This is a genomic window from Mesorhizobium sp. M0522, assembly GCF_040321085.1.
GTDB lineage: Bacteria > Pseudomonadota > Alphaproteobacteria > Rhizobiales > Rhizobiaceae > Mesorhizobium.
The window spans coordinates 1-57,671 of record NZ_JAMYQW010000013.1 but is presented as its reverse complement, the minus strand read 5'-3'; the positions used below and the strand labels follow the sequence as shown (position 1 = coordinate 57,671).

General features: G+C 60.0%; 46 protein-coding genes and 3 pseudogenes (1 of these 49 running past the window's edge). 20 read left to right on the top strand and 29 right to left on the bottom strand.

Features of this window, described 5'->3' with window-relative positions:
• The 4 genes in view from NKI58_RS16365 to NKI58_RS16350 are tightly spaced (at most 44 nt apart) and all read left to right on the top strand, a layout consistent with a single transcriptional unit that may run on beyond the window.
• Positions 1–154 carry the final stretch of a tetratricopeptide repeat protein gene (locus NKI58_RS16365; RefSeq protein ID WP_352591426.1) on the top strand. The gene continues 233 nt to the left of window position 1, outside the view, so only the last 154 of its 387 coding nucleotides appear in the window; its start codon lies off the left edge, out of view; its stop codon occupies positions 152–154.
• Positions 151–2,319: a type III secretion system export apparatus subunit SctV gene (gene sctV, locus NKI58_RS16360; RefSeq protein ID WP_352623067.1), complete on the top strand. Its 2,169-nt coding sequence runs from the start codon at positions 151–153 to the stop codon at positions 2,317–2,319. Before NKI58_RS16365 ends, sctV begins: the two co-directional genes overlap by 4 nt.
• Positions 2,320–2,363: 44 nt before the next feature.
• Positions 2,364–3,722 (top strand): type II and III secretion system protein family protein, encoded by a 1,359-nt coding sequence (locus NKI58_RS16355; RefSeq protein ID WP_352853560.1) that lies wholly within the window; start codon positions 2,364–2,366, stop codon positions 3,720–3,722.
• 12 nt (positions 3,723–3,734) lie between these two features.
• Positions 3,735–4,184: a hypothetical protein gene (locus tag NKI58_RS16350; RefSeq protein WP_352449145.1), complete on the top strand. Its 450-nt coding sequence runs from the start codon at positions 3,735–3,737 to the stop codon at positions 4,182–4,184.
• Between the two features lie 83 nt (positions 4,185–4,267).
• On the opposite strand, the gene NKI58_RS16345 is transcribed toward NKI58_RS16350, so the two are convergent.
• Positions 4,268–5,077, bottom strand: coding sequence for a tetratricopeptide repeat protein (locus NKI58_RS16345; protein ID WP_352591417.1), 810 nt, complete (start codon positions 5,075–5,077; stop codon positions 4,268–4,270).
• 78 nt (positions 5,078–5,155) lie between these two features.
• Between NKI58_RS16345 and NKI58_RS16340 the strand changes: the two genes are divergently transcribed.
• Positions 5,156–6,196, top strand: a complete 1,041-nt coding sequence (locus NKI58_RS16340) for an EscU/YscU/HrcU family type III secretion system export apparatus switch protein (protein ID WP_352705991.1) — start codon at positions 5,156–5,158, stop codon at positions 6,194–6,196.
• 209 nt (positions 6,197–6,405) lie between these two features.
• On the opposite strand, the gene NKI58_RS16335 is transcribed toward NKI58_RS16340, so the two are convergent.
• The 6 genes from NKI58_RS16335 to NKI58_RS16310 form a co-directional block, all read right to left on the bottom strand.
• The gene (locus tag NKI58_RS16335) at positions 6,406–8,034 is read right to left on the bottom strand and encodes an ABC transporter ATP-binding protein (RefSeq protein ID WP_352706033.1); all 1,629 of its coding nucleotides are present in this window, start codon (positions 8,032–8,034) and stop codon (positions 6,406–6,408) included.
• Positions 8,024–8,908, bottom strand: a complete 885-nt coding sequence (locus NKI58_RS16330; RefSeq protein ID WP_352449149.1) for an ABC transporter permease — start codon at positions 8,906–8,908, stop codon at positions 8,024–8,026. The genes NKI58_RS16335 and NKI58_RS16330 overlap by 11 nt, the downstream gene beginning before the upstream one ends.
• The gene (locus NKI58_RS16325) at positions 8,905–9,951 is read right to left on the bottom strand and encodes an ABC transporter permease (RefSeq protein WP_352705994.1); all 1,047 of its coding nucleotides are present in this window, start codon (positions 9,949–9,951) and stop codon (positions 8,905–8,907) included. Before NKI58_RS16325 ends, NKI58_RS16330 begins: the two co-directional genes overlap by 4 nt.
• 100 nt (positions 9,952–10,051) lie before the next feature.
• The gene (locus NKI58_RS16320) at positions 10,052–11,659 is read right to left on the bottom strand and encodes an ABC transporter substrate-binding protein (protein WP_352705996.1); all 1,608 of its coding nucleotides are present in this window, start codon (positions 11,657–11,659) and stop codon (positions 10,052–10,054) included.
• 112 nt (positions 11,660–11,771) lie between these two features.
• The gene (locus tag NKI58_RS16315; RefSeq protein WP_352591398.1) at positions 11,772–12,125 is read right to left on the bottom strand and encodes a Rieske (2Fe-2S) protein; all 354 of its coding nucleotides are present in this window, start codon (positions 12,123–12,125) and stop codon (positions 11,772–11,774) included.
• 11 nt (positions 12,126–12,136) lie between these two features.
• The gene (locus NKI58_RS16310; RefSeq protein WP_352591395.1) at positions 12,137–13,219 is read right to left on the bottom strand and encodes an amidohydrolase family protein; all 1,083 of its coding nucleotides are present in this window, start codon (positions 13,217–13,219) and stop codon (positions 12,137–12,139) included.
• 133 nt (positions 13,220–13,352) lie between these two features.
• Here NKI58_RS16310 and NKI58_RS16305 point away from each other — a divergent pair, with 133 nt between their 5' ends.
• The 4 genes from NKI58_RS16305 to NKI58_RS16290 all read left to right on the top strand — a co-directional run bounded on the left by NKI58_RS16305 (position 13,353) and on the right by NKI58_RS16290 (position 17,673).
• Complete coding sequence (locus NKI58_RS16305; RefSeq protein WP_292653663.1) at positions 13,353–14,210, top strand: LysR family transcriptional regulator; 858 nt, start codon at positions 13,353–13,355, stop codon at positions 14,208–14,210.
• Positions 14,211–14,301: 91 nt separating this feature from the next.
• The gene (locus NKI58_RS16300; RefSeq protein ID WP_352826706.1) at positions 14,302–15,378 is read left to right on the top strand and encodes an FAD-binding oxidoreductase; all 1,077 of its coding nucleotides are present in this window, start codon (positions 14,302–14,304) and stop codon (positions 15,376–15,378) included.
• A 329-nt stretch (positions 15,379–15,707) separates the two neighbouring features.
• Positions 15,708–16,364, top strand: a complete 657-nt coding sequence (locus NKI58_RS16295) for a Crp/Fnr family transcriptional regulator (protein ID WP_352623059.1) — start codon at positions 15,708–15,710, stop codon at positions 16,362–16,364.
• A 550-nt stretch (positions 16,365–16,914) separates the two neighbouring features.
• Positions 16,915–17,673, top strand: coding sequence for a LuxR C-terminal-related transcriptional regulator (locus NKI58_RS16290; protein WP_352623058.1), 759 nt, complete (start codon positions 16,915–16,917; stop codon positions 17,671–17,673).
• A 114-nt stretch (positions 17,674–17,787) separates the two neighbouring features.
• Here NKI58_RS16290 and NKI58_RS16285 read toward each other — a convergent pair whose 3' ends face one another.
• Together NKI58_RS16285 and NKI58_RS16280 are read right to left on the bottom strand one after the other, a co-directional pair.
• Positions 17,788–18,054 (bottom strand): hypothetical protein, encoded by a 267-nt coding sequence (locus NKI58_RS16285; RefSeq protein WP_352623057.1) that lies wholly within the window; start codon positions 18,052–18,054, stop codon positions 17,788–17,790.
• Positions 18,055–18,390: 336 nt separating this feature from the next.
• Positions 18,391–19,209 (bottom strand): LuxR C-terminal-related transcriptional regulator, encoded by an 819-nt coding sequence (locus NKI58_RS16280; protein ID WP_352783155.1) that lies wholly within the window; start codon positions 19,207–19,209, stop codon positions 18,391–18,393.
• A gap of 947 nt (positions 19,210–20,156) precedes the next feature.
• Here NKI58_RS16280 and NKI58_RS16275 point away from each other — a divergent pair.
• A complete protein-coding gene (locus NKI58_RS16275) occupies positions 20,157–22,115 on the top strand; it encodes a polysaccharide biosynthesis/export family protein (protein ID WP_352853559.1) in 1,959 nt (652 codons plus the stop codon).
• A 476-nt stretch (positions 22,116–22,591) separates the two neighbouring features.
• Entirely contained in the window at positions 22,592–22,852 is a 261-nt protein-coding gene (locus tag NKI58_RS16270; RefSeq protein ID WP_352591653.1) for a class I SAM-dependent methyltransferase, read from the top strand.
• 122 nt (positions 22,853–22,974) lie between these two features.
• Here the strand turns inward: NKI58_RS16270 and NKI58_RS16265 are convergent, their stop codons facing one another.
• From NKI58_RS16265 to NKI58_RS16215, 11 genes are all read right to left on the bottom strand, one after another.
• Positions 22,975–24,144 (bottom strand): FAD-dependent oxidoreductase, encoded by a 1,170-nt coding sequence (locus NKI58_RS16265; protein WP_352591375.1) that lies wholly within the window; start codon positions 24,142–24,144, stop codon positions 22,975–22,977.
• 70 nt (positions 24,145–24,214) lie between these two features.
• The gene (locus NKI58_RS16260; RefSeq protein ID WP_352591372.1) at positions 24,215–24,571 is read right to left on the bottom strand and encodes a hypothetical protein; all 357 of its coding nucleotides are present in this window, start codon (positions 24,569–24,571) and stop codon (positions 24,215–24,217) included.
• A gap of 27 nt (positions 24,572–24,598) precedes the next feature.
• Positions 24,599–25,783, bottom strand: coding sequence for a GNAT family N-acetyltransferase (locus tag NKI58_RS16255; RefSeq protein WP_352591369.1), 1,185 nt, complete (start codon positions 25,781–25,783; stop codon positions 24,599–24,601).
• Positions 25,784–25,823: 40 nt separating this feature from the next.
• The gene (locus NKI58_RS16250; protein ID WP_352591366.1) at positions 25,824–26,114 is read right to left on the bottom strand and encodes a hypothetical protein; all 291 of its coding nucleotides are present in this window, start codon (positions 26,112–26,114) and stop codon (positions 25,824–25,826) included.
• 13 nt (positions 26,115–26,127) lie between these two features.
• Positions 26,128–27,462 (bottom strand): lipopolysaccharide biosynthesis protein, encoded by a 1,335-nt coding sequence (locus NKI58_RS16245; RefSeq protein ID WP_352591363.1) that lies wholly within the window; start codon positions 27,460–27,462, stop codon positions 26,128–26,130.
• Entirely contained in the window at positions 27,453–28,730 is a 1,278-nt protein-coding gene (locus tag NKI58_RS16240) for a glycosyltransferase family 4 protein (protein WP_352454209.1), read from the bottom strand. Before NKI58_RS16240 ends, NKI58_RS16245 begins: the two co-directional genes overlap by 10 nt.
• 14 nt (positions 28,731–28,744) lie before the next feature.
• Positions 28,745–29,503, bottom strand: a complete 759-nt coding sequence (locus NKI58_RS16235; protein WP_352853558.1) for a hypothetical protein — start codon at positions 29,501–29,503, stop codon at positions 28,745–28,747.
• Entirely contained in the window at positions 29,490–31,466 is a 1,977-nt protein-coding gene (locus NKI58_RS16230; RefSeq protein WP_352853556.1) for a putative glycosyltransferase family protein, read from the bottom strand. Before NKI58_RS16230 ends, NKI58_RS16235 begins: the two co-directional genes overlap by 14 nt.
• Positions 31,466–32,611, bottom strand: a complete 1,146-nt coding sequence (locus tag NKI58_RS16225; RefSeq protein WP_352591354.1) for a glycosyltransferase family 4 protein — start codon at positions 32,609–32,611, stop codon at positions 31,466–31,468. The genes NKI58_RS16230 and NKI58_RS16225 overlap by 1 nt, the downstream gene beginning before the upstream one ends.
• Entirely contained in the window at positions 32,599–33,417 is an 819-nt protein-coding gene (locus NKI58_RS16220; protein ID WP_352591351.1) for a glycosyltransferase family 2 protein, read from the bottom strand. The genes NKI58_RS16225 and NKI58_RS16220 overlap by 13 nt, the downstream gene beginning before the upstream one ends.
• A 690-nt stretch (positions 33,418–34,107) precedes the next feature.
• Entirely contained in the window at positions 34,108–35,787 is a 1,680-nt protein-coding gene (locus tag NKI58_RS16215; protein ID WP_352591348.1) for a glucosamine inositolphosphorylceramide transferase family protein, read from the bottom strand.
• A gap of 334 nt (positions 35,788–36,121) precedes the next feature.
• Between NKI58_RS16215 and NKI58_RS16210 the strand changes: the two genes are divergently transcribed.
• From NKI58_RS16210 to NKI58_RS16190, 5 genes are read left to right on the top strand one after another with little or no spacing between them, the layout of a single operon-like run.
• A complete protein-coding gene (locus tag NKI58_RS16210; protein ID WP_352591345.1) occupies positions 36,122–37,411 on the top strand; it encodes a glycoside hydrolase 5 family protein in 1,290 nt (429 codons plus the stop codon).
• Positions 37,408–37,929, top strand: coding sequence for a glycosyltransferase family 2 protein (locus NKI58_RS16205; RefSeq protein WP_352591342.1), 522 nt, complete (start codon positions 37,408–37,410; stop codon positions 37,927–37,929). Before NKI58_RS16210 ends, NKI58_RS16205 begins: the two co-directional genes overlap by 4 nt.
• Positions 37,917–39,095 carry a glycosyltransferase family 2 protein gene (locus tag NKI58_RS16200; protein ID WP_352591339.1) on the top strand — a complete coding sequence of 393 codons (1,179 nt, stop codon included), beginning with the start codon at positions 37,917–37,919 and terminating at the stop codon, positions 39,093–39,095. The genes NKI58_RS16205 and NKI58_RS16200 overlap by 13 nt, the downstream gene beginning before the upstream one ends.
• A complete protein-coding gene (locus NKI58_RS16195) occupies positions 39,096–40,712 on the top strand; it encodes a Rossmann-fold NAD(P)-binding domain-containing protein (protein ID WP_352591336.1) in 1,617 nt (538 codons plus the stop codon). It abuts the gene before it with no gap.
• Between the two features lie 6 nt (positions 40,713–40,718).
• Entirely contained in the window at positions 40,719–41,600 is an 882-nt protein-coding gene (locus NKI58_RS16190; protein ID WP_352591333.1) for an NAD-dependent epimerase/dehydratase family protein, read from the top strand.
• Between the two features lie 127 nt (positions 41,601–41,727).
• Here NKI58_RS16190 and NKI58_RS16185 read toward each other — a convergent pair whose 3' ends face one another.
• Positions 41,728–42,456 (bottom strand): class I SAM-dependent methyltransferase, encoded by a 729-nt coding sequence (locus NKI58_RS16185; protein WP_352591330.1) that lies wholly within the window; start codon positions 42,454–42,456, stop codon positions 41,728–41,730.
• A 1,610-nt stretch (positions 42,457–44,066) separates the two neighbouring features.
• Here NKI58_RS16185 and NKI58_RS16180 point away from each other — a divergent pair.
• Together NKI58_RS16180 and NKI58_RS16175 are read left to right on the top strand one after the other, a co-directional pair.
• Entirely contained in the window at positions 44,067–45,623 is a 1,557-nt protein-coding gene (locus NKI58_RS16180) for a family 16 glycosylhydrolase (protein WP_352591328.1), read from the top strand.
• A 986-nt stretch (positions 45,624–46,609) separates the two neighbouring features.
• Positions 46,610–47,487, top strand: a pseudogene (locus NKI58_RS16175) (metallophosphoesterase); the annotation flags it as partial.
• A 717-nt stretch (positions 47,488–48,204) separates the two neighbouring features.
• On the opposite strand, the gene NKI58_RS16170 reads toward NKI58_RS16175, so the two are convergent.
• The 4 genes from NKI58_RS16170 to NKI58_RS16155 form a co-directional block, all read right to left on the bottom strand.
• Positions 48,205–49,338: a LacI family DNA-binding transcriptional regulator gene (locus NKI58_RS16170; RefSeq protein ID WP_352591322.1), complete on the bottom strand. Its 1,134-nt coding sequence runs from the start codon at positions 49,336–49,338 to the stop codon at positions 48,205–48,207.
• Between the two features lie 88 nt (positions 49,339–49,426).
• Positions 49,427–50,956, bottom strand: a complete 1,530-nt coding sequence (locus tag NKI58_RS16165) for an amino acid ABC transporter permease/ATP-binding protein (RefSeq protein ID WP_352591319.1) — start codon at positions 50,954–50,956, stop codon at positions 49,427–49,429.
• A gap of 76 nt (positions 50,957–51,032) precedes the next feature.
• Positions 51,033–51,869 (bottom strand): ABC transporter substrate-binding protein, encoded by an 837-nt coding sequence (locus tag NKI58_RS16160; RefSeq protein WP_352591316.1) that lies wholly within the window; start codon positions 51,867–51,869, stop codon positions 51,033–51,035.
• Positions 51,870–52,027: 158 nt separating this feature from the next.
• Complete coding sequence (locus NKI58_RS16155; protein WP_352591313.1) at positions 52,028–52,894, bottom strand: PfkB family carbohydrate kinase; 867 nt, start codon at positions 52,892–52,894, stop codon at positions 52,028–52,030.
• 100 nt (positions 52,895–52,994) lie between these two features.
• On the opposite strand from NKI58_RS16155, the gene NKI58_RS16150 reads away from it, so the two are divergent.
• A complete protein-coding gene (locus NKI58_RS16150) occupies positions 52,995–53,996 on the top strand; it encodes an SIS domain-containing protein (protein ID WP_352826711.1) in 1,002 nt (333 codons plus the stop codon).
• A gap of 64 nt (positions 53,997–54,060) precedes the next feature.
• On the top strand, positions 54,061–55,188 hold the full coding sequence (locus NKI58_RS16145; RefSeq protein WP_352706028.1) for an NAD(P)/FAD-dependent oxidoreductase: 1,128 nt from the start codon (positions 54,061–54,063) through the stop codon (positions 55,186–55,188).
• 289 nt (positions 55,189–55,477) lie between these two features.
• Here NKI58_RS16145 and NKI58_RS16140 read toward each other — a convergent pair whose 3' ends face one another.
• From NKI58_RS16140 to NKI58_RS16125, 4 genes and pseudogenes are all read right to left on the bottom strand, one after another.
• Positions 55,478–55,915: a TA system VapC family ribonuclease toxin gene (locus tag NKI58_RS16140; RefSeq protein ID WP_352706030.1), complete on the bottom strand. Its 438-nt coding sequence runs from the start codon at positions 55,913–55,915 to the stop codon at positions 55,478–55,480.
• Positions 55,912–56,139 (bottom strand): CopG family transcriptional regulator, encoded by a 228-nt coding sequence (locus NKI58_RS16135; protein WP_352569963.1) that lies wholly within the window; start codon positions 56,137–56,139, stop codon positions 55,912–55,914. Before NKI58_RS16135 ends, NKI58_RS16140 begins: the two co-directional genes overlap by 4 nt.
• A gap of 133 nt (positions 56,140–56,272) precedes the next feature.
• Positions 56,273–56,374 (bottom strand): annotated as a pseudogene (locus NKI58_RS16130) (EamA family transporter); the annotation flags it as partial.
• 104 nt (positions 56,375–56,478) lie between these two features.
• Positions 56,479–57,503: pseudogene (locus NKI58_RS16125) on the bottom strand (zinc-binding alcohol dehydrogenase family protein).
• Positions 57,504–57,671: the final 168 nt, after the last annotated feature.

Here is a 57,671-nt window from a genome sequence, read left to right as displayed (position 1 = left end):
GGCGCTTGCCACGATTGCCAGGCTGGAGACCTTGGAAGGAATGGATCACCCGGTGCTTACATTGCTGAAGAGCCGCGCCTTGCTCGTGGCCGGGCGCAAGACGGAGGCGCGCAGTGCCTTGCTTAGCTTCCTGTCGCAACGAGGCGTCGGATGACCGTCTCGGAACGGCTGATGCAATTCCTTGCCAGGCTGTCACGCCGCAGTGATCTGGTCATTGCCATTCTGATGCTCGTCGCGGTGGTAATGATGCTCATTCCATTGCCGACGTTTCTCGTCGACAGTCTCATCACTGCAAACATCGCCATCAGCGTGCTTATTCTGCTGGCCTCATTCTACGTCTCTCATCCACTGCAGTTTTCGTCACTGCCGTCGGTCATCCTCATCGCCACTTTGTTCCGGCTGGCGATCACGATCACGACCACGCGACTGATCCTGCTCCAGGCCGACGCAGGCGAGATCATTACCGCCTTCGGCACCTTCGTCGTTGGCGGCAGCATTGCCGTGGGCCTCGTCATCTTCCTGATCATCACCGTTGCGCAGTTCATCGTTGTTGCGCGGGGTGCCGAACGCGTCGCCGAGGTGGCCGCGCGCTTCACGCTCGATGCGCTGCCGGGCAAGCAGATGAGCATCGATGCCGAGCTGCGCAACGGCGACATCGACCAGGCGGAGGCACGCCATCTGCGCCAGCAGCTGGAGCGCGAGAGCCAGCTGTTTGGCGCAATGGACGGCGCCATGAAATTCGTCAAGGGAGACGTGATTGCAGGCATTGTGATCATTTTGGTCAACTTGATAGGTGGTTTCGCAGTCGGCACGCTGCAGCACGACATGTCGCTCGGCGACGCGGCGGCGACCTACACGTTGCTCACCGTGGGTGATGGCCTGGTGGCGCAGATACCCGCATTGCTCGTCGCTGTGGCCGCCGGCACAATGGTGACGCGCGTCGGCAGCGCGGACGGAACGGGCGATCTTGGCCAGCAAATAACCAGCCAACTGCTCCGCGACTCCCGCGCGCTCGCACTCGCAGCCGTGATCATGGTCGGCCTTGCCATGGTGCCAGGCTTCCCCTCCATCATGTTCCTGGTCCTTGGTGGCTGCTGCGGCGCCGGCGCCTATGCAATCAATCGCCGCTCCGCCCAGGATTCCGAGCCTCAAGACATCGGCCATACCGCCTCGCCTGCACAGCGGGGGAATTCCGCGTCGCTTTCGGCAATCTCCACCGCAACACTATCTCCATCCTACCGCGTGGTCGTGCGCTTCGGAACCGAGCTCGCACACTTAGTCCCGGAGCCCGAATTTGCCGCGCTCGCCGACGGCGTGCGCCGTGAACTCTTCGGTGATCTCGGTGTCGACGTTCCGGCCATCGGCATGCAGGTCGACGAGATGCTTTCGCAACGAAGCGTCCGCGTCGATCTGGAAGGTGCGCCCATCCTGGATGCTGAAATTCCTGCCAACCGTGTTCTTGTCGAAGCGGACACGACGCATCTCGATCTGCTCCAAATACCTTACGAAAAAGGTTCTCCGATTGCCGGTCTGCGTAAATTCGTATGGGCCGATGACAGCTACCTGTCAGCACTGAAGGGAGCCGGGTTCGTCTTCTCAACGCCGGTGCAAATAGCGGCCAAATGGACCGGCCATGCACTTCGTCTTTATGCCGGCCATTTCGTCGGGATTCAGGAGACACGCAGGCTGCTCTCGGACATGGAACCGGATTATGCGGATCTGGTCAGGGAGGCGCAGGAGACCGTGCCGCTCCAGAAGATCGCGGAAGTGCTCCGCCGGCTCGTCGGGGAAAACGTCCCGATCCGCAATCTGCGCCTTATCCTCGAGGCACTCATCGAATGGGGCCAACGCGAACAGGACGTCCTCTTGCTGACGGAACATGTCCGCACATCCTTGAAGCGCCAGATCAGCTTCCGCTTCGCCGGCCGCAACAACATCATCGCGGCCTATGTGTTGCAGCGGTCGGCCGAAGACATCCTGCGAAACGCGGTGCAAAGCACATCGACCGGCACCTTCCTGAATCTGTCGGACGATGATGCGCAGGCTTTGGTCACCGAAATCGAGCGAGCCCGGTCGCAGAACGCCACCGATGTTTCACCGGTCGTCCTCGCCGCGATGGATGTGCGCCGTCACATGCGCAGCCTGCTGGCACACAATGCCATCGAGCTTCCGGTCCTGTCCTTCCAGGAACTCGCACACGAATTCAACGTCCAGCCGCTGGCCACGATCGCCGGCCGCTCCGGCAAAGCCGGCGCGCGCGTCGTCTCCCATTCGCTCCCGTCGGCTCAGGCGAATGCCGCGCAGGAGGCGCCCTCCTGACGCCAGCCGGACGGACGACATTGGGGATTCAGGAGAGAAATGGCATGACCATCCACAACACCGCGGCAGGCGCAGGATCAGCCGCTTTCGCCCGGCGGGCAGATTTAGGCCGGCTCGCTATCGCGACGATTGGCGCCCTGCTGGCGTTGTTGCTCACACTGGCCGATGCGACGGCACAGAACATATCAGCGTTGCCGAGCAAACCAACGGTCGGCTTGCCGGTCGGGCAAGGACGCTTATTGCGGTTCAATAAACCGGTCGAATCCGTGCTGATTGCCGATACCACGATCGCGGACCTTCAGGTCGTGTCGCCGAGCATGGTCTATGTGTTCGGCCTCAAACCCGGCCTGACCAACCTCATTGCGATCACGGCCGATGAACGGATCGAGGCAACGGCCCAGTTCCGCGTCACCCCCGATGTCACGCCTGCTACCGAGGCCAAGCAAGCAATGCAGCCGAGCTCGGCGACAAATCTCCACATTTTCGGGACCCGTATCGTTGCAACAGGTGAGGCGCGAGGCGTCGATGAGGCAACGGATCTGGACAATGTCGCCCGGACCTTCTCGCCACCGGAACAGCCGCCGCTGAACAACATGACCGTGCAGGGCTCACAGCAAGTCAACATTCGGGTTCGCTTCGCCGAGGTCTCGCGCACGGAACTGCAGTCCTACGGCGTCGACTGGTCCGTCGGCTACAGGAGCGGCGGCTTCGAATTCAACATGTTCCAGGACAACGGTGTGCCCTCGGGCAACGGGAATTTCGGTTTGAACATGGACCAGGCGCATGGCCTGAACTTCGACATTCTGATCGAGGCCCTGCAACGCAACGGCATCGTCAAGATACTGGCCGAACCGAACCTGACGGCCATGACCGGTCAGACGGCAAGCTTTCTCGCCGGTGGCGAAATTCCGGTTCCGATCCCGCAAGGAACCGACGTCGTCACCGTCCAATACAAGCCCTTCGGCGTATCCCTCGGCTTCACCCCGACGCTGATCGGCCGCAATCGCATCGCGCTCCATGTCCAGCCGGAAGTCAGTTCTCTATCTGAGACCGGATCCGTAAGCGCCAACGGTTTCGCCATGCCGAGTTTCGTCGTGCGCAAGGCCGACACCACGGTCGAAGTGGCGAGCGGTCAGACATTTGCGATCGCCGGCCTTTTCCAGCAGCGGACTTCGCGCAATCTGGAAAAGTTTCCGGTGCTGGGCGATGTACCGGTGCTTGGCCCGCTTTTTCAATCACAGCGTTTCCAGCACGAAGAGACCGAACTGGTCATTTTGATTACGCCCTATCTGGTGGAACCGGTGCGCGACAGCCTCGCCACGCCGCTTGATCGTCCGGCAGCCAAGCACCGCAGCCGCAAGCACGCCAATGACGCATCGGCGACGGGTCTGATCATCAAGTAACGAGGACCGGATATGACATCCCCCATCGCATTTTTCTGCGTTGTTCCAGCGCTGGTTCTGGCCGGCTGCGCGAGCAGCCCGCAACAGCGGCAGGATTATTCGCCTGGCTACAACTATGTTTCGACGGATGCAGGCGGCTCCGAGAAAGGTGTCGGCGGCTCAGTTCTTGCTCCCGATGCCTGTCTGGCCGAGCCAGCCGACGACGACAACTCTGCTGCCAAGACGAATCTGACGATCGTCTCCGGCGTCGGCTCCCATCTGCCGCCCGGTTGCGCCAATGCCTTCAATCTTCAGCGGATGTCCGAAAGCCAGCGTGACCTCGTAGAAGGCCGCCGCATGGGCCCGGCGGCGGCGGCACCGACCGCGCGCGCGGCCCGTCGCTACCTCGATGGCGAGGAGGCTCCGATAGGCGGCGCCAACAGCGCGCCGTCGGTGCCGCAAACAACGCTCCCAGTCGAGTGAGCCGGCGCGGTATTCGCCCGCGTAGTGTCACCCTACGCGTCGCGCTTCGCGGAAGATCGCTTCAGGCCCTCCGGCCCGATTCGCTAGCCGAGGATGGAGCCGAGCGCCTTCGCTTTGGCCTGAGTGCTGCCCTTCAGCCGAATGGTTCTTGCGCGGGCAAGCAGGGTGGCCACCTCCTTGGTCGTCAGCCCGATTGGCGGCGAGGCCTTGACCTGGTCGGCCTGGCCAAGAAGCCCGTACACCACCACAATGTTGCGCTTGTGGTGCAATTGCGCATTGGGAGCGGCGGCAATTTTCTGCACCAGCGGCAGCGCCGCAGCGGAATTGTCTTCGAGGGCTGCCGCCAATGCCATGTTGGTCTCGACGTCAAGATCGCCCGGCGCAAGTCTCAACGCCTGGGCGAAAGTCTCCTGCGCCTGCCCTGTCTGCCCGGCGAAAGTCTGCGCAACGCCCAATCGGTTGTAGGCGCCGCTGGTGTTGACCAGCGGCGCTGCCTGCGCAAGCGCGCGCATGCCTGCATCGATATCGCCTACCTCCATCATCGCCGAGCCAAGCCCAAGCATTGCTCCCCCGTCATTGGGAGCTTTGGCGAGCGCGGCCCGATAAGCTTTGGCGGCATCGGCAGGATAGCCTGCCCGCATGTAAGCGTCGCCTGTCTTGACGAACGCGCTCGCCTTAGCGCCCGGCATTGCTGCGGCGCGCTGGTAGAGCGCGATGGCGGTATCACTTTCTCCGCGCGCATCAATATCATCGGCAAGCTTGATCAGGCGCTCGGATTGAGACGATGGGCCCTGCGCCTTGGCCTGCACGGAGCCGGTTTGGGTCGTCTGGCAACCGCTCAGCGCCAGCGCGACGACGACTGGCATGAATACGACACGCAACCGCAAATCCACCTCTCCGTATTCAAGCCTGTCCCACCTTACACAGGGCATCGGCCGACTGGAACCACGATAGTGCGGTAAGATTGCAACATGGCCGAAGAAGCTGAGGAAAAGAAATTACCGGCGTCCGACAAGAAGCTTCGTGACGCCCGCCGCAAGGGCCAGGTTTCGCAAAGCCGCGACCTGGTATCCGGCTTCACTCTTTTCGCAGCGCTTGGCTATCTCTATTTTTGCTGGCCGCTGCTCTTCAAATATCTTTCGGAACTCGTGCAGACTGTGACGGTGCCCGGCGGCTCTTTCGAGGAGGTCAGCCTGCGGGCCATCCACCACTCGTTCTCATTGCTGATGCTTGCCACATTGCCGCTAGTCGGCATCGTTGTGGTTCTCACCGTAGCCTTCGGCATGCTGGCCACGTTCGGGCCGGTCTTCTCGTTCGAGCCGCTCAAGCCGCAGTTCGATCGCATAAACCCGGCGAAGGGCCTTCAGAAGATCCTGTCGCTCCGCAATGTCATCGAGTTCGCCAAGGGCCTCGTCAAGGTGGTGTTCCTGGCAAGCCTTTTCGTATTCATCCTGATCGCCTGGCTACAGCCTCTCTTCGATGCGCCAGGCTGTGGTCAGACATGCCTGGAGCCGATCATCAAGGCGGTGATGACACCTCTCGGGACTGCCGCCGCCCTGGCCTTTATCGTCATCGGCTTGATCGATGTTCCTATTCAGCGCTGGCTGTTCCTACGGGACATGCGCATGACGACAACCGAATACAAGCGCGAACACAAGGATCTCGAAGGCGATCCGTTGATCCGCCGTGAACAGCAGCGACAGCGGCGCGAAGCAGTGATGCAGCCTGCGAAGCTGGGTGTGAAAAACGCGGTCATCGTCTTGGTGTCAGGCGAGCGCGCCGTGGCGTTGCGCTACGTCAAGGGCGAAACGCCTGTGCCGACAATTGTCGGCAAGGGTCAGGGCCGTGCGGCCGAAGATATGATGGCTCAAGCGCGCGAGGCAGGTATCCCCATAGTCGAGGATGCCGTCACCGCCCAAGCGATCTTCGAAGATGCGAACATCGGGTCTTATATCGGCCAGCAGATGTTTTCCCCGGTCGTTCGCCACCTCGTCCGGCACGGGCTCACTTGAAGCCAAAATCCTGCGATTGTCGTTCTATGCCAGTCTAGCCCTGTCGGCTGGTGGAAGCGAAGCGGAAGTCCGCTGGTCGCGCATCCGTCAGCGTCAAGGCGGCACGGCGGAAGACCGAGCAGGCCGATTCAATGAGGGCGTTTCGGTGGACCTGTCATGCCGCCCGATCCGCAGCTTGGCGTTCATTCGCGTTGAATAACAATGCGTCCTCAGCCCCGGCTGGCCAGCAGCCTTGTCAGCCAATCCGGATCCATTTCCGGCACGGAGGATAAAAGCCGTTCAGTATAGGGGGCATGCGGCGGCGTGAGAATTTCGCTCTTCAATCCCTGCTCAACGACTTTCCCCTGGTGCATGACCACAATTTCGTCGGCGATCGCTCGCACGGTGGCAATGTCATGGGTGATGAAAATGTAGCTCATGGCGAGCTCGCGCTGAAGCCGCATCAAGAGCTTCAGGATTTCCTCCTGCACAATCTGGTCGAGGGCGGATGTGATTTCGTCGCAGATGATGAGTTCCGGATCGGCGGCCAACGCCCGGGCGATGCAAACGCGCTGCTTCTGGCCCCCCGACAGTTCGGCCGGCAGACGATCCAAGTAAGTTTCGCTCATCTCGACCATGTGCATGAGTTCGCCGATCCGCCGATCCCGCTGCGCTCCCTTGAGGCCAAGATAGAATTCAAGCGGCCGAGCTATGACTTCTTCGACCGTCTGGCGCGGATTTAGCGCGTTGTCGGGCATTTGATAAATCATCTGTATGCGACGCAGAATCTCTTTTGGGCGGGTCTCCAGGGTCTTGGAAAGGGCCTGGCCGGCAAAGGAAATCGACCCCGAAAGCGGCGGCAACAGGCCGGTAACGACGCGAGCGAGCGTCGATTTCCCGGAACCGGATTCGCCGACCACAGCCACTGTTCGTCCACGTGGAACTTTGATGGAGACATCCTGGAGCACCTTGACCCTCCGCGCGTAAGCCGCGGTGACGTTGTCTATCGTAAGCAGATATTCATCGGCCGGAACTTCGGGCTTGGCGAGCTTGCGCACGGCCCAGAGCGTTTTGGTATATTCCTGGCTGGGCGAGGCGAGCATCTGGCGTGTTTCAGCCTCCTCCACGGTAAGTCCATCGCGCAAAACCATGATGCGGTCCGCCATTTGCGCCACCACCGCCAGATCATGCGTCACATAAATTGCAGCCGTGTTGAATTCCTCCACGACATTGCGAATGGAGGCGAGAACTTCGACCTGCGTCGTCACATCGAGCGCCGTCGTTGGCTCGTCGAAGACGATGAGGTCCGGACGACAGGCCATCGCCATAGCGGTCATTGCCCGTTGCAACTGTCCGCCGGAAACCTGATGAGGATAGCGAAAGCCGATGGTCTCCGGGTCTGGAAGCTGAAGACGCCGATAAAGATCGACGGCACTCCGGTTCGCTTTCTCTCGGCTGGCAATCCCATGCGCCACCACAGTTTCGACAGTCTGATCGAGGAGCCGGTGGGCCGGATTGAAAGAGGCCGCGGCGCTTTGTGCGACATAGGCGATACGGGAGCCTCTGAGGCGACGCCGCCCTGTTTCGCTGAGTGCCAGAAGATCGATCCCGTCGAACAGGATCGAGCCCTGTGTAATACGGCAGCCCGGCTTGGCGTAACCCATCGCGGCGAGGCCAATGGTGGATTTGCCGGCGCCTGACTCGCCGATCAGGCCAAGAACCTCCCCCCGCTTCAGCGCCAGATCGACCCCGCGGACAATGGGATGCCATCGCTCGTCCGAGAAGCCCTCCACATGGAGATTGCGGATCTGCAGTAGATCCTTGCCTTTTTCGCGCGAGGCCGGACCGCTACCTTTCATCCCGCAACCCGCTTGTTGCGTGCAGGAACCAGTCCACGACGAAATTCACGGATACCGTGAGGAGGGCAATCGCGCCGGCCGGCAGCAGCGGCGTGACATCGCCGTAGGTGATCAGGGTTGCATTCTCGCGCACCATCGATCCCCAATCGGCGGTCGGCGGCTGAATGCCGACGCCCAAGAAGGACAGTGCCGCGATCGTGAGGAATACGAAGCAAAATCGCAAGCCGAACTCCGCGACCAGCGGCGGCATCACGTTGGGAAGGATTTCCTTGGCGATGATCCATTTCGGGCCTTCCCCGCGCAATCGCGCCACTTCGACATATTCCATCACTGCCACGTTAAGCCCGACGGCGCGTGCGAGCCGAAAGACACGGGTAGAATCGAGCAGCGCAATTATGATTATCAGGCTGGTGATCGACGACCCGAAGATCGAAAGCAGCACCAGGGCGAAGATCAGGCTTGGGATCGACATCAACACGTCAACCGCACGCGACAGTATCTGGTCGAGCCATCCTCTGTACAATGCGGCTAGAAGACCTAGCGAGACGCCGACTGCGAAGGACAGCAGTGTGGTCGCGACGGCGATACCGATGGTGTTGCGCGCACCGTAAATCAAGCGTGTGAGCATATCGCGGCCGAGCTGGTCGGTTCCCAGTTTGAACTGCTGGCTCCACGGTGCGAAGGCTTCGCTGAAGACCTGCGTTTCGCCGTATGGGGCGATCCAGTGCGCGAACACCGCAACGATGACATAGCCGATGATGACGAGGATGCCGAACCAGGCACTGAAGGGTGCCTTCTTCAGCGCCGTTTTGGCCCGGGTGGCGCGCGAGCGCCTCAGCCTGTGAACCTGAGCGATGGGTTCGTAGCTGGTCATCGTGGATGCAAGAGCCTTGGATTGGTGGCGATCGAAATGATGTCGGCGGTCAGATTGAGCAGGATGTAGGTCGCCGCGAAAATCAGGGCGCAGGCCTGGACAACCGGAACATCCCTGGATTTGACCGCATCAACCATCAGCTGACCAATGCCGGGATAGACGAACACCACTTCGACCACGACCACTCCGACGACCAGATAAGCGAGATTGAACGCTACCACCGTGACGATCGGAGCCCAGGCGTTGGGCAACGCATGCCTGAGTACGATGGCCATGGGCGACATTCCCTTCAGCCGCGCCATGTCGATATAGGGGCTTGCCAGCATGTTGATGATCGCGGCTCGTGTCATGCGCATCATGTGGGCGACGATGACGAGCGTAAGTGTGATTGCCGGCAAGGCTACTCTCCAGACATGCTCCCAGAATGGCGTCTGGTCGTTCACATTCGACAATGTCGGGAACTTGGGAACTGCGTTGAGCATCCAGTTCAGTGACACTGCGAGCCAGTGCGGCAGGGATTGTGCGAACTCGGATCCGATGAACGTGTCGCGCGAGATGACCAGGTAGGCTAGCATATAGGCGACGAAAAACTCCGGGAACGAAATGGTTGTCAGCGTCACTGCGTTCACCAGCCGGTCGAACCAGCCATTGCGGTAGAGCGCAGCGAGGATGCCAAGTCCCAGGGCCAGCGGAACTGCGATCAGCGCGGTCATCGATGCGAGGAACATCGTATTGTAGAGGCGCGGCGCGATGATCTCGGCGACAGTGCGCCGATACCCGGTGCGGCTCGCGAACGAAGAGCCGAAATCCCCGTGGAGCATCTGCCCGACCCAGACGAAGTAGCGCTCGACAGGCGGACGGTCGATGCCAATTTCTCGCTGGAAGGCGGCGACCGTTTCGGGTGTGGCGGATTGCCCGAGCATCGCCTTGGCGAAGTCGCCCGGAAGCATTGCAATCGCAGAAAAGATGATGATGGACACGATGAACAGCGTGACCAGGCCGAGGCCAAGGCGCTGCAGAACCGTTCTTGCGACGGGGTTCATTTGCACGCGTTTCCCGTTGCGGCCGCTGCCCTGCCACATCCGGCAGGGCACACCGGGGCCAACCGGACCCTCGCAACCATCGCGGGTCCGGCCCGCACTCTCACGCAGTGGCGATCCACCAGCGTTCGGCCATCTTCAGTCCATCGTTCTCCCAGTTCGGCGCCACCTCGCCATGTGCGAGCTTATTGGATTTGGCGCTGACGAAATTGTTGAAGACCAGCACGATGCTGCCGCCATCATCATGGGTCAGTTGCTGCATCTCGGCATACATTGCCGACCGCTTGGCATCGTCCGTCTCGGCGCGCGCCTGGACAAGCAACTCGTTGAAGCGAGGATTTTTCCAGAACGACTCGTTCCAGCTGGAGTCCGCGGCGAAGGCTTGTGTGAACATCCAGTCGGCGGTCGCGCGACCGCTCCAATAGGAAGCGCACCAAGGTTTCTTGAGCCAGACATTGTCCCAATAGGCGTCCTCGGCCTCACGCACGACGTTTACGTCGATGCCGCACTGGGCTGCCGTTTCGCGGATGAGCGCAGCCGCGTCCACAGCGCCTGCAAAAGCGGCATCGGCGACCGAGAGATCCACCTTCAGTTTTTCCATTCCGGCCTTTTTCAGATAATGCTTGGCTTTCTCCGGATCGAAACTGTGTTGCGGCTGCGGATTCGTGGCGAATTTGATTGCCGGCGCGATCGGGTTGTCGTTGGCCACGGTGGCGTGGCCGAGAAAGATCTTGTCGACGATCTCCTGACGATTGATCGCCCATTTCAAAGCCATTCGGACGTCCGGATTGTCGAACGGCGCCATCGTGACATTCATCGGCAAGGTATAGTGGCCATAGCCGGTGACCTCGACGATCTCCACCTTGGGATTGCGTTTCAACATGCCGAGGGTCTTGAGGTCGGCGCGGCCAATATAGTCCACCTCCCCTGTCGATAATGCGGCCATGCGAGCGGCGAGATCGGTGATGGCGATGAACTCCACCTCGTCGAGATAGGGTTTGCCATTTTTGAAGTAGTTCGGATTGCGCTTGAGCTTGGCCGAAACTCCGGGCTGGAAGTTCTCAAGCACGAAAGCACCGGTGCGAACGCCCGATCCCCAATCCGCCTTGCCGTCCTTGGCCGGCATGATGACCAGATGGTAGTCACTCATGATGTAGGGGAAGTCGGCATTGCCGCTCTTCAACGTGAAGACAACCGTCTCCGGGCCGTCCGCCTTGATGCTGGCGACCGGTTCAAGCAGCGGCTTCGCCGCCGATTTGGTTTCGTCGCCCATATGGTAGCGCAGCGAAGTCACGACGTCGTCCGCCGTCACATTCTTGCCGTTGTGGAAGGTTGCGCCCTTGCGCAGCTTGAAGACCCAGGTTTTGGCGCCATCCGACGATTCAAAGCTCTCGGCAAGGTCCGGCTGGACGTTGCCTTTGGCGTCGACCTCGGTGAGGCTGTTGGACATCGAGCCCGAGAACACGGTTTGTGTGAATGTGTCCGGGTAGCCGGCCGGATCGATCGAATCCGTTGTTGCCCCATGTGCCATGCCGAGCTTGGCGAAGCCGCCCTGCAGCGGTTCGGCCCGGGCCGTGCTGACGAAGAGCTTGTCCGCAGCGGTAAGCGTCAGCCCAGCGGCCAGCCCAAGATGAATGAAGTCGCGACGGGAAATCTTGCCGCGGCCAGTCTGGCTTTGAGCGATACCAAGCTTGTATTCAGATTCTGACATTTGACTCTCCCATTGCGGATTTTCCGCGTTATTGTTCGTCAAGCACCTGTGAAGAAATCTGCTCGTCAGCCGCGATCACCCTTTCTTCTGACCGCTCAAATCCGCACCTCGATCAGGCTGTCACATAGATGCTGCCCGCCTCGACGGTGACTGGAAATGTGCGCGCGCGAACGGACGGATCGACCAGGGCCGCGCCTGATTTGATGTCGAATTCCCAGCCATGCCAGGCGCAGCGCACGATCTCGTTTTCGCGGTGATAGATGAATTGCGCCCCTTCGACCGGTGCAGTTGTTCCGCATTGCGGCCCCTCGCAAAGCGGAGCGCCGCGGTGCGGACAAACATTCAGCAGCGCGTGGAATGAATCTCCGATGCGGAAAACCCCGACCGAAAGGCTGCGGATCTTGGTGATGAAGGGAGATCCGGTTTCGATCTCGTCGACACGGCAAATATATGTCTTCTCAGGCATCGTCTGCTTCCTCAGGCGGCATTCGCCGCTTGCGCGCGGGGGATGCGTTTGTAGACCTCCAACGCATTCAGCCCCATGATCTTGCTCTTCCAGGCGGGAGGGATTTGCAGCGTGTTGGCGTCGTCGTAATCCCAATGCGGATAATCGGAGGCAAACATCAGCGTATTTTCGCCGTCCATCGCCTCGAGAGTGGACCAGAGATGCTGAATATTTGCGGGCTGCTCCAGCGGCTGCGTGGAAAAGCGGATGTTGCGCCGGCAGTATTCGGACGGCAGCATCTTCAGCCATGGCGTCTCTTTGCGTAGAGCTTTGTAATCGGCGTCCAGGCGCCATAATACCGACGGCACCCAGGCGACGCCGCACTCGATGACTACGAAGTAGAGATCCGGCCATTTCTCGAAGACGCCATGCGCAATCATGCTTGCGACATGTGAAATCGCCGACATGTGCAGGATGGCATGGGTCTCCCAGAAGAATGTCGTCGGGGCCGGAGCAATCGCGGTCGAATTCACGCCGCCATGGCCGCCCAGATGAATGGCAAAGGGCAGCCCCACCTCGGCGCAAGCCTCATAAATTGGATGGTAAAACGGATCGCCATAGGGCTTGACGGAGCCTTGCGAAGCGAGAACCTGAACCATGCGCGGGTGATTGCCCAGACGGCGTATCTCGGCGGCCGCGAGCTTCGGATCCTGTGGCGCGACGATGATCGAGCCCATGAAGCGATCGTCCTTCGGCAGCCAGTGGTCGATCTGATAGTCATTGTAGGCGCTGACGAGGGCGCTGGCATAATAGGGATTGGCGAGGGTGGAAGCCTCGATCGGCTCGTCGCCGGTCAGGATCGCCACATCGACCTTGTACTTGTCGAGGTGTTTTTCCTTCATGATGAGATAGTTGTCGGCTTCTGTTTTCGGACGGACGTCCTTGCGGGAGAAGTCCTGCGGATGAAACCAGGGACGATGGCCATGCGGGAAGGCGCCAACGGGACCTGTCTTCTCGCCTTCGACGAACATGTCCTTCCATAGGCCGGAAAGGTAAGGCTCCAATACGGTCGCGCTTGACCAGTAATTGTGACAATCGCAGTCGACTATGAACACGTTGCTCAGCTCCGTAGCTTCAGCCTGGTCGATCTGCCGGCCGATTTCACCGTGTGCAGCTTCCGCCTTGAGTATTGTTTGATCAAGCTTATGATCCGGCCCAATATGATCGACTTTTTCGATCGGAGGTCATGTGCAGCTAGATCACATCGAAACCTTTCTCGACATTATCGAGTCGCGAAACTTCAATCGCACCGCCGATCGGTTGGGATTGACCCAGTCGACGATCAGCACCCGCATCAAGAATCTGGAGAGTGCGATCGGGTCGGAGCTCTTTCAGCGCGGGCGTGCCGGTGCTGAGCCGACAGCCGCAGGGCGGCGGTTCGAAGCGTACGCCAGATCCCTGCTGTCGACGTGGTCGCAAGCTCGCCACGACGTGCGAGCGTTCAACCGTTTCGAGGGCACCTTGCGCATCGCCGCTCAAGTAGGCATGACCCGTTCGGTCCTGCCGGGATGGGTCGAGACACTGTGCCAGGCGCTTCCCAAATCCTCGATCCATGTCGAGTCGGATTATTCGAACCAGATGGTCAGCGACCTAAGCATGGGAAATCTTGATATCGCCGTGCTTTATGCGCCTCGTTACCTGCCTGAGATCGCCTACGAGCATCTGATGGTCGAGGAATATGTGATGGTTTCGACGGCTGCCAGAACGCTGTCCGACGTCGACCCTGAAACCTACATTCGCCCGGGCTACACCGCCGTGCTGGAAAAGACGCACGCAGAGCTGCTGGCCGAGTTGGCGATCTGTCGGCTTTCGACGGGATCGGAAACTCTGGCGGAGATCATGCTCCGACGAACGGGCGGCACCTGCTATATGCGTAGCGACGATGCGCGCCGGTTCACGGCCGAGCTCCCATCGTTTCTCGTCGAGGGAGCGCCGACGCTGCACCAGCCAGTCCACACCGCGATACTCGCGCGCCGCAAACATGAACCAATTATTCGCAAAGGCATCCGAGCTCTCCAGGTTGCTGTAATGTCACTGGAAGTCTAATCGAAATTACCGATCATAAAGGCAGGATTGCGCGGCTGTTCAGCGGGGTTTGAAGTGGCATCTTGGCTCGACTTCAAACCCGAGTTGACTGATGAATGCATACGCGGCCTTTGCAGCCTCCGGCTTCGTCCCAACAAAGCGTCATCGGCAGTGGGCACAGACCACATCGCAGCTTGTGCTCTGCCGGCGCGTGATCGACGAAACGCACGATGTGAAAACATTCGTTCTCACACCCACTTCAGATCGGATGTTCTGCTTCAGCGCTGGCCAGTATGTTCTGGTGCACCTTAGGATCAACGGTGCCGCGGTGACGCGCTCCTACTCCGTTTCGTCACCGCCGACGCGACCGCTCGACCTACAGATCACCGTGAAACGGACGCCGGGCGGGCTCGTTTCGAATTGGCTGCATGACAATTTGATGCCGGGCGACGGGATCGAGATCGAAGGGCCGCTCGGCTCGTTCAATCTCGACGATCTGCCGCATGCAAAGTCCCTCTTCCTTTCAGGTGGCAGCGGGATAACTCCCGTCATGTCGATGCTGCGCGCATTTACCGACCGCGCAGCCGACCAGGATATCCGCTTCATTCACAGTGCGAGAACGCCGGAAGACATCATCTTTCGGCTTGAACTGGACGCACTTGCCGCTCGCTTTCCCAATGTTAAAGTGACTTGCATTTGCAGTCAGGAAGACGCGGCATGGAGGGGTCCAACTGGACGCATTGGCAGTCAAATGCTCCTGAACCTGGTTCCCGATCTCCATAGCCGCACCATTTTCGCTTGTGGGCCGGAATCCTACATGAAGACGGCACGCGGCTGCCTGGAGGCAATCGGCCTCGCCCGTTCACAGTATCATGAGGAGAGCTTCGGAGGCGGCAACAGTTCGCGTTCGGTACCGGCTTCAAAGGTTTCGTCTTCGGTCCGCTTCGTCAGGTCTGGCATTGCGCATGACTGCGCGCCCGGAGAGACCTTGCTCGAAGCGGCGCGCCAATGTGGCGTCTACGTCCCGACCGCTTGCCAGCAGGGAGTTTGCGGGACCTGTCGGATCGCCAAGCTGTCCGGCGAAGTCGTCATGGATGACGTAGGCGGGCTGACCTTGGAGGACAAATCGGCAGGCTACGTCCTGGCGTGCTGCAGCCGGCCGCAAGGCGACGTTTTGCTTGATCTCTAATTGTCACATACCGCATCGCGGGACAAATCGGATCAGCCTTTGCGTTGCACAATCAAGCCGCACTGCTGCGCCGCAAGTGATTGGCATTTCGGAGCATGTTGTCCGGCCTTACCCGGAGACTTGACCGCCCCCGAACACTCTAAGTTAGAGGCAGTTACCTCATTCAAACAGACGAGGACAGTAGGCCAACCCGCCGTTAGGGTAAGAGGTCGTTCTGTCGATTCTATACGGGGGATACTATTGTCAGTCTTGCGGAAACGGAAGCAAACTTGCGATCCTCCATGCAGACACTATTGCAGTTCATGTGCTCTCATCCCATAGGGGGGACGTTGTCGAAGAATGAGTGGGGAAACAACAATTTTCTCGGTGTTACCGCAAAAATCTATAAACCCCATTCGGTGATATGCCGCCAGGAGGACGACAACAGTGAGATATTCATTGTAAAATCGGGCTGGGGCATACTTTATCAGGCACTGCCGGACGGAGAGCGGCAGATCATAGACACTCCCCTCAAGGGGGATGTCGTCGGTTTCCGTGGCTTGGACGGACCCCGTCTTGCGTCGCTGGCGTCCATAACCGAACTAGCTGTTTATGAAATTTCCAGTAAGGAACTGGTCGAGGCCATCCTGTCGGAAGGCCGAATCGGGAAGAAGATCGCCTGCTCCCTGGCGCGCCTGAACGCCATCCTTGCCGAACATCTCATGAATACCGGGCGGCGGAACGCGATGAGGCGTACCGCCCACTTCCTGCTAGAGTTGGAGGTGAGGCTCTCCAGGGTTGGGCTGTCGGCGCATGGAAGGTATGAGTGTCCTCTTGCCCAGCATGAACTGGCCGACATACTCGGCATGACCACGGTTCACGTCAACCGAACGTTAAGGGAGCTCCGCAAGGCCGATCTCGTCTCTTTCAAGTCAGGCCATGTAGAAGTGATCAATCGCAAGAAGCTGGTCGAAACAGCCGGATTCGACAGCGAGTATCTCAGGTAGCGGCTATCTCTCTTGAAGAGATTATCATGACGGGCGGCAACTCGGCCTGTCGCACCGAGGCCGGTGTGTTGCTGAAATATGCGCGGAGCCCCTTTTACTGCGGCAGATCCTGGGGTGGGGCTCAAGCTAAATTGTTGAGCCATGGCTATCAGCGCTGTGCGCTAACCATGTCAACGGCACCTTCAGGAGTTCTGGTCTACCACGGGAATCGCCGCAGGTACCAGCCGATCAACATTCGGCTGCCTGCTAGGTGAGATGGCCAAGTGGTCCTGTGCATGCGTCTTCAGGCGGATTGCAGCCCTTTTGGTCCGGGTTGGCGTCGGTTCCCTGAAAATTATGAAAAAAGCAACCTATGTTAGAGACTGCTTATAAATAAACCCTACACTTACCCAAGTTGGGTGTCTGCTGGGTCGGGAACTAAACAGGACGCAAATGGAGTAATCGAGCCTCGACGTTTCACAAGGCGCAATACCAAGTTTTTCAATGCCAGAGAATGCGGAAACCATATCGGCCGGCGCAAGGCGGCTTGTGTGGAAGAGCGGGTATTGATATGGGCTCCACAGCAGGACTGCACAATTACACTTCGGCAAATCGATCCGGAGTCCCGTCCGGTGGAACGGAAACCGTCCGCGGGCAGACAGGCAGGGAATGCCTCCTCATTCTGGACGGAAGGGCACTAGACCGCGAGTGTCTCGCATCGGCTCTCGTGGACCACGAACTCGGTATGGATGTCACCGCGTGGCGTTCCGTCGAGGAATGGCGCGTCGGAAAGAGCTCTGCCCCTCCCCTTGCAGCCATACTCTTCAACCTTGGCAGTCGGAAGGTTACAGATTATGGCCTCGCTGACGAGATCAGGCACATTTCATCCGAGTTCAAATCGGTCCCTGTGGTCGTCCTGGCCGAGACAGAAGACCTTGCCCAGATACTGACCGCTCTCGAATGCGGTGCACGCGGCTACATTCCGACCTCTGTTGGAATCGATGTCTGTGTCGAGGCAATCAACCTCGCGGCAGCGGGAGGCATCTTCGTGCCGGCGAGCAGTGTCCTTGCTATGCGGCACCTGATAGAGTCGGGCCGCCGCGACACGGAGCCTTTGGCGGGCATTTTCACGCTTAGGCAGGCCGAGGTTGCGCTAGCGCTCCGGCGCGGCAAGGCGAACAAGATCATCGCCTACGAACTGAATTTGCGCGAAAGCACGGTGAAGGTCCACATCCGCAATATCATGAAGAAGCTAAAGGCGACCAACCGCACGGAAGTCGCCTGCAAGGTCAACGATCTTCTCTCAGAAGGAACTCTGCCTGAAGAGTGAGCCCAAGCATAACACTGCCCACCTTGGGTGAATCCTGTGGCCATGTTCGGCTATTTGCCCTATCAAACATGTATTGTGAAAGTCGAAGGGCGGAATCGGCGGCTAATCGGCTGTCTAAGCAGGCTCGGGGAAGGTGTGGCTTCCTACCCATCCTATGGCCTCCTCGATCGTATCGAAATTCTTGTGCTGCCCGCTCAGCAGCCCGAATCCCGTTTCGAGGAACCATTTGCCTTTCGTGGAATATGCTTCCTCGTCGATTTGGGTAAGGACCGCCACCAATTGGTCGCGTTTCCACACCAGCACCCCGGATTCTCCGCCTTCAACCGTTCCGATCCGGACTTCGCTGAATGACAATCCAGAAACAGTCTTCGCTTCGCCCATTTTGATGAATTCCTCAGATTCAAAATGGCAATAAAATCCGTGAGCTTTGCAATTTGTTGTCAAATCACGCAGTGAGTTCGAGCCGTTTGAGGCGATCTAATTCGGCAATCGACGCTATTGAGTACAGGCGACAACGCGTAACGAAACCGGATCTGAGACGACCGCCGCCAATACAAAGGGCCGGGTCGTGGTCACATCGGCGCCGTCCGCATGATGCGTGCGGTCTCCACCGCGCTCCTTCGCCCAGCCCGGGAACGATTTGAGCCCTATGCCTTGTTGATCGGCAACGAAGTCTGGCACATGGATGCGCCAGCCCGAACGAAGATCTATCGCAGGTCATATTGGATGATCATCATCGAGAAAGAGGTATCCGTTTTGTGCTTCAGGCAGGTCATGCGGATGGTGAGCTGACTGAGGTTCTATCGTGTCGTTCCCCGTCGGGCCGTCGCCAGACGCTGGAGTAACCATACCATGCTTCATTGCCCAAACTGCGGCCTGTGTTCGGTTGCGAACCCGAATCTTTCGAAGGATGGCCTTGACGTGTACCTTCACTGTAGCCTCGGCGATATTAATCTCGCGCGCGATGACTTTGTTGGATTCCCCTCCGATCAAGCGACGCAGAATGGACTTCTCCCGATTTGACAAAATCACTAGTTCTTCACCTTCAATCTCCACTTTAACTGCAGCGCTCGGTAACTCAGCAGCTACAGCATCATTTCTCAACCCTTGTCTGATATCTTCAATTACCATCGAAGTTTCCGTAGGCAACACGATTTGCCCTAGCGTAACCAATTCGAGAGCTTTAATGAACGTGTCGTAAGCAGCGACCTTTGTCAGATACCCGTTAGCCCCGGCACGAAAAGCTGAGATTATATTGGTCGTTCGACAGTGATCGGCTAGCGCAACGACATGGCTGGTCGGGTAGATCGCCTTAAAGTCTGCAATTTGTGCGAACTCAGCATCCGCGTCAGTATCGCCGACATCTATGATGAGCAAGATGGAACGGTGCTGGGGTAGCGGCTTCTGCAGAAGATCGTGAACAGTCGCCGCGGAGAAAAGAATACGAAAATTTGCCGCATTCAGGGTTCGACTAAGCGCTTCTCGAAGCAACTCGCTCGGCTCGACAAGCACCGTTATGAAAGATTTTCTTGTCATCATCGCTCTCGCTCGGCGCGATTGGGATACACATGTCGATTGGGATGCTCCAAAGCGCCAGCCGCATAGTTTCTTGTGTTCTTAATGTTACGCTCGGAAACCCTTACACCCAAATACCATCTTTAGGCGTAGGGCAGCATCATCGAGGCGTATCCGAATTCTTCAACCTGGGGCTTTTGGTCAAGGGCACGAGCTCTTGGTTTCAGCAGCTCAGGGAGGCGGCCATCGTAGCAAAGGACTGCGCGGCCGTGAGGATTGCCAGGGCTTGTTTTCCGGTGGGCGTGGTGGTGCCCCCGATCTGGCGGGAGAGCGTCGCGGTTTATGCGGCGAGCGGCGGGCTCAGGCGAGCCGCCCCGCGGCAATCGACCACTCGCGGATGTCGCGCAGGGCCGGGTGAAGCCGACACTGACGCGGGCACGCTGATCTGAGCACACGCACACGCCGAGCTTCAGCAGCTGAGGCAATGCCTGCCGCGGCCGGGTAACGCTGCAAGGGATCTTGCTTTGTCGGGGCCGGAATTCTAGCCAGACGTGAGAGCCGACGAAAGAAACGCGATGCGGCCAGTTTCGCTATGATTACCCGATAGGATTGCCAAGACTGACGGCTTCGTCGCGTCGTTCTTCTGGGCCCGGACAACATAGTGGGAAACGGCCCAGCTATCCTGCCAATGCATGTCGGAGCCACAGAGACGCACGTCGGCAAACCAAGTTTCCGGCCCCCCCGTTTCGTTCGATCGCGTTTGTCCTGTCACAATCGAGGAAGCTCTCCTGGAGCGCAGCAATCCGGTTGGACGAGTTTGCCCCAGATTCTCCTTTATCCGAATGGAGTGCCCACAAAGGGACAGTTGTGCTGCCGGCGGTGAAGGGTCACGATCCGGTCGAGCCTTGCTCGACCGGATCGGACGCATCGGGCGGGATGGCCACCATCGAAAGAGAAAGCCACACGCCATGGCCGTTAATACAGAATTCAATTGCGAGCCCGTCGCTCCCTCGTCACAGGCGGCCCAGCGCAGGGGATTGAAGGCCATCCTGCTTGTCTTCGGGCTCTCCGGGGTCGCCGCCTTGGGCGGGGCCGCGGCCAAAAACTTAGGGGCACTAGAGATTGTTTCCAGAGCCGTGGCACAGGTCAAGGAAGTCTCCCGACCCGTGATGCAGCCCGTGAGACAGAAGGTCGAAGATGCCTCCGCAGCCGTGATACAAAACGTCGAGGCGGCCTCCGCAGCCGTGGCGCAGAAGGTCGAGGCTGCCTCCGCAGCCGTGGTACAAAACGTCGAGGCTGCCTCCGCAGCCGCGGCGCAGAAGGTCGAGGAAGTCTCCGCAACCGTTGTGCAGAGGGTCGAGGATGTCTCCGGGGCCATGATGGAGACGGCCGACGATGTTTCCGGAGCCGTGATGCAGAAGGCCGAGGATGTCTCCGGAGCCGCGGGAGCCGTGATGCAGAAGGTATCTGCTGTCATCAATGGCTGGCAAGAACAACCGGTTCAAGCCATGGCCGAACCCTCCCGTGCGATCGCGTCAGGACCAAATGCGGCGGGCGTGGCGTCAGTCGAACGGAGTGTCGAAACCAATGCCGAACTCCCCAAAACCCGCAGCAAGGCACCAAGCGTGCCAACCGGATACCTGTTTGGCGTCGGCGATCGCCTCAAGGTCGCGTTCTACGAGCGCGTCGAGGTCGAGGAAGACAAGTGGGGGCGCGCGCCCTCGGCCTTGCGCGGCATCCTGCAGCGTCCGGAACTGAGCGGCGAATATATTATCCAGGAGGACGGCACGATTTCCGTGCCCTTGCTTGGCTCCATTCCGGTCGCCAACAGGTCTACGCACCAGGTACAGGCCGACCTGGTGGAAACCTTCAATCAACTGCTGGGCCGCGAGGGACTGGTCAACGTCCTGCCGCTGGAACGCCCGCCCATCTACGTGCTGGGGCCGGTCAAGAATCCAGGCTCGTTCAAGTACGCGGCCGGCATGACCGTCCTGCACGCGATCGCGCTAGCAGGCGGACTGGACCGGGCCGAGGGCGAGCCGTGGCAGAAGATCGAAGCCGTACGCGAGATCCAGAAGCGGAGCGGGGCAATCGACGCCATGTTGAAGTTGCTCGCGCGCGCGGCCGTGCTGAAGGCCGAGCGCGACGGTACGAGACCCACAATCCCGCGCCAGTTGCTGGAGCTGGCCGGCGCGACCGAAGCTGCCAAACTCGTCAACGAGCAGAGCGACCGGCGCAAGGCCGTCGCCACGGCCCGCAAGGATCGTGAGCGCGCGACCCTGCGTGCGCTGGACGCGGCCAAGCAGGACGTTGTCGCGTATGGGCGCATGGAGTCGCTCAACGAACTCATCAAGCTGCGCCAGGAGCGCGTCAACAGCATGCGCACGCTCGTGGACCGCAAAGTTGTCAGCATGACCGTGATGGATCAAGTCCAGGGCGAATTGTCCGACGCGGAACAGCGCCGGCAGGACGCCCTCAACCAGTACGCGGCCGCCAAGCAGCGCCTCGCTTCGCTGGAGTCTGAGGTGTTGCGGACCAGGGCCGACCTCAGGATCGATCTGGAGGTCGAGATCGAGACCATGGAGAGTCAGATCGCGGCCAATCAGCGCGAGTTGAACGCCAGCGAAGGCGTCCTGTACACGTTGCCGGTGACCCGCGCCCAGTTTGCGAAGGACGCAAACAGCGCAACTTATCAAATCGTGCGGCAATCGGCTGCCGGGCCGGTCAGCATCGAGACCGTTGGGATGACCCTGTTAAAGCCAGGCGACCTCGTCAACATCATCATAGGCGAAAGCGAGCCAAGAGAGCCGGCCGGTTCGTCGGTCCCAACCGTGTCGCCGAGCTGCGAGAGCTTGCCGGGAGCGTGCAATCCCAACGATGTCGAGCCTGCCCGCGTGGTGAGAGAGGAGAGGATCGGTCCGAATTGACGCCCGGCAAGGACATTGGTCTGCATTGCTGGTCTGCGTGGATGAACTCGTCGGCACGAAGTGGGAAGCGCGAACCGACCACTCGCCGTCGCCGACAGCTTGAACCGATTCATGATCGAGCATGTCCGCCTCCGCTTGCATGTCCGCCTCCGCTCAGGAGTTCGGATCACTGACAAAGTTGCAGTGAGATGACATCGAACGGGATGCAGGTGCCAATCAAGGGGGATTGGTCAAAGATCTCGGAATTTTGTCACGACGCGCGTACGAGCGAAATCTGCGCACTATCAAATCGAGAAGGCTCTGGCTACTCAGCTGCTGAATTCAGATCAAGACGCTCGGCTCAGCCTCCATGCTAAAGTGTACAGCAAGCTTTTTTGTCCAGAAAGGCGCGCGTTTCGGCGAATTGGGGGCCGTAAGCTAGCCTTAGCAATGTGCAATAATTGCTCATCAGATGCAATCAACGTAACTGACGCGTTATCGCCACCTGGGAGAAGCCTGCCAATTTTCAATTTGCCAAGATCGATGGTATCGATCTACCTTTCGCCGATAATAGTCTTGATTTTGTGTTTAGTGGTCGGTTGATGGAGCACCTCCACCCCGACGCAGTAAGGCAGCTTTCGCAGCTATACCGTGTTCTTGTACCTGGCGGTGCCTACTACTGCATCACTACACACGCGGTCACGGGTCCTCACGACATTCGGTATACTTTGACAAAGTTGCATGTGGATTCCACCTGAAGGAATATAGCTATCGTGAGCTGTCACGCGCGTTTACGGGGATTGGCCTCGAAAGCAGGCTGTTCGGCCATGGGGCGTTAATGAGCTCGTTGCTGCCAACAACGCTGTCGATACCGCCAAGTTCAGCCTGCTCCCCAACGAACTGCGCTTGCCGCCAAGCGAAGTTGTGGGATCGAGATTCCCATCATGTCGAGACCAATCCTGCCCATCCGACGAATACGCCATAAAAGCGTTGTATCGGACGCCAGTGATCGGTTGTAAGATGCTTCAGCAAGCGACCATTCATCACAGGCAACTTTGACGGGGTCATTGTAGTATGTCCGGATTTTCTCGACCCCCATTCCGGGTGTGGCTAACCATGTCGGAATATGATGGCGTAACCGATCAACGTCGGTTAGCACTTTATTGAGACCGGTACCCGCCGCCGGATCGCTGGTAGCAAAACTGTCACCAGCCAATACCAGACCGGGTTGCTGTTCGTGATTCTGCGCGGCGTAAAGATCAACGGGTCGAATCTGAATATCGCTTGACACGACAGCATCACCAAGGAGACGCTTCAATCGGGGCATTACCGCATACAATGCAGATAACGGCGATGTGCGCACTTCCTGACACCACGCATGGCGTATATCACCATGGTAGACGAACACATTGGCGCGCATTCTTGAACCAATCGGAAACATGCTCACATAACCCATGGGCCCTGGCTTTTCCGCAAAATACGTTAAAGCTTGAAATTTGAAACCAGCTTTAGAGGTGAGATCAAAACCAACACTGATCGAGTGGCATTTGCTGATCTCGGATCGCGTGATCGCACCCCGGACGACATTGTTTAAGCCGGTCGCCACCACAATCAATCGGGTCGACCATGTGTCACCATTTGACAGGGTAACTTTCTGCCGGTCGGAGCTCGTCGTTATTTTGGTCACTTTAGCGCAGATGAATTGGACGCTATCTGGAATCTGGCGGCGAATAACATTTACCAAATCCTGATAAGCCATCCCATATTCGCAAGGCTCGCCGTGTTTCCCATGCTTTTTACCGATGACATAACCGTGACGGGCCACCGATATCTCAGTCATCGGTGTCGCAGCCGCCAATACGGCATCCGCCAGCCCGGTTTTTTTGAGCAAGTCGACTTGATCGTCATCGAGTTTTTCGCAGCGAAACTCCACTGGATAGACTTGATGGATATCAACAAGGATGGTCGAAATCTCCATCCGGCCAAGCATCGCAGCGGCTAACGAGCCGGCGGTACCACCCCCGAGGACCGCTACATCAATATTATTCAATTCCCGCTCCTCCGCTCACCACTTCATTGACAGCACGATCATGACGGCACCAAACGGTGTCGAAGAAAATTCAAGACTCCGTCTTTTGCTGCAAAACCAAACTAGCGCGCTTGTTTATCACGCGACCAAACCGCGCAATCCACAGTTCGGTAAACAGCTTTGACGGAATCCCCTCCATCGACCCGCCAGTCTCGCGAAGCAACTTGAAGTGCTTCTCCTCAATTTTCTCGCAGCAAAAATCCTCCGCACAGGGATGATGCACGTCGATCAGGACGATCGAAATCCGGCTCGCCCGAGCGTCGCGGCGGCGATAGAGCCGCCCCAGACCGCCTCCTACAATCCCAATATCTGCACTATACATCATCGTCTCCCGCAGATAAACCGCATTGTACCATACTTTTTCGCGAAGCGCTATGATGTATCCCACACCGATTTCAAACTCACGATCGTCCAGTCAGAGAAACATGCGATGCAAGGATCGTCTTGTCTTGCGAACAACCTGCCGCAGCGGCGGCTTTACTAACGGCGTTTTGGCATACCATGTATCTATATAATGGATAGCCATTCGCACCGCAACGACAATACGACCGAGCAAAGTTCTGCTATCAAAATGGAAAAACAGAAGCAAATTGATATCGGACCACGAAAGCTTATAAGGCTCGTCGCCGATCGTGAAATCGAATTTCTGAATCTTCCGGCCAATGGCATATTGCATCATTTCCTGAATATGCTGACGCCCGGGACTGTATTTGGCAAACTCCTCCAGATAACTCGACATCACCAGTGAATAACTGGAATTGAACCGGAGACCCAGACCCGTCGCCACCGGAATCCCATCCACATCCAGCCGCGTGACATGGATGACCTCGCGCAACCGAGGATTGGCGACAATCGCCAAATAAAATTCGCGAAAACCCGGACGTTCGAACATATCATGAACACCCATTCGGGCATAGCTGCTCCGTTTTTGTTCGATCAGCTTTGCAATGGTGCACTCGATCTCGGCCTGATCTTGCACGTCTACAAAGCGAATCGCGCCGCCACCTTGCTTGGCGAGGTTTTTGGCCTTGCGCCGGTGGGTATGCAGCGTCGAATTCGAAAACTTTGACGCATAAAACCTATTCCAGTTCGCTTCCGGGAGGGTTGCGACATGCCCGGCGCAATTAGCCAGCAAGACCGGCAACTCGAGAAAGGGATTAGGTTGGGAGCCGACAACACTGGGCATATTGGAAAATTCAACAGTGTCGAAACGAAGTCGAGGATAGTCTTGAATCGCCCGAATTATGTCTTTCCACAGGCGGCCGAATCGGCCAGGTTTCACGTGATCGCTAAAATTTATCGCCAGAATGGGCGAATTATAATCGCACAATTCCGATCCAAACCAGACCAGCCGGCGGATCAGACTATGGCGTTCGATCGCCAATGGCAGAATAAAAACCGCCATGCCGGTATCGTCGAGACCCAGCACGATCACCGGGATCAGTCTCTCTTTGGAGCCGATGTGGTGATACCATTCCATCTGCCAATCAAACAATTGGAATACGGTACAATCCGCATGCTGCTCTAATGTTCTCCATTGAGCTTCCACCGCGTCCATATCGGTGAAAATTTGCAGAGCAATATTCGCCGTCGTCGTCATTGGGTGTGCCTATGTAACAGAGGTTTAGCCAGTCCTGCTGCTAGAGAATGTTCTGCTTGAAATCCCAAAAGGTAGCGTGCCTTGTCCGGGTCGCCGATCGAATTATAGGGAAGAACTTGCGGATGACTTCGCCCGCAGGCTGCTCCAGTCTGAACAGCAAGTTGCGCGTGATCAGGAAGCCACTCAAAATGAAGAACAGTTGGACCCGCAGCGCTCCCGCCCCGATGCGGAAGTGCGTTTTGACCCACGGCCAGCCGAAGTGCTCGACGCCGACGAGTCCGATCGCGATGGCCCACGGGCCATCCAATTGCAGTCGACAATCCAGCGCCATAATCGGTGTCTCCTCAAGTCTGGAGCGGCGACGCGGTCGGTCGGTCGTGCGCGGGGCCGGCCGCAGAATCCAGTTTCATCGCGAAGGCCAAAATCAGGGCGGCACATGCACCCTCGATGCTGACCGCGAGCGTCCAGCCTAGGACCAGGCCTTGAAGTCCATCAAGCTTCGCCCCCGCGACCACGAAGCACAGCTCCAGCAATCCGCCAAGCGCGAACCAGCGAGATGCCTTGCGCATCCTGTCGCCCAACCGCGCCAGCGTACAGGCATGAAATTTGAGCGTTGATCCCAACAGGCTGAAGCCGAGGAAGTGTAGGCTCGAACCGGCGATCTCAGGATAGACCGGATTGAAGACCGCAAGGATCTCCTGCGAATAGGTGAAGACGAAGACGGCACAGGCCAGCGAGAAGAGCAATGACGCCGACAGCGACACAAGGATGTCGTGTCTGGATTGTTTCGGGCTTGTTCTGATCACAGGGAACAGGATCGTGGCCATGGCTGCTGGAATCAACGAGGCCGTAAAGACCAGCATCCACAACGGCATGAGGGCGGCATTTGTGATCGGCGACAGGAGAACCAGCACAAGGTAGGGCATGATGACGACTGGTGCCTGCGAGGCGACATCGAGCGCGTAGTGGTCGAAGACCTTGCTTCGGAGCGTATGGAGCAGCTGGAAATCGGGAGGCCCAACGAGGCGACGCGCACCGCCCCGGGTCAAGAGATCGACGCCGATACAGGACGCCACCAGGCTGGCCACCCAGCTCAGAAGAAGCGCGGCATTGGAGGTGTAGCCAGCGGCAGCGGCGACGGCGATCAGCATCAGCTTGAACGTGGAGAACAGCACCTGCCGGATCATCCTGCCGGTGCTGCGCAGGTTGCCGACGAGCGCCAGATCGACCATCGCGCAGAGTACGGTCAGGCAGCAGCCGAGGACGAACGTAACAGCCTCGAACCAGCCGCCGATCGGCCCGGTCGAGCTGTTGAGGTACGCCTCCCCGAAGACAAACAACAAGGCCAGGCCGACCCCCAGCGCCACCCCGACGGACGCTGCAGCGGCCACGAGGCCGCGCCCCTTGCCGGGATGCCGTACGATTTCACCCATCAGCAGGGTCCCGAGCCCGGCTTCGCCCAGCAGGCCGACGAGCGCCATCACGGACAGGAGAGCGGAGGCCTTGCCGATCACCTCCGGCGGAAACAGCCGGGCCGCGAGCCACCAATAGACAAACCCAAGACCGGCCGTTGCAATCGTTCCGATCGCCACAGCGCCGGAATTCAGAACGAGCGCGGCGCTCTTTTGAAGCTCTCGCCGGACGCGAATAATGGCTGTCCCCACGAGACCTATTGGCATGATGGCTCCCCCGAACCTTGCTGCGCCGGTACCGCTGACCTGCTAGCGGCTGGGCACACGACGTCCCGGTAGACCTGCTCGATCCGAGTCACGACCGCTCCTGCCTTGAGGCGCCCGACTCGGGCGAGGCTTGTCGCCTCCAGGCGAGCGAGCAAGGCGCGGTCCTGCAGAAGGGTCTGCATTGCGTGGGCAAGGACGTGCGCATCACCGGGCGGCACGAGAAGCCCGGTTTCGCCATGATCGACGAGATCCGGCATGCCGCCCACGCCGGTTGCGACGACCGCCTTGCCGGAAGCCATCGCTTCCATGATGACCGTCGCGCAGGCTTCGGGCCCGACCGACGGCAGCACCCCGAACAGTGAGCGCCGCCACGCATGCATGATGGCGGAATGCGGCCATGCATTGAAGACGCGAACGCTCGGCGGAAACTCTGTTGGCGTATCGGCGACCCGGCGCCCGATCAGGACCAGCTGCGGCGCCCGTTCCAGGCCGGCATAGGCTTGCAGGAGAACGTCAATGCCCTTGAGGCGCATCATATCACCGACGAACAGGATGAATTCACCCCGGGGTAGCTCACGCAGACAGGGATGTTCCGGGCCAAGCATCGCAACATCATCGGGCACAAAGTTCGGGATGATCTCGTAGGGGGCGCGGCCTTCGGTCAGTCCGGTGTGGCGCGCCACCGCGTGGCTCACCGCGATGAAACGGTCCACCGCGCGCCGAGCGGCAAAACTCGACGCCCAGTTGCCCAAAGTGGTCGCGGCTGCCTTCACCGCCCCGTAATGTCCTGCGGCGCAGGGCAGGCACTTGGCCGGCGCTGGGCCACTGCAGAGACGGGCGCCCAAATGCATGAAGTTCTTCTTGGCGCAGACAAGGCCGTAATCGTGGAGCGTAACCACGAGGCGCGCCCTACTCCAACCTTTGAGCAGCAGGAAGGACGCGTAGATCCAGTTATGGGCGTGGACTATGTCCGGCTCCTCCCGAGCGACCAGCCGCCTCAGGGCAAGCACCAATTCGGGATCTGGAAAGGGCGGTGCATGGCGCCGCTCGGGATCGGTGTGAAGGCCCGACAGGCGCTGGAGCGTTCCCTGCAGGCGATGCACGCGGACCGCGCCGTCCAGCTCGGTTTCAGGCGATCCAGGATGCATCAAAGTCCCGACGCTGACATGATGGCCCCGCTGCGCCAGCGCCGCGCCGAGATTGCGGACGTGCCGCTCCTCTCCCCCGATCACCGGAGGATAGAACTGTGATAGCAGCAGGATGCGCATGGTCCAGCCTCGTTCTAGATGCGCGGCACCATCGTCGAAACGCTGCGATAGAGCCGGTTGTCTTCCGGTCGATAGAGCCGCGCCTCGGCCGTCTGGCGAGTTCCCAAGACGGGCACCGGGATTTTCCGTATCCAGGTGTCGCCCGGCGCGATGGTGAGCGATCGGAAGATGGCGAACGGCTGCCCATCAAGGGTGATTTCCAGGTCGAATCGCTGAGGTTGGGTCTCGGCGCTCCTGATGCCGACGGTGATCTGGCCGGACTCGCCACTGGCCGACGGCAACAACCAGAACGCGGTGTATTTGAATTCCCGGTAGGCCGCTTCGTCCCGGACAGCAACCGCGTAGGCTCCGGTCGCCACGAGCAGCGCTAGCATGAACGCGGCCCCCTGCCAGAACCGGATCCGCGCTGGTGCCGGCCAGGCTGGCAGATCGGGTGTGTCGCGGCGCTCGGCCGCCAGCAGCGCCGCGGCGGCCGTCACGGCCCAGAACCACAGCGCCCACCCGAGCGGTGTAAGGAAGCCTGCGGCGTTCAGGGCAAAGCCCCCGGCAATGCCGGCGGCGAGGCTTGCTCCGACCGCGTAGGCCAGGTGTTGCAAGGCGGAGGTGGTCCTGACACCCATGGCCCGCAGCACCACGTGGCCCGAGACGAAAAACACCATGGGCGCGCCCAGGGCAGTACGCAGGAGCAAGCTGTCGCTAACCGAAACGGCAGCCACTGCGGCCCCCGCCCACAGGCACGCGGCCAGAAGGTCCCACTTGCTACGAATTCTCATGCAATCCTCTCACATCGTAGATGACGATCCAGCCGTTGTCGTAGATGCGGGTGACGCCCTTGACGTCATTGAACTTGAGCAGCGCTGCGCCCGAGAGCGGAGTTCCCTGCTGGGCTTGCCACGGCTGAAAGTAAAAGCCGAGCACCGGCGGAGCCGTGGTCAGGCGAAGGTCAACGAGCAGGAAATCGATGTCGCTTCGCGCCAACGCCCAAAACTCGTCGGGCCCCAATGTCTCGGCATCGAATATGCGCGCGGGATCGATCCCTTTGACGATGGTGACTCGGACGTCCTGCCGGCCGTAACCCGCAAGCAGAAGACGGTTGATACGGTCGGTGGTGAACCGGTTGCCGGCACCCAGCCATTCCCTGGCCCAGAGTGCCGTTTCGATCCCCATCGGCTCGATCGATTCCTGATCTGCACCCACCCTGTAGCGCCCATGGATCGGATTAATCGAAGAACTCGTCACGCCGCCTAGGACCATGATCACCAAGGCAACGGCAGGCGCGATGCGGCGCCACCCGCGTGGCGCGCGACCCTGCCAGAAGTGGACGATGCTCACCGCGACGACCAGTCCAACGCCGATGAACACGAACGTTCCCATGCGGTTGCCGATTTCCCAGCCGGCGACGGTCAGTCGGAAGGCCACCGAGACTGGGAGGCCGAAGGCCAGCAAGCTGAGCAGCACGAGGCGGCTGTCGCGCCAGCGGCGTTTGAGAATGCCGTGGATGGGACGCCAACCGGATCGCGCACCGCTCGGCGCTGCCAGGGCCAGCGACCGAAAGAATCCCGTTGCCAGTCCGAGCGCCACCAGCAGGAGCGCCAGCAAAGTGGTGAGCCGCATGTAGAGGGCCTTGTCCGGCGCTCCGAGGTGCTCCGACGGCGGGGTGGGCGCGCCTCGGATCTTCCCGAGCAATGTGTCGAAGCCGGACTCGATCACCGGACCGAGATAGCCTGTGAGAGGGACGTCACGGGCCTGCACCCACAGGATCGGCAGGGCTATGGCGAGGATGGCGGCGAGACCCACGGCAATGCTGGTCTTGATCCGAAGGGAGTCTTGCCGGCGCAAAGCCTCGAGGGCCGCTAGCGCTCCGAAATAGATGGCGGCGAAGGCGGCCGAGAGGTGATGCGTGACCGCGAGGCTTGCCAACAGCAATGCAATCAACCCGAGCGACTTCAGCCTCGGTTGCCCGACGAGATCCTTGGACGCTGCTTCAACCGCGAAAGTCAGCAGGCACAGCACCATGCCGAGGCTCTCGTAAGAGAACATCGAGTCGAACAGGAAGAAGGTTGAGCAACCCATATAGGCCAGACAGGCGACGGCCGAGATACGCGGCGATCCGGCGATGCTTTCAAGGAACAGAAACAGTGCACCGATGAACGTGCCCTTAAGGATGACCAACAAGAGCGCTCCCGCCACAAACAAGGGCAGTCCCGTCAAATCGACGATCGCGGTCGTCAGGATTTCCAGGCCGGGGTAGCTTGACCCGATAGGAAAAAGCGGGTTGGACAGGAACAGCCGCCGGGCTGTGATGAGATCCTCGGCCGCGATCCAGTGCAAAACCTCGTCGTAACCGCTGAAGCTTGTCGGGGAATAGACTAGCTTGCAGTAGAACAGGGCTTCGGCAAGCAGGAACAGGAGCACCAGGCGCTCACCCCTGGCTGTTGTCGGCCAGGCGATGCGAAGGCTGATCGGAGCGACCAGGAGAACGACACCGGACCAGAAGAGCGGCGCCGCCACGTCATAGTCCCGGCGCCCGGCTGCGTGCCCGGCCACGACCAGGAGTAGAGCCGCGGCGATCGTTAGGCATAGAGCCGCGATCCATCCGGAACTGGCGCGTTGCGATGGGCCATCGGCGCTGCCGTCGCGAAGGTCGGGACCGACAACGGCCGAGACGAATCGGATCCCGACCTGGAGCGGGTTGATCCTGGTTCCTGCGGTGAAATGAGCTGGCAACATCAGCATCATACTCTCCTCGCAGGAGACCAGGATGTCAGGCCACCGGGGGGCACGGGGACAGTGGATCGGTTGCCGAGGACATCATAATAGACGTCGCTAAGCGCGTGCGCGCAAGCATCCCAGTCGGGCAGCGCCAAATCCGGGACCTCCCGACGGGACTCGAGTTCCTCGGCCATGGCGGCGGCCAGCTCTCCCGGACCGGCGTTGCACGGGATCGCCCGGCACAGGCCGTTGGTGGCCAGCTCCCGCAGACCGGACGTGTCGCTGACGAGGACCGGACGGCGAAGTGAAAGGGCTTCCATCACGGCGACCGGATGGGCCTCGTATTCGCTGAACAGTATGAAGAGCGCGGCGCTCGCCAGGAGGTCTGCCATTTTCTGCCGCTCGGATCCGGGGATTCCCGCAATGGTGACCCGCTTTTCGAGGCCGAGCGTCGCGACGAGGCGTCGTAATTCTCCCTCGTACGGGCCTCTTCCGACGATGTGCAGTCGGGCATCCGGTACCCGGCGGATCAGTTCGGGCAAGGCCGCAATCGCCCGGTGATGGCCCTTGTAACGCTCCAACCTGCCGCCCGAGACGATCAGGTGCGGATCGACTTTGACGCCGGGGCTCGCAACCGGCATCGCGGCACCGTTCGGGATGACCACAAACCGTTCCCGCGGCACGCCCATCCTCGCGCTGAAGAAGCTGGCTTCGAATTCGGAGACGCCAATCAGCCGCGCGGCCCGGGCCACTAGCGGCCGGAGCAGCGCGTGCTGCGTGCCGCGCATGGCGTTGCGCAGCCGGGAGGAATGCCCGCCGCTGTGGAAGGTCAGGATGAACGGAAGGTCCCCGCGGACGGCCGCCAGCAGCCCGATCGGCGCCACGAAGCTGTTGTAACCTTGGAAATGGATCAGATCCCAAACCCCGCGCCGGATGGCGGTATAAATGCGGGGCGCCACGTAGAGGTCCAGCTCCCTCGGCCAGGCCGGCACGCGCTGCACGCGCATGCCGGGCACCGCCTCCTCAACCGGCAGCTCCCCCGAAGGATCGGTAGTGAGCACGTCAACCGCGTGGCCACGCGCAGCCAAGCGAGGGCCGACCTCCTGGATGTGAGTTTCGATGCCGCCCATGAAGGGGTAGCAGCGAGCGGCAACCATCAGGATTCGCATCGGGGTTGTCCACCGTCATCACAGGCTGTGGCGCTCCGCCTGTGCTGTTGGTGCAGCCTCTCGCGCAGGATGGTTTTGAGGACGCGCCAGCCGTCCGGGATGGCGCGCAGGTGGCTCACACCGCTGATGCGCCGAGCCTCGAAACTTGCCACCTCGACGATATTGAGGTGGTTCTTCAAAGCTCGCACGTTGATGAGGGTCTCGATCTCGAACCCGTCGCAATCGCAGTTCAGCGTGGCGACGTGCTTGGTCCAGAAGGCTATGTATCCGTAGCATAGATCGGAGAACCAACCGCCATAGAGCAGCCGCACGAACAGGGTCAGGCCCGTGTTGCCGAACATCCGGAACAGCGACATGTCACCGGTGCCGGCGCCCTGGATAAATCGTGAACCCTTAACGAGATCCGCGCCGGCCATCAGCGCACTGACAAACACGATCGCCTCCTCCGGGACCATGGAGCCGTCGGCGTCCAGCATGACGATGATGTCGCCTGTGGCGGCCAGGAATCCCGCTTGCAGTGCAGCGCCCTTGCCCCGGCGGGGCTCCATGACAACCTTCACGTCCTCGCGCAGGCGGCGCGCGACCGCGACCGTGTCGTCGGTGGAACGGCCATCCACGATAATGATCTCATGCGCCCAGTTGGGGATGCGCGGCAGAAGCCAAGGGAGGTTCTCGGCTTCATTGAGCGTCGGGACGACAAAGCTGACTCGAGGCAGAATCAACGATCGCCGCAGCGCGAAATTGATCGAGTCAGGCGGCGATGCGGCACCGATGGGGGCGACAATGCTGGAAAGACGGGCGTTCATGGCAGCGCTTTAAGGTCGTACGATGGAACCCAGGGGGCGGGCTGAAAGCGCGCCAGGACTGCCGATAGGTATCGGGCGAGATGATGGACCGGGTCATACGTCCGGTGCTCCACATCGCGCGCGCGCAAATGCGCGGCCAGCGACAAGCCGGGGGGGCCAGCTCCAATGACCGCCACATCCACGGATGTGCTTGATCCAATCATATGCGGGCTCCCGGCCATAGTGGAAAGAAGAATGAAGATGAGGTGAAATAAGATCTGTTGCAGCCCCCTAACTTTTAGGTTGTATGCGAGCATTACCTATGCATATCTTAAATGGAAGGACGATGGATGGTTAGGAAAAGACAATAGATGATTAGCTCTTTTGGGGTATCTCTTCAGGTTATTTCCAGCCCATACCACCAGCGCGGATAGCACGGCAGCGGCACCGATCACTTCAGCAGCTGTGTTGGCAGCGTTGCCAAACCCGTTCAGACCTCTGGGGCCACTTCCAACGCCGGCGAGGACATCCATCGACCCGCGGCCGGCACTAGCTCACAAGCGACAATTTTCTACTGACCGAACCGTGCGGAAGGCAGCGAAGATCGTCGGCGCGAAGAAATGAACGTCCAGACAACGCTGACATTGCCACTGGCCAGAAGCTGCAATGTGCAGGTGGGCTCGCTCCTTCACTCGGCCGTGATTTCCGAGCTTATTCTGTGCCCGAGAAGGGTCGGGCGCGCCCGACCCTTCTCGGGCGGGGTACCTTGCGCTCGACCACCTGGCTACGGGTGGCTGACCCGGACGAGACCGCCCAAGAGAGGGACTGCCCACGCGGTCCCGAGACCCCACGCGGTCCCGAGACCGGCGCGTCGGGTACCAGCAAACGATAGGAGGTCGTGACCTCTCGCAAACCCCGGATATGCCCGAACAGGTCGATCACCTCCAAGCCAGACCGGCGGTTGTAGGTGTGACACCCCAACGCTCCGGACCAAATGCGACCGACCGGGGTCTGGGCAAACTCCGACGCCCCGAGCGCATCGATCTGGCAGAACGTCACCGCGCTGCCATAGCCGCGCGCGCAGTCTTGGACCGGGCGTAGCGTGCGTCCGCCGTGTCGGATGACGGCGCCTGCGGGGCGGCTGAGCCTGGCATCGATCAGGACCGGGTTGGCGGCATGGGGCGTCCAAGACCCGGTCAGGCTCTCGGCACGGTAGAGGCTGAGGACATCCCAAGACGTGGACCTCCAACGCCTTGGGCTGACGAAAAACCAAAAGCCGCCCTCATGGCAGAGAGGCGTGGTATCGTAGCCCTCGATCCCCTCGATGAGGCAGGCCTCCCGCGTCCACCGGTAAGGGAATTCCACTGCCCTGTAGAGGCTAACATTCCTGGCCGTCCCCGATTCGGGGATCATCCAGATCTGCCCGTCCTGCTCGAACACGAACGGGTATGAGAGGTGATGCGGTTCCTCCACGACGATCTGGGGTGCGCCGACGGTCCCGTCCCGGTCCGCTGCCACGACCGCAATGCACCCCCGGTTCTTCGAGTAGAGGTACTGTTCGACAAAAATGAAATCCTGCCCTTGGCGCCGGAACGGGAACGGGTCGGCAAGGTAGCTATCGGTGCTTCCGGTGAGCACCGAGAAGGTTGCTTCGCCTTTGTCGAGCAGGCTCGCCGATTCATCGAAGCGCCAGCCAACCCCCCACATCCTGCCGCCTCTTGCCAGGACGTCCAAAAACCTGATCGCTTTCGATGCCACCGTGCCGGTCGCCCTTGCAAGGGCCGAGGATGCGCCAAGTGAAGGCACGGCCGTCCGTGAACCGGGGACACCGGACGCAGCTGAACCGGTTTCCTCGCGCAAGGCTTTGAGGATCAGCAGCACAGCGCAGGAGAGGACGCTGTCTAGACTCGCTGAGAACACTCCACGGTCTACACTGGCCGGACGGGCCATCCACGGCCGCAACGGGCGCGCCGTGTCGTGCAGGTCGACGAGAAGGTCCTGATCATTCGCCACGGCCGCCATGACGCCGATCTCGCCGGGTACGCCGTTGAAGAGCGGCGTCAGCACCCGCAGCCCCGCCGGGCGCGTCTCCTCTCCGCTCAAATCGATCACCACGTCCACTTGGTCGGACGGAGGCGGCGGCAGGGACCGCAGCGCCGCCTCGACGGAGTCAGTGGCGCCGTTCCCGCGAAAGCCATAGACCAGTCGTTCGAGTTCGAGCAGCAGACGGCAGGTCAACGGCAGCGGGCGGCGACCGGCCGCCAAAGCGCAGGAGACCTCGTTGCCGGGCACTTCAGCAAGCGCTTCTGCCAGCCAGAGGTGCCACCGAAGTAGCCGCGATGGATCGAGACTCAGGCAAATGCGCATTGTTGTTCTGACCGCGGATTTCAAAAGGACGCCGGCTCACAGCTTGACGAGAACCGCCTGCGGCGATCCGCCTTACCAAGACTCCGCCGCGGGCCCGCGGGCCAGGGATGTAGATGGAAAGCGATGGCGCGTGTCACAGCGCGAGAATACTTCCCACCTATTACTACCGCGGGGACTCGCCAATAAGAGGAGCCGAACTCTTGGTTGGGAGCGATGTCTGACAGCACGGGTCCATACTCGAGCGACCGGAATCGGCCAAGCACCACTATGCCCGAACGACGCCCGGGCTGTGCGAGGTCAGAGGAGGTAATCCTTCGGGGCTGTTGCACTCGGCGCCCGGCGAGAGCCACATGGCCGGGTGATTGTTGGCTGGCAACGAGTGAGAAATAGGCTGCGCAACGCCGGACTGCGGGTGCTGGTGTGCGCGTTGCTGTCCGTTCCGGCAGTCGTGAGCGCCGCGGATGACCCGTCGGCAACGTCCTTTATCAAGACTTCCGGAACGAACTTCACCTTGGACGGCAAGCCGTTCTTCGTGACCGGCGTAAACAACCACTATCTGACCTACGGGTCGCCGGATGAGGTCACCCGCGTTCTCGATGACGCGGTGGCGATGGGCGCCAATGTGGTCCGCACCTTCCTCCAGCCGGTGATCGGGTCGCTCGACGGAAGCAAGCCTACGATCTGGGATTGGCGGCTTGAAGGCGAAGCCAGCAATCTCTCGGTCAAGGGCACGTACCTGCTCTACTGGGACCCGAGCCAAAACAGGATGGCGATCAATGACGGCGCCGACGGCATGCAGAAGGTTGATTTCCTCATCGCCGAGGCCGGCAAGCGACGCCTGAGGCTGATCATCGCCGTCCTGGATTTCTGGGCCTTCACAGGCGGCGCCCAGCAGATGCGGGCCTGGTATGGGAGCCGGGACGCCCCAGGCGTGCAGAGCCAGTACGACACCGACCTCAGCAAAGAGAAGTCGGAGTTTTTCTTCCAGGATCCGCGCACGAAGCGCGACTACAGGACCTGGGTCAGCCACGTCGTGCAGCGAGTCAACCCGCTCACCGGGCTCGCCTACCGGGATGATCCGACCATCATGGCCTGGGAGCTAATGAACGAAGGCAATGCGCAGCCGGAGGCCTTACGATTGGCTTGGACCACCGAAATGACGGCTTACGTGAAGTCGCTCGATCCGAACCATCTCGTCACCTCAGGGCACGCTAACGTCGAGTCGAAGCTATCGGATCTGACGATCCCGACTCTCGATTTCGGGACCTGGCACGGTTACCCGCTCTACTACAAGCTCACCGTCCAGCAGTTCGACAGCTTGATCACCGAGTTCTGCCGGTTGGCAGTTCGCGCCGGCAAGCCGGTGCTTCTGGAGGAGTTCGGCTATGCCCGCTCCAATCAGAACTTTGCCCAGGCTTACGCGATGTGGCTCGACACGCTGACGCGCGAGCGCAACTGCGCCGGCTGGATGGTGTGGCGGCTGGTGTCGCGGCAGGACAGCGGACGCTATCCCGTCGACGAATATGACAAGTTCGATATTCACAACGACGGAGGTCCGCTCTGGAACATCCTCAAAGCCGCCACGGCTCGGGCGACGCAGACACGCGAAACCAGCCCGGCCTCAGAAAGCAGCCGGCAGTTGCCATGACCGAAGCCTCCGTCGTGATCTGCGCCGACACACTCGATCGCTGGGACGATTTGAACGCGGCCATCGCGTCGGTGCGCCGCCAGACCTGCCCGGCCCGCGAGATCGTCCTCGTTGTCGACAACGATGAGGCGCTCTTGGAGAGCGCCCGGCGCGAGATCCAGGGTGTCGTCGTCACACCTAATACCAACGTGCGTGGACTGTGCGACGGTCGCACGACGGGAGCCGGATTGGCGCGCGCGCCGGTCGTGGCGTTTCTCGATGACGATGCGATCGCCGATGAGCGCTGGCTGGACGAGTTGCTGATGCCCTACGCCGACCCGCGCGTGCTTGGCGTCGGCGGCCGCCTCGAGCCTCTGTGGCGCAAACCTCGGCCCTCGTGGTTTCTTTATGCTGAGAGCCGGCTTCCGGGTAAGCCGAATCCAGCGCGTGGAAGTCTGGCTTTATCGCATCGTCTATCGAAGAGCTTGGGGCAGACATTGGCAGTTCAAGTCGGGAGAATTCCTAGATGCGTATTCTGATGCTTGCGCAATCCTGTACGCCGATTGGCGTTGGCCAGCGGGGCCACGTCCGGAACCTAAGTATCGGTTTTGCCCGCCGCGGTAATGACGTTGCCGTTGCCACAACCGGTCAGCCTGGATCGAAAACCGGGCAGACCGAGCATGGCGTCACCAGCGAACGCCGGCAGGTCCCGCGCCCCCCCACGATCTCGGTGATTATCTGTGCCTACACCGAGGACAGATGGGAGCTGATGCTTCAGTCGGTGGCCTCGGTTCAGGAGCAGACCTTGCAACCCTGCGAGATCATCGTATGCATCGACCACAATGAAATCCTGTTTCACCGTTGTGCCGCGTACTGGGCTGGCTTCGCCGCATCCACCCCTCCGATACGGGTGATCCAGAACAAGTACGACGGGCACCTGGGGTCGGCCCGAAACACGGCAGCCGAGACAGCTGCGGGAGACATTCTGGCGTTCTTGGATGACGATGCAGCGGCCGACAAGGACTGGCTCGGGATTCTCACAGACCCGTACCAGGATGAGCGCATCGGCGCCGTCGGCGGGCGCCCCCTACCGGTTTTCGAGGCTAGCCGCCCGGCCTGGTTTCCCGTGCAGTTCGACTGGGTGTTCGGATGCGCTTATGACGGTCTTCCGACAAGCCGAGGCCCCTTGGCTCATCTTATAGGTGCCAACATGTCGGTGCGGCGAACCCTCCTTGAGCAGGTGGGAGGGTTCCACTCCGACAATCACGACGACATGGACATGTGCCACCGCGTGGCGCAGATCAAGGGTAGTGAGGCTGTCATCTACGAACCGGCAGCGACCGTCCGCCACTTTGTACCCGCCTCACGGCCGAGTTGGAAGTACTTCTGGCGCCGCTGCTTCTTCGTCAACAAGGGGAAGGTCGAGGCTCTTGCCCAGATGGGCGACGCCGCAACTCTGGGTGCGGAAACCCACTTCGTCTGGCACGCGCTGACCAAGGGCGTACCGCGAGGGATTTGGCAAGCCGCCAAGGGTGACCCCCATGGGCTGGTCCGGTCCTCGGCCATAATCATTGGCATAGGTCTGGCCGCGGCAGGCCACGCCGCCGGTCATGTCGAGCGGGCGCGGCGATTGCGCCGGCAGCGCCGACAGGCCACCAGGCAGGTATTTAACACAGCCGCGCGAGCCAATGGGCGAGAGAAGTGAATGCCTTCTTCGATAATCATTGGTTCGGGTCCGGCTGCAGCCGCCGCCGTGTTGGCGCTGTCCGGGAAGTCTGACGAGAAGATAACTGTGTTCGATCCGGGCACCGTGCTGGACGTCCAGACGCAAGAGGTAATCTCCAGGCTGTCCAAGCTGCGTGTCGGCGACTGGGATGAGGAGGACGTCCGCCGGATCGGATTGCAACCCAAGCGCGTACAGTCGGATTCGCTCCCTGAAAAGAGAAGCTACGGATCCGATTTTCCGTTTGTCAACAAGGGCCAACTCGACGGAGTCCACTCCCAGGGTAGAGTCAACTCTGCTGTGATCTCATGCGCCTACGGAGGGTTCAGCAACGTCTGGGGGGCCCAGATCATGCCCTTCAGCGCTGCCACATTCAAGAGATGGCCGTTCGGTTTCTCGGATATGGAAGAGCACTATCGGACGATCCTTGGTCACATTCCGTTCGCCGGAGAGTCCGACGATCTCGATGAGTGGTTTCCGCTCATCGGATCTCCGCACCCGCTTCCGCCGCTGGCACCGCGGACGCAGATGGTGCTGGCCAACTACGACCGGCACCGCGATCGTGTACGCTCCACCGGAATAACCATAGGGCGCGCGCGGCTCGCCTTCTCGGCGCCCGAATGCCAGCCCTGCGGCCTGTGCATGACTGGGTGCCCGCGGTCGCTGATCTACTCGGCCTCGCACAGCTTCGACCGCTTCAGGCGCAGCGGGAGGATTGACTATCACAGCGGGCTGCTCGCGGTTCGAATCGGCCAGGAGGCCGACACGGCAGTCGTGGAGGCTCGGGAGCTATCCAGCGGCCGGATCCAGCGATTCGCAGCCGACCGGGTCTTCGTGGGTTGCGGAGCTATCGGCACCACTCGGCTGATCCTGGGCTCGCTCGGATCGGACCAGCCGGTCCATCTTTCGGAATCGGCTCAGTTCGTTCTTCCAATGATGTCCGTGAAGCCGACTCCCGACCCACGTACAAGGCGCGAGTTCACACTCAACCAGTTCAACATGGTCATCGGCCGGGACGACGAAGGCTTCGACGTCTCACAGGTTCACTGTTACCCGTTCAACCACGCATACTACGATGCGCTGCCCGGCTTCCTCCAACATCCCGCCGCCGCCTTCGCGACAGATCGGCTGCTGAGCCGATTGACGGTAGGCCTCGGCTATTTGCCATCCTGGGCGTCACCCAAGATACGGATCACAGCCCAGGTGCCCGCAGCTCCTGATGAGCTACCCCGGATTACCCTTACTGCCGAGGGGTTCAGCGAGACCAGGGTCAGGGGCAAAGACGTGCCTCCGACGCTGCCTGACGTAATAAAGCGCATCTATAGGGCAGCACCTTACCTTGATTTGTGGCCGGTCACGTCGCAAATGCTGTGGTCGGGTGGGGCCAAGAGCTACCACTTTGGCGGCAGCTTTCCCCACGCTAGTGAGCGGGACGCCCGGAGTACGACGACAGACCGCGTCGGGCGGCTGGCGCGTTGGGACCGGATTCATCTTATCGACGGTTCGGTTTTCCCAAATGTTCCGGCGACTACCTTTACGCTGACCGTGATGGCCAATTCTCATCGCATCGCCTGCGAGGCGATGGAACTGACGGGGTGAGCATCAATGCGGGTCGGCATCACCGGAGCGACTGGGTATGTCGGGTCCATCCTGCGTGCTACCTTCGCCCAGCAAGGGCATGAGGTCATCGCGTTCGCCCGCCCGAACCGGGCGACCTCCGCATCTGCCGCCGCAATGGCCGGCGTCGCCGAATGGCGCCCATATGAGATTAAGCGCCCGCCGTCGGGACCCGCATTCAGCGACCTAGATGTGCTCATCCATAGTGCATGGGACCTGAGTCTCGTCAGTGCCGGCGATGTATGGGGTGTCAATGTGTCCGGCTCGCAGCACCTCCTCCGCAATGCCGCCGACGCAGGGGTTCGCCGGGTCATTTTCATCTCCTCGATGTCCGCTTACAAGGGAACCCGACAGTTGTACGGCCAGGCCAAGCTGGCGTGTGAGCGCACAGCCAGCAGTCTGGGAGGCGTCTCCACCCGCCTCGGACTGGTTTACGGCCCCGGTTGGGCCGGGATGGCCGGCGCGCTGCGCAAACTCACCAAACTGCCGGTTACACCTCTCATCGGGGCGCGCTCCCATCAGTTCACCGTGCATGAGGCAGACATGGCAGCCGCCATGGTGCGTATTGCCGAATCGGACATGCCCCTGCCGGAACCGGTAGGGCTGGCCAACCCCGAACCCGTGCCGTTCCGACGGCTCATGAACGAGATCGCCGCGTCACAAGGCAGAACACTACGTGCCGTCCCGGTGCCCTCGCAGCTTGTCAGTTGCATGCTCCGGGCAGGAGAGGCCCTGCACGTCCCCCTACCCTTCCGATCCGACTCCATCCTGGGGCTCGTGCACCCGGCGGCAGAGGTTCCCGGGGTAGGGCAGCTCAAGCAGCTCGGAATCAGGTTTCGAAGCTTCTCGCTGGACGGAGATCGACGTTAAAATATGGGAGATTTGCCCAGCCCTGCGGGTGACAGCGTTTTGACACTTCCCGGGCACTGCAACTTTCACCTTCGTGAGCCTCCAGCACACAAAGGTCGGTTCGCGCTCGACGCGCACGAACACCACCTCAGCTCGTGAGGACGATCAGCGAGGCGCCGCCGAGTAAGCGCACCGACAGGTCCTCTCCGGCCATAGTCCGGACAATGCCTCGGGCGGCATTACCGAGGATGGCTGTAGTGGTTCTCCATTCGGGATGGATCTGCAGAATATCTTCCGCGGTCCTAGTGTACTGTGCGTCAATAATTTTAAAATCTGTGTCGCGCAGAGTCGCTAGCGCCGTTGCCTGATCAAAGTAATGCAGGTGACCAACCTCCTTGCGTTGCTTAAGATGCTGACCACGTATAAGTCCGACGACATTCATGTCAAGTGGAATATGGAACGTATAGTATCTTGATCGTCCTCTTAGTCTTCGAAGGAAGCCAATATAATCATCAACGTGCTCGAAAACATCGATGCACAAAAGAAGATCGCAATTCTCGCCGGTCTGAAAGAAGTCGCCGCAGTGAAACTTGAGGTTGTTTTTTTCTCGGTGTTTGGCCAAATTTATAGCGTAGGGAGCGATATCGTAGCCGATGGCTGTTGAATCACGGAAGATATCATGCCGAAGAAGAGCATCCAGAACGCTTCCCGTCCCACAACCTGTATCGACGATTTTCTGGCAACTGATGTTGTTGGCGTGCACGATCTTGGCGATGTTCGCGGCCTTAACACCGCCATCTTCGTCATGCCAAGTAGGATTAGCAGCGGCATAATCTATTCCGGTATAGAGGTCATTACTTGACATCATCTCTGCCATCTTTTGTGGTCGAGCCAGATTAAGTTGCCTCTTCAAATATTTCGGTGTTACTAATAGTTTCTTTTGGCTTGAAATCGACCAGCGATCGAGGTCGCTGCATGGCACAAGGCCAGGTCCAGAAGGGGATCCTAAGTCGTCCTGTCGATCGCATTTCACATTTCGGGAATGGACGAATGTTAGGGAGCCGCACCGGTCTTGAGGTCGCTCAGGGTTCCTCCGTTGCCTCGGGACTACACGCTACATGCGAACCGCGCATCTCAGTGGGCGCAACCGGATAAAAGCAAAACCTAGCCATTACAAATGTAACGACACTCTCGATGGCGTCAAGCCGCCGGCGGCGAAGCTTCCGGGGAGGTCCCGTAAGGCACGCGGCCCATCTGAGGTAGCTCATGGGAATCCAACTCCTCTCGTTCCACAGCGAGGCTGACTGGCAGAAATTTTCGCCGATCAGGGACAAGCGATGCCGCATTGTCGGCTTTACGTTCTGAACGACGGTCAACCTGCATAGACGACCATGCAGCAAAAGAGCACGCTAATCGACTGTGCCCCAGGTGGAGCTTTGGCCACTGGCTGCGCGGTTCAGACTCGTGGCAGGCGCCACGCGGCGAGAACGCGCCGCGCCATAGGGGTCAAGTATCAGCCACTTCAACAAGCCGCTCAAGCGATCGCACTTCCCCTGGATGCGGTTGCAGGTTCGGCGCGTTACATGCAGGCACGCTGGCGTTTCGATTGAACGGCCTGTCGGCGCTGTAGGGCCTGCACTCGATAGCAGGGCCAGCTCTCACCTTCGATCATTGAAGGCGGATCATGTGGGACATCGCCGCCGTGGCGCTGGCGAGATCCCTCAGCAATACGTGTAGAGACTGCATCGGCCGCGCAAACGGCACGGTCGAACATCGGGCCGGCAGCGCCAGCCATAGGTTCGACGGCTCGTCCGCCACGCAACTCGGAAGACATTCCGGCCATCCTTGTCGATGACCTCACATGCGAACGACCCCGCGAACACATGCGCTCAAACCGGCGCAACATTTCAGCCGACGGACACGGTTTTGGTAGGACGTCCGGAAGGGCGCTTCGGTGCGGCCGTTCGACACACGTCCTACATTAGAATGTGTTAATAAGTTCTCGCTGAGCCTCATTCTCGCCGCAAATGGCAGTAAGCTCGTGTTAGCTCGATATATTGTCCTCGGATTAATCACTCCCCGATAGTATAAGACGGTAAGCGGGATAAGTCCAACGAGCGAAACTGCCTGCGTTTTACTTATGGCGCAGGCGTAATTACAACAAAAAAACACAACCAGCCAAGGATACACCGTGTTTTTACTAAACAGCTCGGCGGTGCCGGAAGAGCTGCGCTCGACTTCAATTTGGCTGCGGCTGGAACCGCCGAACAGCTTGCGTGCGCGGCAGCACCCTCGACAAAATTCGTCTTCGGATGGCGAGTTCAACGTTCAGCTTGCTCGACAATAATGTCTGGGCGAGGACTTCCAAATCTCCGCTACTTTGAAACTCCGTTCGCAGTGCCCAACTGCGAGCATGCGATCTGCCGCGCGCCTTGGCGATGCGCGGCAGTGGAATTCCCTGTTTTCAACACCAAAGAGGATCACTGAATGACTCTTTCCGCCCCCGCAGGCTTTGCCTCTAGCGATCTCGTCTTCGAGGAAAACTTCTCCGGTACGGCGCTCGACAGCGACTGGCATACCTACATCACCAGCAATGCCGCCAATGGCTGGCCATGGAATAGCAATGGATCAGGAGGAAGCAACGCAGGCTCGCAATATTATGCCGACTACGATGTGCCGAGCCAAGTCTCCGTGAGCAATGGGGCCTTGGATCTCACGGCGATCAAGCAGCCCATCAGCGGCATAAATCAGGGGACCACACAGACATACCCGGTCACGTCCGGCGCGGTCAGCAGCTACGGCAACTTCGAATTCAATGGCGGCTACCTTCAGATCAGCATGAAGGCGCCAAGCGGCGATGGCGCATGGCCGGCCCTTTGGCTGTTGCCCGGCCATGGCGCCGGCAGCAGCGGCGACAATTTCGAGATCGACATGCAGGAGGGCGGATTTACCGGTTCGGGGCCGGCGGACCAGATGTTCTCCTGGCACCTCCACTCGCCGTCAGGGTGGGTAGGAAACAGCATTGATACGGGGACCGACCTCACGGCCGGCTTCCACACGTACGGCATCAACTGGGTGCCCGGTCAATCGATCACCTGGTATCTCGACGGGCATCAGATGGCGCAAGTGACCAGCGCACAGGCGCCGATCCCGGATGAACCGATGGAATTGATCATGAACAATGGGGTCGCGAATTCGAACGTGACCGGATGGCATACGGCTCTGGATGGTTCGACTCCTTCGTCGATGCAGATGCAAGTCGATCAGATTCAGCTTTACCAGAAGGCAGGCAGCGGTGACACGGTGACGGGTGCTAACGTCACTCCCCCAATCACTGGCTCGACCGGGACCGAGCCCGTGTCTGGCACCGGGACGGTTCCTTCTTCCGGCAGCACCAGCGATGGCACCTTGTACGGCACCAGCGACGCCGATGTATTACACGGAACCAGCGGCCACACGATGATTGGCTATGGCGGCAACGACACCTATTATGTCGATAATGCCAACGAGAAGGTGGTTGAGGCGGTGGGCGGCGGCAACGACAGTGTGCTCGCCTCGGTGAGCTATGCGCTTTCCGCCGGCTCGGAGATCGAGCTCCTCGCTACCAATAACGCGTCAGGCACGAAAGCAATGACCCTCGCCGGCAACGAGTTCGCCCAGACCATCCAGGGCAATGCCGGCAACAATGTCATTAACGGCGGCCTCGGCGCCGACGTCTTGACCGGCTACGGAGGCCACGATGCCTTCTCGTTCAATACTGCTCTTGGAGCCGGTAATGTCGACAAGATCACCGACTTCAAGCGCTCCCAGGATACGTTCCATCTCAGCGATACCGTTTTTGCCGGGCTTCAGCCGGGAGGGCTTCCATCCAAAGCTTTCTTTATTGGTGCAGCCGCGCATGACAGCTCCGATCACATCATCTACGACAGTGCAACCGGGGCGCTCTCTTTCGACAGTGACGGGGCCGGCGGCGCATCTCAAATACAGTTCGCAAGCCTTTCCCCACATCTGTCGCTCAACGCAGCCTCGTTCTATGTGACCTGAAGGACTACGCGGGGCTGCCATGGCCAAATAAGGACTGGATGAACAGCACCTCAAAGCCATGGTGCCGAACCGAACTCAGCGTACCAAAGGCGGGAGCCCGGTTTTCGGCGATGATCTGCCAAGCAAAAGAGATGGGGTTCCATCCCGATGCCATCGGGATGGAACCGCTCTAGTTGTGAGCTTTGCGCAGGTTGTCCATTCGGACCGAACCGAGGAGACTGGAGTTACCAAGCTTCGGGTCCGAATGAACATCCCAGACTGGCATGCGCAGCATCATCAGCTACTTTCTCTCGCCAATGATGCGATACAAGCAGGAAACACTGCGAGAGCGGTAAGAAGCCGGTTTGCAGCCGACGAAAGTTCGCCCTCCGGCTTCAACTCGAGAGCGCCGCAATCTTGTCGAGGCGATAGGTCAAAGGCGGGAAGCGGTCGGCTCGAAGCTGGATGACCATAGCCGGTTGTGGAAGGTCGAACTGCAACAACTCACTCGCGAGACAGGCCTTGCGCTCCACATTGCATCACCATCCGACGGGCACATCGACGTGGCGCAACATCGAACACCCCTGTTCTGCCGCATCACGCAAAGCTGGCGCGGACGGCGCCTCCTCAATCGCGTGGCCTGGTCGAGCTGATCGCAGTCACGACAACCAAGCGAACCCGAAGCGGGCGCGCGGTCGATTCCGCGGCCGACGAAAAACGGGATCAAATGAACGATGTCGAGATGGAGGCGCTCGCCATCTAAGGCGACGCATTCATCCGGAATGGAACTGCACCATCCGCCCGAGATCAGTGGCAATTCGGAGCAGTGACGGGTCCTAGCCCGAGCTCCCTTCCCTGCGCAATAAAGACCAACGCTTGCAGGTGACGCCAATTTGGGAAACTATTGACCAGCGAGGCCTCTCACGCGGTTGATGTGGTCCAGGCTGCCGCAGCTGAATACGCAGCGATCTCTAGTACCAACCTAGTTCTGCTGGAAAACACAAGTGCTGACGTCGCGGCGCTCATTCCTGAAGCTCTTTGGCGCCGTGTCGCTCGCGGCATTCGGTCTGGCGAGTTATGCCATCGCGATTGAGCCTCGGTTTCGACTGAGTGTCACGCACTACAAGCTCCTTCCGCCGCGCTGGCCGACCACTGCCAAGCCCCTGCGCATCGTCGTGGTCGCTGACATCCATGCCTGCGAGCCTTGGATGCCGGTTTCCAGGATCGACGAGATCGTTGGTGTTTCGAATAGCCTGCAGCCCGACATCATCCTTCTCCTTGGCGACTACGTGATGGGCGTGCTGCCCCGCTATGCCACCGGGATCGTGCCCGACACTGTTTGGGGGAATTCTCTTTCGAAACTTTCGGCGCCACTCGGCTGCCACGCCATTCTCGGCAACCACGACTGGTGGCACGGTGTCGATAGTGTCCGCGCAGCCCTCGTCGACAATGGCATTCCGGTCCTCGAGAACACCGCCACGCTTATCCGTCAGCAGGATGGCCCAGCATTCTGGCTCGCGGGTCTTGGCGACCAGTGGGCCGTGCAGTTTTCTCGCGGCGTGTACAAGGGCGTCGACGATCTGCCTGGAACAATGGCCGCAATACCCAACGACGGCAATCCGATATTGCTCCTTGCGCATGAACCGGACATCTTCATTACTGTCCCTGACCGTGTCAGCCTGACGTTATGCGGCCATACACATGGCGGACAGGTGCGCTTGCATTCGTTGGCCCCCCCATCATCAATTCAGCCTACGGACAGCGCTTCGCTTATGGGCATGTCGTCGAGGGTGGGAGGCACATGATCGTATCCGGGGGTTTGGGCGTATCATGGCTGCCGGTGCGCTTCGGCGTGTCGCCGGAGATCATGGTCGTCGATATCGGCCCCAAAACGTCCTCTCGTCCTATAGACGAACCATCCGCTGTATCACGAGACCTGCCGTCCGCCGTTGATCGTTCGCACGAGGGTATTGATGGTTGTGTACATGCCGTATTCCCATCGCATCCAAGACGAACGCGGCACAGTCTATCATCCCTTTCTCCGACGGGCGGAGTCGGCGGATAGCTCTCGATCCACTAGAATGCCTTTAAGAAGCTGAGCCAGGCGTCCCGAAACACCTTTCTTCGACACATTCTCGGGGAACGGAAAACCTGAATGGGTACGGCATCTTGTAGCCCCATCCTTGTCGTTGGCGCCCGAGCAGAACGCATCTTGGAGCATGCAAATGGCCCTGGTTGCACGAGATCTCCTTTGGGCCATCGGCGAGCATACTCCTATTGGATGAGGCGGCGCGAACCAGCGTTTCAGGACTACTCAAATTCCTGAAGGGGCCTGCGCCCGGCAGCATGCTAGGACTGTTGCACGCAATAGCGGATCAAAACCGTGATCCTGGACATAGTCGGCCGAACCACGCCGAACACATTCCTCTTTGAAATCCAGCGTTCCGCGGTGGGCTGTCATTCAGCCGAGCCGAGCCGCAGATGGCCGATGGCGTGTAGGCAAGCGAAGAAACATACGGCAGGTCAATATCCCTGTATGGCATCGACCTCGATATAGAGAGGGGCTGCAATTCAGCCCCAGCTATAGACCGTTGCGGCCGGATCAGACGGGCTCGCGGGTGAGATAAACCGCAATTGAATTGCGCTCCACCAAGCGGGCCGCAAGGACACGGTGCTCGAAAGGTAACGTGGCCTCCGCCAGCCTCTTCAAGAGAAGCTCCGCTGCCGCCGCTCCAATCAAATGTGCCGGCTGCGCGATGGCTGTAATACCCTGGGCCACGAACTGCATCCAGTCGAGATCGTCGAAGCAGAGCAGCGAAACGTCTCCTGGAATCGCAAGCTTCAATGCGGAAATGGCCTCCAGAACCCCTGTCGACATCACACCATCGGCCGTAAACAGAGCGGACGGTGCATTGCGCATTGTCAGCAGATCGAGCGCCTCCTTGCGGGCTGCCTCGCTAGAATAGAGCGCCACGCGACGGATCAATTGCGGATCCGGCGTAATGCCCGCGGCGCGATGGGCTTCGAGATAACCCAATAGCCTCTGCCAGCTTGGATGATGGTAGCGAAGATCAGCGCTGGAGAGATCAACGTTTGCCACAAACGAGCCAACATCGTCGCGTTGGCCCGGCCCGAGTTCCGCCAATATTCCGATGCGGCTGTGTCCGGCCGCTATCATCGCCGCGATGCTGCTATGCGTTACAGAAACGTTGTCGACCACGACTGAATCGGTTTCCAGGCCCGCCACCATGCGGTCGAACTGCACGACGGGACAGCGAGCCGCGACTGCTTCATGAAGGTGATCCGGCTCGTCCACGAAGGTCGATGAGACAATTAAACCGTCGACCTGCTTTTCCAGCAGCAGTTGCACCGCCTCTTGCTCGAGTTCGGCATTTTCATCACTGTTCGTAACGACAACCCCGAAGCCGCCACGGCGCGCGACATCCCCTATTCCGCGCAGCACGCTGGCGTAGAATGGGCTTTCGATGTCGCCAACCACTACGCCGATAGTCTGCGTTTTACCGGTGATCAGACCTTTGGCAAGGCGATTGGGGCGGTAGCCCAGCTCAACTGCTGCGGCGCGCACCTTCTCCTGAACCTCGGGGCTGCTGTAGCCGTAGTCACCAAGAACACGCCCGGCCGTGGCGGAACTCACCCCGGCCCGGCGAGCGACCTCTATGATAGTTGCGTTTTTGGGTGATCTTTGAGTCACTCGGCAAAAAAACCTAGCGCCCATGCGCGCGTTGTGCCGGCGACCTAGCGGCAGTTAAGCCCGTCCGCAAGGGCGAACACCGCAACAGCCCCCGTTGCGCACACCATTGCAATCACAGCACCTCGGACAAAAAGCGCCGAAGACGCGGGCTTTGCGGGTTATCGAATAGGTCCTCTGGTCGGCCTGCCTCGACAATCCGCCCCTCGTCCATAAATACGACCTGGTTCGCGACCTTGCGAGCGAAGTTCATCTCGTGTGTAACGACCACCATCGTCATCCCGCCCCGACCAAGATCGGCCATCAAGTTCAGGACGCCTTTGACCAATTCCGGATCGAGCGCGCTGGTGACTTCGTCGAACAGCATAATCTCGGGTTCGAGGGCCAGGGCGCGCGCGATGGCCACCCGCTGCTGTTGCCCGCCCGAGAGATTGGCCGGCCGATGGTCCTTACGCTCCAGCAGTCCGACTTCATTCAGCCTCGCCAAGGCCGCGCCCTCAGCCTCCTCGCGCGACATGCGTTTAACTTTGCGAAGCGCCAAGGTGATGTTGGCGAGCGCGCTGCGGTCGGGGAACAGATTGAACTGCTGGAAAACCATGCCGACGCGCCGCCGGAGTTGGTCAGGGGTCTGTTTGTAGATGCTTTCGCCATCGAGCAGAATGTCACCGGCTCGACACTCTACGAGGCGGTTGAGGCAACGCAGCAAGGTCGACTTGCCCGAGCCCGACGGACCGATGAGGCAGGTGACGGTCCCCGGCTCCACTTTCAGACTGACGTCATGGAGGACCTGGACGACACCATAGGCCATGTCGATATTCTTCACCTCAATACCGCCACCCTTGAAGCGTGTGGGCGCTGCTGCAGGCAACGTCTCTGTGCCCGGCACGACCGCTTCGGCAAGCTCGGCGACTTCCTTGAGGCCACTTTGCACAGCGGTGATACGTTTGCCGACGCGCATGCGCGCGTCGATGTAATTGACGAGATGGGTCAGCGGCACCGTGATCACGAGATAGAACACGCCGGCCAGCAACAGCGGCGACAAGTTGCCGGTCAGCACGGCCTGGTCCTGGCCGACGCGGAACAATTCGCGTTCGGAGGCGAGCAGACCAAGAAAATAGACCAGGCTGGAGTCTTTGACGTTGCCGATGAACTGGTTGACCAGTGCAGGCAGGACGCGGCGGATGCCTTGCGGGATCACCACCAGGCGCATGCCTTGGCCATATGTCATGCCGAGAGTGCGCGTGGCGTCGATCTGACCACGCTCGACGCTCTGAATGCCGGCGCGGAAAATCTCCCCGATATAGGCGCCGGCGATCAGGCTGAGCGCCAGAATGCCCAGCGGATAAGGCGATGGACCGAACAGATCTCGGCCCAACCGCGCGAAGCCTTGGCCAATGATTAGGATTGTGACAATGGCAGGAAGCCCGCGGAAGATATCGGTGTAGACTCGGGCAAGGAGTTTCAGCGGCCGGTTCTCTGAAATCCCCATCACGGCGAGTACGATACCGATCAGCGTCCCGAAAAACGTCGAGGCAAGGGCCAGGATCAGGGTGTTCTTGAGGCCGACCATCACCATGTTCGGCAGAACTTCTGCCATCGCCTGGAAATCAAGAAAGCTGCGGGCGAAGTTGTCGAACCAGCTCATATCAAGTCCATCTATAACTCGGCCGGGCACCGTTGCTCACGGGCCCGGCCGGAAACGATAACGAATGCGCGCGAATTTACTTCTTTGGCAGATATTGATCCGGCATCGGGGTACCCGGGAACCATTTCTCGTGAAGCCGTTTCCAGGTGCCATCCTCCATGGCCTCGCGCAGTGCCTTGTTTAGCGCTTTTCGGAAAGCGTCGTTGCCCTTCTTGACCACGAACCCGGCAGGCGCGTCGAAGGACGGCACATTCATTGTTATCTTAAGGTTGTTGTAGCGCTCCACATACTGCTTGGCCGACTCATAGTCGGTGAAATGGCCATCGATCGTCCCGTTGTTCAGCGCCGCCACCGCAGTGTTGTTGTCGGGGAATTTGACGATGTCGCCCTTCAGGTTCTTCTCAGCATAGATTTCCTGCAGCGTTCCCTGGATCACGCCGATGCGCTTTCCGGCGGTGCTCTCATTGGTCGTCAGAGCCGGATCAGCCGAAATGATCGACAGGTAGCCAGCGAGATAGCCGTCGCCAAAATCCACGGTCTTCTTGCGCTCCGCGGTCGTGCCAATGGCGGCGACAGCGACGTCGAAGCGGCCGTTGGCGACAGACGGCAGCAGCGCCGAGAATTCTTGGCCGGTGAAAACGACCTGCTCCTCCTTGAACCCGAGCCGGCGCGCCACGTCGCGGAAGAGTTCAGCGTCGAAGCCGGTGAAGTTGCCGTTGGCGTCGGTGAAGACATAGGGTTTCGCATCGCCCATGGTTCCGACGCTGATCATCGTCGGGTCGATGAGGTTGTAGGGGTTGTCGGCCGCTTTTGCCTGCGTTGATGCGGCCAACGTGCCAAGTCCTGTCACCAGCGCGATCGTCAGCGCCAGACCGGATTTCACAAATTGGCGCCTGCTCGAATTCGTTTGCATGTCTTCTCCTCTTACGATTGGCCGAAGTCGGCCTGCGGTCCCACTCGACGACTCATCCATCAAAACGCTCTTTCATGGCGTTGGTTTTGAATGAGAACGTTATCACTTTAACTAGCATTGTCCATTTTTCGCGTCAATTGCTCAGTTGAATTTCGCAGCTAGACGGTTCTCTCGTCTTGAATGCGCCGAGCTCCGCGGAGGACCTCCGGCGTGATCTTTCCTAGATCGATTGCTGCCGCATAGCCGATGGCCCCGTAGTACCGGCAGGTAGCAGCCGCCGCCTCCGCGGCTTGGCCAAGAATGTCCTGAGGCGTCTCTTCCTTAAGCAGGCCGAATAGCGTTCTCGCGATGAAGGTGTCGCCCGCGCCCAGGGTGTCGACGGGTTCAACCAACCGCGCCGGGGTTCGGTAAGAGACGGTGGCGCCGTGAAGCACCGCGCCGGCCCGACCGCGAGTTACAAGAACCCACTTTGAACCAAATGCAAGCAATTCGGCTGCGATTGCGGCCAATTCCTTGTCGTCGAGACCGTCACCCGAGACGCAAGCCAGATAGCAATAGGGCCCAATCTCGCGTCGGTGTCCCGGTTCCCGCCGGGTGGAAAAATCATAAGACAACAGTGACTTACTTGATACAGCGGCAACCCAGGGGTCCAGACCGCTGGACTGGCCGATGTGGACGGCCTGAAAACCCGAGAGAAAATCCAGATCTTCTTGCGTCGGCGTGAACGCCGAAATTCCGAGATCGAAGTCCAGGAAAATCCGATCGGCGTTGCGGTGACCTATGAGGCAATAGGCGGTCGGCCCTTCAAGGCGCCGCAATCGGGTGACGTCCACGCGCTCGGACTTGAGTGCGGCGTGAATCAAGTCCCCTGCCCGGTCTTTGCCGATCGCCCCAACATAGGCCGACTGCCCGCCGAAGCGGCTGACATAGACCGAGACATTGAGGCAATTTCCGCCAGGATACATCTCGCCGCGAGCGAGATAACAATCGACCACGTTGTCGCCCATCGCGGCAATCTTGACCATCGCAGGACTTTCAGTTTAAAGGGTGTGATAACGTTCGCACAATGGCCCGCCATTGTCAATTGTGCGCCGGCCCAAGCTCTGTCAACGAGAAAGGAACCTCATGATTTTCGCCCTCCCCGCCGACGTTGAACGCGCCCTGGCCGCTACGGCGGGCAGGCAGTTTTCGCATCTTTTCCTCGTGGCGTGCGGCGGCTCGCTCTCGATCATGATGGCAGGCAAATACTTCGTCGACCGTCACAGCGGCACATTCGCCTGCGACATCTACAACGCGGATGAGTTCGTCTGCCGAGATCCGCGACGGTTGGGACCTGACGCGCTCGTTATCCTTTGCTCGCAGACAGGCACCACCCACGAGACCGTGCGAGCGGCCAATCATGCAAAGGATCAAGGCGCGACGACAATCGGCATGACGCTCGACCAGATATCGCCCCTCGCGCAGGCGGTCGACCACGCAGTCGCCTACCAGGCCTCCTACACGACGGGCAAACCGATCGATGCAGCCCGCAGCAACTACGGCGTGCTCTACATGTTGCTCGCCGGCCTAATCGATGCTCGGGAGGATGCCGGGCTGACCGCCGATCTGCTGATGAGCCTGAGCCATCTTCAGCCGGCGATCGAACGTGCGCACCGGACCTATGCCGACCGGTTTAAGGCCTTCGCACCCCGTTTCGCGCCGTGCAATACGATCTACACACTGGCCAGCGGTGCAAGCTACGGTGCGGCGTATTCCTACGCCATCTGCGTGTTGATGGAGATGCAGTGGTACGACTCGCAAGCCATACACGCCAACGAGTTCTTTCACGGCCCATTTGAGGTGGTGAACCGGGACGCTTGCTTCGTGGTCTTGCTAGGTTTGGACGAGACGAGGCACCTTACGGAACGCGCTCGCGATTTCCTTTTCAAGCACGGCAGCCGGGAAAACATCCTGGTGCTCGATGGAGCGGAACTCGACCTCAGTGGTATGTCAGAACACATCAAGCCCTATCTCGTTCCCTTGGTCTTTTTTGACACACTATGGCGTTTTGCCTACGAGCTGGCCGGTCTGCGCGGCCGGCCAATGCTTGAGGGCCGGCGCTACATGAAGAAGCTCACCGACTATTAGTTCCGCCGCGCTCTGCAGCGATCCAACAACCCCCAGCCCGTCTTCTGCGAAGAAGGATATCTCCATGACTGCCTCCCCAAAGCTGCGCCATGTCGTTGTTATCGGCGCGGGCATCTTCGGCATCTCTTCCGCGTTGCACCTTGCTCGTCTTGGCGTTGATGTAACCATTGTCAACGACGGCGCGCCGGCTAACGGTGCATCCGGCCGTTCACTTTCCTGGCTGAACTCAGCGCGACGTGCTGACACTGCCTACCACCGCTTGAGGCTTGCAGGCATCGACCGTTATCGGACCCTGGCCGCCACAAGGCCGGAAACGGCGTCGTGGCTTCGCTTTGACGGCGGCCTCACCTGGGATCGGGATGATGAGGCGAACCAGATCGCGTCCATCTGCCAACTGGAGCAGGATATTGGCTATGACGCGCTTCTGCTCGGCCCTGCCGAAGTCGGCGCAGTGACGCCCGGCGTCAACGCCAGCGCCATCACCCCGCAGGGCGCCATCTTCAATCCTGGCGAAGGATGGGTTGACCTGCCCTGCCTGATCGATCTGCTGCTCAATGAGTTCCGCTCCCGCGGCGGCAAGCTCGTCCAGAACGCCGGACGCGTGCGGACGGATGCCACAGGTGGTCGCGCGCGTGGCGTCGTCACTGCCGATGGTGTGCCGGTAAAGGCGGATGCAGTGATCCTTTGCGTTGGGCCAGCGACGCCTGTTATGCTTGCTGAGATCGGAGTCCATATCCCGGACGCTACGCCGATTTCACTCCTCTTGAAAACCAAGCCGATCAGGACCGAGCTCCGTGCCGTGCTGAATACGCCGCGCGTGGCGGTGCGCCCGACGCCGGATGGCGAACTTGTTTTGGATTCGGCGTGGTCGGAGGAAGAAGTCGTGGTCAACTCTGACGGAACTTACATCGTGCATGACAAGACCGTCAAAGGACTGCTCGACGAGGCTAGTGCGGTGCTCCAGGGCAATCCGCGGCTCCAACTCGCTACCTATGCAGTTGGCCCGAAGCCTATCCCCGGCGACGGCGAGCCAGTGCTTGGCTCCGTCGAGACCGTCGCCGGGCTTCACGTCGCCTTTGGCCACAGCGGCGCCACGCTTGGATTGATCGTCGGCGAATTGCTTGCCAAAGAAATCGCCTCAGGCAATCCGCATCCCATGCTTGCGACCTTCCGCCCTAATCGTTTCAGCTGAAAGGGCAATTGGGGCAAGGCCGAACTGTCCAGATGGGCAGCGGGCCTGGGGAAGAGATGGGTGACATGATCGTGTGATCGGGTTGTCGTCTTACGGCGACAGAGACGGCGACGAGTGTCAGCGCCGCGCGTCCAAGCGCGAACGCGCAGGGGAGAGATGAATGCCCCGCAAACTATGGTCAGATAGCCGCTCGCGATCCACTGGAGTGCGCTAAGCGCGACAAGTTGCGGAATCCTCAATTCAAAGCCAAGAAGATCGAAAGGCAGACTGCACCGAAGACCCCGGCGGTCTACCTTGTGGGAATCAGGTGCAGTGCAGACTTCCCGCCCTTCACGGCCGCCGCTGACAGCTTGCGGTCAAAGCTCGCTAGTTGGCCGCCGCGCGCCTTGGCGAGCGCGAGAAGATAGGTATCGGTGACCTGTGCCGAGGTCAGGATTTTCGCTGCATCGATGTCGCCGGAGCCAACCAGGGTCACATCGTCGGGCCAGAAGCTGTGCCCGTGCAGAGCCCGCAACTTGGTAACGATTTGCGCAACGATGGCGGGCGAACCGGGACAATTAGGATATCTTTGGTTGCCGACGATGCGCAAGACGCCGTTTTCGGTGATGGGACACGTAGCCCATGCGGCGTTACCGGTCACTTCGAACCAGGCATGCGCGTCGTCATGGGCCACGTGGCCAGGATCTATCAGTGCGATCAGCACATTGACATCGAGCAGGAACGTCAAGGCAGTTCGTCTCGCAAGGCATTGACCGTCTCAAGCGTGACAGGAGGTGCATCCGGCCGAGGCGACAATAGAGGTATCCCATTGCGCTCGCCGCCGGCTTGAGGCCGGCGCAGCGAGCGCCGGGCGAGATCGGTGATGACCTCGCCGAGGCTGCGATCCTGCTGCCGGGCCATGGCCTTGGCCGCGACCAGGACATCGTCATCGATCGCCAGTGTGGTTCTCATATCGCCCTCCTTGGTGGGCATCAAACATCACGCATCATATAGAATAGCGACGTCGGATACTCAAGCGGTGCGAATAGCCGGCGGACTTTGCGTGGAACGCGTTTTGTGCCGGAAGGATCGTCGCTCCACGGCTTCAACCTTTGTATGCGACGAGAACTGCGCCCGCTGCTGCAATCAGTGAAACGCCAAGCCAGTTCGGCAGGGACAATTGTTCACTGAGGAAACCCACTCCGAATGCCGTGTCAAGCGCGCCGCTTAGCCTGGCGTCACCGAGCAACTCCCCCTCCCATAATGCAGCATCAGGGCTGCGGTCACATATCTTGATTGTGTTTGCTGACGTCAGCCAGATCCAGCCACGTCGACAACAGCCTTGATCAGACCGGACTTCTGCTGCGCCCAGATCGCAATATCGCGTGGGCTGTCGCGCAGGGTGGTGCGATGGGTGACGAGTCGGTCGATTGGTATTTTTCCAGCGCAGATCGAGGCAATGACGTGCTGGAAATCGCTACGCGTCGCGTTGCGACTGCCGATCAGCATCATTTCCCGCTTGTGGAACTCTGGATCGGAGAAGGTTATGTGTCCGGCACGACGCTGACCATCACCATGACGCCGCCATGGGCAACATAGGCAAAGGCGGACTGGATCGAACGGCTGTTTCCCGTTGCGTCGAAGACGACGTCGAAACCTGTTCCCGCAGTGCGCTCCGCTATCGTTTCGATGATCGATCCCTTCGACCCGTCGATCACCAGGAAGCCCAATTGCCTTGCGGCAAAGGCCAGCCGCTCGGCATCGACGTCCATGACGGTCACGTTGAGTTGCGCGATGCGCGCAAAAAGCGCGGTGCCGAGGCCGATCGGCCCGGCTCCGATAACCAAGGTGCGAATGCCCGGCCCCGCCATGGACCTGCGGACCGCGTGAGCACCAATGGCCAGAAACTCGACCGTGGCCGCCTCGACCGGTGACAGACCGGCCGCGGGAATCAAGTTCTGCGCCGGCACGAAAATCTGCTCACTCATGGGACCGTCACGGTGCACGCCAAGCACCTCGATCGCCATGCAGCAGTTCGGCTTGCCCTGGCGGCAGGCGGCACAATGTCCGCAGGAAAGATAAGGATTGACGAGGATTTGCTCTCCAACCGCCATATGCACGGGCGCGTTGATTGCCGCGATTGTTCCCGAAACTTCATGGCCCATGACGCGTGGATAGGCGAGGTAAGGATGCCTGCCCTCGAAGATGTGGTAGTCGGTTCCGCATATCCCGACATAGGCGACATCGACCAGTGCCCAGCCCTCCGGCGGAGTGCCTGGCGCCTGCTGCTCCTCAAACACCAGCCTGCCGGGCTCGGCGCATCGCACGACTTTGATGCTGGGGCTCATGATTGTAATTCACCCCTTGCTAAGCTGGAGTCCGGCAGGAAGTGGGGGGGGCGGGGCGAAACCCCCGCCCCAGGGGGGGGGAGAGGAGAAGAAGAGTATGATTAGAGGCGCCCCAAACCCGCCCCGGGACAGCAAAGGGGGGGCCGGGTGGGCCCA

What these genes read in the sequence shown, in the direction of transcription:
- sctV (WP_352623067.1), top strand. Translation starts at nt 151, where the DNA reads ATGACCGTCTCGGAACGGCTGATGCAATTCCTTGCCAGGCTGTCACGC.
- NKI58_RS16355 (WP_352853560.1), top strand. Translation starts at nt 2,364, where the DNA reads ATGACCATCCACAACACCGCGGCAGGCGCAGGATCAGCCGCTTTCGCC.
- NKI58_RS16350 (WP_352449145.1), top strand. Translation starts at nt 3,735, where the DNA reads ATGACATCCCCCATCGCATTTTTCTGCGTTGTTCCAGCGCTGGTTCTG.
- NKI58_RS16340 (WP_352705991.1), top strand. Translation starts at nt 5,156, where the DNA reads ATGGCCGAAGAAGCTGAGGAAAAGAAATTACCGGCGTCCGACAAGAAG.
- NKI58_RS16335 (WP_352706033.1), bottom strand. Translation starts at nt 8,034, where the DNA reads ATGAAAGGTAGCGGTCCGGCCTCGCGCGAAAAAGGCAAGGATCTACTG.
- NKI58_RS16330 (WP_352449149.1), bottom strand. Translation starts at nt 8,908, where the DNA reads ATGACCAGCTACGAACCCATCGCTCAGGTTCACAGGCTGAGGCGCTCG.
- NKI58_RS16325 (WP_352705994.1), bottom strand. Translation starts at nt 9,951, where the DNA reads ATGAACCCCGTCGCAAGAACGGTTCTGCAGCGCCTTGGCCTCGGCCTG.
- NKI58_RS16320 (WP_352705996.1), bottom strand. Translation starts at nt 11,659, where the DNA reads ATGTCAGAATCTGAATACAAGCTTGGTATCGCTCAAAGCCAGACTGGC.
- NKI58_RS16315 (WP_352591398.1), bottom strand. Translation starts at nt 12,125, where the DNA reads ATGCCTGAGAAGACATATATTTGCCGTGTCGACGAGATCGAAACCGGA.
- NKI58_RS16300 (WP_352826706.1), top strand. Translation starts at nt 14,302, where the DNA reads ATGAATGCATACGCGGCCTTTGCAGCCTCCGGCTTCGTCCCAACAAAG.
- NKI58_RS16290 (WP_352623058.1), top strand. Translation starts at nt 16,915, where the DNA reads ATGGGCTCCACAGCAGGACTGCACAATTACACTTCGGCAAATCGATCC.
- NKI58_RS16285 (WP_352623057.1), bottom strand. Translation starts at nt 18,054, where the DNA reads ATGGGCGAAGCGAAGACTGTTTCTGGATTGTCATTCAGCGAAGTCCGG.
- NKI58_RS16280 (WP_352783155.1), bottom strand. Translation starts at nt 19,209, where the DNA reads ATGACAAGAAAATCTTTCATAACGGTGCTTGTCGAGCCGAGCGAGTTG.
- NKI58_RS16275 (WP_352853559.1), top strand. Translation starts at nt 20,157, where the DNA reads ATGGCCGTTAATACAGAATTCAATTGCGAGCCCGTCGCTCCCTCGTCA.
- NKI58_RS16255 (WP_352591369.1), bottom strand. Translation starts at nt 25,783, where the DNA reads ATGACGACGACGGCGAATATTGCTCTGCAAATTTTCACCGATATGGAC.
- NKI58_RS16250 (WP_352591366.1), bottom strand. Translation starts at nt 26,114, where the DNA reads ATGGCGCTGGATTGTCGACTGCAATTGGATGGCCCGTGGGCCATCGCG.
- NKI58_RS16245 (WP_352591363.1), bottom strand. Translation starts at nt 27,462, where the DNA reads ATGCCAATAGGTCTCGTGGGGACAGCCATTATTCGCGTCCGGCGAGAG.
- NKI58_RS16240 (WP_352454209.1), bottom strand. Translation starts at nt 28,730, where the DNA reads ATGCGCATCCTGCTGCTATCACAGTTCTATCCTCCGGTGATCGGGGGA.
- NKI58_RS16235 (WP_352853558.1), bottom strand. Translation starts at nt 29,503, where the DNA reads ATGAGAATTCGTAGCAAGTGGGACCTTCTGGCCGCGTGCCTGTGGGCG.
- NKI58_RS16230 (WP_352853556.1), bottom strand. Translation starts at nt 31,466, where the DNA reads ATGCTGATGTTGCCAGCTCATTTCACCGCAGGAACCAGGATCAACCCG.
- NKI58_RS16225 (WP_352591354.1), bottom strand. Translation starts at nt 32,611, where the DNA reads ATGCGAATCCTGATGGTTGCCGCTCGCTGCTACCCCTTCATGGGCGGC.
- NKI58_RS16220 (WP_352591351.1), bottom strand. Translation starts at nt 33,417, where the DNA reads ATGAACGCCCGTCTTTCCAGCATTGTCGCCCCCATCGGTGCCGCATCG.
- NKI58_RS16205 (WP_352591342.1), top strand. Translation starts at nt 37,408, where the DNA reads ATGACCGAAGCCTCCGTCGTGATCTGCGCCGACACACTCGATCGCTGG.
- NKI58_RS16200 (WP_352591339.1), top strand. Translation starts at nt 37,917, where the DNA reads ATGCGTATTCTGATGCTTGCGCAATCCTGTACGCCGATTGGCGTTGGC.
- NKI58_RS16195 (WP_352591336.1), top strand. Translation starts at nt 39,096, where the DNA reads ATGCCTTCTTCGATAATCATTGGTTCGGGTCCGGCTGCAGCCGCCGCC.
- NKI58_RS16190 (WP_352591333.1), top strand. Translation starts at nt 40,719, where the DNA reads ATGCGGGTCGGCATCACCGGAGCGACTGGGTATGTCGGGTCCATCCTG.
- NKI58_RS16185 (WP_352591330.1), bottom strand. Translation starts at nt 42,456, where the DNA reads ATGGCAGAGATGATGTCAAGTAATGACCTCTATACCGGAATAGATTAT.
- NKI58_RS16180 (WP_352591328.1), top strand. Translation starts at nt 44,067, where the DNA reads ATGACTCTTTCCGCCCCCGCAGGCTTTGCCTCTAGCGATCTCGTCTTC.
- NKI58_RS16170 (WP_352591322.1), bottom strand. Translation starts at nt 49,338, where the DNA reads ATGGGCGCTAGGTTTTTTTGCCGAGTGACTCAAAGATCACCCAAAAAC.
- NKI58_RS16165 (WP_352591319.1), bottom strand. Translation starts at nt 50,956, where the DNA reads ATGAGCTGGTTCGACAACTTCGCCCGCAGCTTTCTTGATTTCCAGGCG.
- NKI58_RS16160 (WP_352591316.1), bottom strand. Translation starts at nt 51,869, where the DNA reads ATGCAAACGAATTCGAGCAGGCGCCAATTTGTGAAATCCGGTCTGGCG.
- NKI58_RS16155 (WP_352591313.1), bottom strand. Translation starts at nt 52,894, where the DNA reads ATGGTCAAGATTGCCGCGATGGGCGACAACGTGGTCGATTGTTATCTC.
- NKI58_RS16150 (WP_352826711.1), top strand. Translation starts at nt 52,995, where the DNA reads ATGATTTTCGCCCTCCCCGCCGACGTTGAACGCGCCCTGGCCGCTACG.
- NKI58_RS16145 (WP_352706028.1), top strand. Translation starts at nt 54,061, where the DNA reads ATGACTGCCTCCCCAAAGCTGCGCCATGTCGTTGTTATCGGCGCGGGC.
- NKI58_RS16135 (WP_352569963.1), bottom strand. Translation starts at nt 56,139, where the DNA reads ATGAGAACCACACTGGCGATCGATGACGATGTCCTGGTCGCGGCCAAG.